The 55,441-nt window shown below is 70.1% G+C and carries 54 protein-coding genes (2 of these 54 running past the window's edge); 24 read left to right on the forward strand and 30 right to left on the reverse strand.

Features of this window, described 5'->3' with window-relative positions; translation table 11 throughout:
• Window positions 1–890: the 3' portion of a hypothetical protein gene (locus RAH39_RS12875; protein WP_306590528.1), read on the forward strand. 358 nt of this gene lie to the left of the window's left edge; the window shows 890 of its 1,248 coding nt (coding positions 359–1,248); its start codon lies beyond the left edge, outside the window; its stop codon occupies window positions 888–890.
• On the opposite strand, the gene RAH39_RS12880 is transcribed toward RAH39_RS12875, so the two are convergent.
• Entirely contained in the window at window positions 841–1,695 is an 855-nt protein-coding gene (locus RAH39_RS12880; protein WP_306590529.1) for an EamA family transporter, read from the reverse strand. The two genes, RAH39_RS12875 and RAH39_RS12880, sit on opposite strands and share 50 nt — an antisense overlap.
• Before the next feature lie 22 nt (window positions 1,696–1,717).
• The gene (locus tag RAH39_RS12885) at window positions 1,718–2,221 is read right to left on the reverse strand and encodes an Lrp/AsnC family transcriptional regulator (protein WP_306590530.1); all 504 of its coding nucleotides are present in this window, start codon (window positions 2,219–2,221) and stop codon (window positions 1,718–1,720) included.
• Window positions 2,222–2,339: 118 nt separating this feature from the next.
• On the opposite strand from RAH39_RS12885, the gene kdsA reads away from it, so the two are divergent.
• Genes kdsA through RAH39_RS12900 form a run of 3 tightly spaced genes read left to right on the forward strand, consistent with a single transcriptional unit; the run spans window position 2,340 to window position 4,212 of the window.
• Window positions 2,340–3,170: a 3-deoxy-8-phosphooctulonate synthase gene (gene kdsA, locus RAH39_RS12890; protein WP_306590531.1), complete on the forward strand. Its 831-nt coding sequence runs from the start codon at window positions 2,340–2,342 to the stop codon at window positions 3,168–3,170.
• Entirely contained in the window at window positions 3,167–3,718 is a 552-nt protein-coding gene (locus tag RAH39_RS12895; RefSeq protein ID WP_306590532.1) for a GNAT family N-acetyltransferase, read from the forward strand. The genes kdsA and RAH39_RS12895 overlap by 4 nt, the downstream gene beginning before the upstream one ends.
• A 32-nt stretch (window positions 3,719–3,750) precedes the next feature.
• Window positions 3,751–4,212: a hypothetical protein gene (locus RAH39_RS12900; protein ID WP_306590533.1), complete on the forward strand. Its 462-nt coding sequence runs from the start codon at window positions 3,751–3,753 to the stop codon at window positions 4,210–4,212.
• Window positions 4,213–4,225: 13 nt separating this feature from the next.
• Here RAH39_RS12900 and RAH39_RS12905 read toward each other — a convergent pair whose 3' ends face one another.
• The gene (locus RAH39_RS12905; protein ID WP_306590534.1) at window positions 4,226–5,086 is read right to left on the reverse strand and encodes a bifunctional 5,10-methylenetetrahydrofolate dehydrogenase/5,10-methenyltetrahydrofolate cyclohydrolase; all 861 of its coding nucleotides are present in this window, start codon (window positions 5,084–5,086) and stop codon (window positions 4,226–4,228) included.
• A 68-nt stretch (window positions 5,087–5,154) separates the two neighbouring features.
• Here RAH39_RS12905 and nth point away from each other — a divergent pair, with 68 nt between their 5' ends.
• Both nth and RAH39_RS12915 read left to right on the forward strand, forming a co-directional pair.
• Window positions 5,155–6,633, forward strand: a complete 1,479-nt coding sequence (gene nth, locus RAH39_RS12910; protein WP_306590535.1) for an endonuclease III — start codon at window positions 5,155–5,157, stop codon at window positions 6,631–6,633.
• A gap of 52 nt (window positions 6,634–6,685) precedes the next feature.
• Window positions 6,686–7,726, forward strand: coding sequence for a TlpA family protein disulfide reductase (locus RAH39_RS12915; protein WP_306590536.1), 1,041 nt, complete (start codon window positions 6,686–6,688; stop codon window positions 7,724–7,726).
• A 47-nt stretch (window positions 7,727–7,773) separates the two neighbouring features.
• Here the strand turns inward: RAH39_RS12915 and RAH39_RS12920 are convergent, their stop codons facing one another.
• The 3 genes from RAH39_RS12920 to RAH39_RS12930 all read right to left on the reverse strand — a co-directional run bounded on the left by RAH39_RS12920 (window position 7,774) and on the right by RAH39_RS12930 (window position 10,410).
• Complete coding sequence (locus RAH39_RS12920) at window positions 7,774–9,513, reverse strand: protein-disulfide reductase DsbD family protein (protein WP_306590537.1); 1,740 nt, start codon at window positions 9,511–9,513, stop codon at window positions 7,774–7,776.
• Between the two features lie 73 nt (window positions 9,514–9,586).
• Entirely contained in the window at window positions 9,587–10,063 is a 477-nt protein-coding gene (gene bfr, locus RAH39_RS12925) for a bacterioferritin (protein WP_306590538.1), read from the reverse strand.
• Window positions 10,064–10,125: 62 nt separating this feature from the next.
• Complete coding sequence (locus RAH39_RS12930; protein ID WP_306590539.1) at window positions 10,126–10,410, reverse strand: (2Fe-2S)-binding protein; 285 nt, start codon at window positions 10,408–10,410, stop codon at window positions 10,126–10,128.
• Between the two features lie 85 nt (window positions 10,411–10,495).
• Here RAH39_RS12930 and RAH39_RS12935 point away from each other — a divergent pair, with 85 nt between their 5' ends.
• From RAH39_RS12935 to RAH39_RS12950, 4 genes are read left to right on the forward strand one after another with little or no spacing between them, the layout of a single operon-like run.
• Window positions 10,496–11,167, forward strand: a complete 672-nt coding sequence (locus RAH39_RS12935) for an HD domain-containing protein (protein ID WP_306590540.1) — start codon at window positions 10,496–10,498, stop codon at window positions 11,165–11,167.
• A gap of 34 nt (window positions 11,168–11,201) precedes the next feature.
• Window positions 11,202–11,549: a 6-pyruvoyl trahydropterin synthase family protein gene (locus RAH39_RS12940; RefSeq protein ID WP_306590541.1), complete on the forward strand. Its 348-nt coding sequence runs from the start codon at window positions 11,202–11,204 to the stop codon at window positions 11,547–11,549.
• The gene (locus RAH39_RS12945; RefSeq protein WP_306590542.1) at window positions 11,546–13,225 is read left to right on the forward strand and encodes a polysaccharide deacetylase family protein; all 1,680 of its coding nucleotides are present in this window, start codon (window positions 11,546–11,548) and stop codon (window positions 13,223–13,225) included. Before RAH39_RS12940 ends, RAH39_RS12945 begins: the two co-directional genes overlap by 4 nt.
• A gap of 44 nt (window positions 13,226–13,269) precedes the next feature.
• Entirely contained in the window at window positions 13,270–15,843 is a 2,574-nt protein-coding gene (locus RAH39_RS12950; RefSeq protein WP_306590543.1) for an FtsK/SpoIIIE family DNA translocase, read from the forward strand.
• A 25-nt stretch (window positions 15,844–15,868) separates the two neighbouring features.
• Here RAH39_RS12950 and RAH39_RS12955 read toward each other — a convergent pair whose 3' ends face one another.
• Window positions 15,869–16,990, reverse strand: a complete 1,122-nt coding sequence (locus RAH39_RS12955; RefSeq protein ID WP_306590544.1) for a DUF6236 family protein — start codon at window positions 16,988–16,990, stop codon at window positions 15,869–15,871.
• Between the two features lie 73 nt (window positions 16,991–17,063).
• A complete protein-coding gene (locus tag RAH39_RS12960; RefSeq protein ID WP_306590545.1) occupies window positions 17,064–18,035 on the reverse strand; it encodes a hypothetical protein in 972 nt (323 codons plus the stop codon).
• Window positions 18,036–18,124: 89 nt separating this feature from the next.
• Between RAH39_RS12960 and gmhA the strand changes: the two genes are divergently transcribed.
• The 5 genes from gmhA to pip are packed head-to-tail and all read left to right on the forward strand — an operon-like array spanning window position 18,125 to window position 22,471.
• Entirely contained in the window at window positions 18,125–18,688 is a 564-nt protein-coding gene (gmhA, locus tag RAH39_RS12965; protein ID WP_306590546.1) for a D-sedoheptulose 7-phosphate isomerase, read from the forward strand.
• A gap of 9 nt (window positions 18,689–18,697) precedes the next feature.
• Window positions 18,698–19,435 (forward strand): DUF4124 domain-containing protein, encoded by a 738-nt coding sequence (locus tag RAH39_RS12970; protein WP_306590547.1) that lies wholly within the window; start codon window positions 18,698–18,700, stop codon window positions 19,433–19,435.
• On the forward strand, window positions 19,425–20,615 hold the full coding sequence (gene hemW, locus RAH39_RS12975; protein WP_306590548.1) for a radical SAM family heme chaperone HemW: 1,191 nt from the start codon (window positions 19,425–19,427) through the stop codon (window positions 20,613–20,615). The genes RAH39_RS12970 and hemW overlap by 11 nt, the downstream gene beginning before the upstream one ends.
• A complete protein-coding gene (locus tag RAH39_RS12980; protein ID WP_306590549.1) occupies window positions 20,612–21,499 on the forward strand; it encodes a DMT family transporter in 888 nt (295 codons plus the stop codon). Before hemW ends, RAH39_RS12980 begins: the two co-directional genes overlap by 4 nt.
• 9 nt (window positions 21,500–21,508) lie before the next feature.
• A complete protein-coding gene (gene pip, locus RAH39_RS12985) occupies window positions 21,509–22,471 on the forward strand; it encodes a prolyl aminopeptidase (protein ID WP_306590550.1) in 963 nt (320 codons plus the stop codon).
• On the opposite strand, the gene RAH39_RS12990 is transcribed toward pip, so the two are convergent.
• Window positions 22,449–24,041 carry a tetratricopeptide repeat protein gene (locus RAH39_RS12990; RefSeq protein WP_306590551.1) on the reverse strand — a complete coding sequence of 531 codons (1,593 nt, stop codon included), beginning with the start codon at window positions 24,039–24,041 and terminating at the stop codon, window positions 22,449–22,451. The genes pip and RAH39_RS12990 overlap by 23 nt on opposite strands.
• Before the next feature lies 1 nt (window position 24,042).
• Window positions 24,043–24,705: a DedA family protein gene (locus tag RAH39_RS12995; RefSeq protein ID WP_306590552.1), complete on the reverse strand. Its 663-nt coding sequence runs from the start codon at window positions 24,703–24,705 to the stop codon at window positions 24,043–24,045.
• A 46-nt stretch (window positions 24,706–24,751) separates the two neighbouring features.
• Here RAH39_RS12995 and smpB point away from each other — a divergent pair, with 46 nt between their 5' ends.
• Window positions 24,752–25,207 (forward strand): SsrA-binding protein SmpB, encoded by a 456-nt coding sequence (gene smpB, locus RAH39_RS13000; protein ID WP_306590553.1) that lies wholly within the window; start codon window positions 24,752–24,754, stop codon window positions 25,205–25,207.
• A 110-nt stretch (window positions 25,208–25,317) separates the two neighbouring features.
• Here smpB and RAH39_RS13005 read toward each other — a convergent pair whose 3' ends face one another.
• Both RAH39_RS13005 and RAH39_RS13010 read right to left on the reverse strand, forming a co-directional pair.
• Window positions 25,318–25,962, reverse strand: coding sequence for a riboflavin synthase (locus RAH39_RS13005; RefSeq protein ID WP_306590554.1), 645 nt, complete (start codon window positions 25,960–25,962; stop codon window positions 25,318–25,320).
• Between the two features lie 274 nt (window positions 25,963–26,236).
• Window positions 26,237–27,832, reverse strand: coding sequence for an amino acid permease (locus RAH39_RS13010; protein WP_306590555.1), 1,596 nt, complete (start codon window positions 27,830–27,832; stop codon window positions 26,237–26,239).
• 78 nt (window positions 27,833–27,910) lie between these two features.
• Here RAH39_RS13010 and RAH39_RS13015 point away from each other — a divergent pair, with 78 nt between their 5' ends.
• The 3 genes from RAH39_RS13015 (at window position 27,911) to RAH39_RS13025 (ending at window position 32,206) form a co-directional block, all read left to right on the forward strand.
• Entirely contained in the window at window positions 27,911–28,855 is a 945-nt protein-coding gene (locus RAH39_RS13015) for a DUF58 domain-containing protein (protein ID WP_306590556.1), read from the forward strand.
• Window positions 28,856–28,875: 20 nt separating this feature from the next.
• Window positions 28,876–29,292: a cytidine deaminase gene (locus RAH39_RS13020; RefSeq protein ID WP_306590557.1), complete on the forward strand. Its 417-nt coding sequence runs from the start codon at window positions 28,876–28,878 to the stop codon at window positions 29,290–29,292.
• A gap of 64 nt (window positions 29,293–29,356) precedes the next feature.
• Entirely contained in the window at window positions 29,357–32,206 is a 2,850-nt protein-coding gene (locus RAH39_RS13025) for a tetratricopeptide repeat protein (protein ID WP_306590558.1), read from the forward strand.
• A 244-nt stretch (window positions 32,207–32,450) separates the two neighbouring features.
• On the opposite strand, the gene RAH39_RS13030 is transcribed toward RAH39_RS13025, so the two are convergent.
• From RAH39_RS13030 to def, 3 genes are read right to left on the reverse strand one after another with little or no spacing between them, the layout of a single operon-like run.
• A complete protein-coding gene (locus RAH39_RS13030; protein WP_306590559.1) occupies window positions 32,451–32,813 on the reverse strand; it encodes a cupin domain-containing protein in 363 nt (120 codons plus the stop codon).
• Between the two features lie 11 nt (window positions 32,814–32,824).
• The gene (fmt, locus tag RAH39_RS13035; RefSeq protein WP_306590560.1) at window positions 32,825–33,745 is read right to left on the reverse strand and encodes a methionyl-tRNA formyltransferase; all 921 of its coding nucleotides are present in this window, start codon (window positions 33,743–33,745) and stop codon (window positions 32,825–32,827) included.
• Between the two features lies 1 nt (window position 33,746).
• A complete protein-coding gene (gene def / locus RAH39_RS13040) occupies window positions 33,747–34,247 on the reverse strand; it encodes a peptide deformylase (protein WP_306590561.1) in 501 nt (166 codons plus the stop codon).
• A gap of 77 nt (window positions 34,248–34,324) precedes the next feature.
• Between def and RAH39_RS13045 the strand changes: the two genes are divergently transcribed.
• A complete protein-coding gene (locus RAH39_RS13045) occupies window positions 34,325–36,226 on the forward strand; it encodes a peptidylprolyl isomerase (RefSeq protein ID WP_306590562.1) in 1,902 nt (633 codons plus the stop codon).
• Here the strand turns inward: RAH39_RS13045 and RAH39_RS13050 are convergent.
• From RAH39_RS13050 to RAH39_RS13060, 3 genes are all read right to left on the reverse strand, one after another.
• Entirely contained in the window at window positions 36,187–36,822 is a 636-nt protein-coding gene (locus tag RAH39_RS13050) for an ATP-binding cassette domain-containing protein (RefSeq protein WP_306590563.1), read from the reverse strand. The two genes, RAH39_RS13045 and RAH39_RS13050, sit on opposite strands and share 40 nt — an antisense overlap.
• 68 nt (window positions 36,823–36,890) lie before the next feature.
• The gene (gene serS, locus RAH39_RS13055) at window positions 36,891–38,159 is read right to left on the reverse strand and encodes a serine--tRNA ligase (protein ID WP_306590564.1); all 1,269 of its coding nucleotides are present in this window, start codon (window positions 38,157–38,159) and stop codon (window positions 36,891–36,893) included.
• A gap of 315 nt (window positions 38,160–38,474) precedes the next feature.
• Window positions 38,475–39,482 carry an asparaginase gene (locus RAH39_RS13060; protein WP_306590565.1) on the reverse strand — a complete coding sequence of 336 codons (1,008 nt, stop codon included), beginning with the start codon at window positions 39,480–39,482 and terminating at the stop codon, window positions 38,475–38,477.
• Between the two features lie 92 nt (window positions 39,483–39,574).
• Between RAH39_RS13060 and RAH39_RS13065 the strand changes: the two genes are divergently transcribed.
• The gene (locus tag RAH39_RS13065) at window positions 39,575–40,471 is read left to right on the forward strand and encodes a YoaK family protein (protein WP_306590566.1); all 897 of its coding nucleotides are present in this window, start codon (window positions 39,575–39,577) and stop codon (window positions 40,469–40,471) included.
• Between the two features lie 129 nt (window positions 40,472–40,600).
• On the opposite strand, the gene RAH39_RS13070 is transcribed toward RAH39_RS13065, so the two are convergent.
• The 3 genes from RAH39_RS13070 to RAH39_RS13080 form a co-directional block, all read right to left on the reverse strand.
• The gene (locus RAH39_RS13070) at window positions 40,601–41,245 is read right to left on the reverse strand and encodes a RomY N-terminal domain-containing regulatory protein (protein WP_306590567.1); all 645 of its coding nucleotides are present in this window, start codon (window positions 41,243–41,245) and stop codon (window positions 40,601–40,603) included.
• 30 nt (window positions 41,246–41,275) lie between these two features.
• The gene (locus RAH39_RS13075) at window positions 41,276–42,388 is read right to left on the reverse strand and encodes a response regulator (RefSeq protein WP_306590568.1); all 1,113 of its coding nucleotides are present in this window, start codon (window positions 42,386–42,388) and stop codon (window positions 41,276–41,278) included.
• A gap of 81 nt (window positions 42,389–42,469) precedes the next feature.
• Window positions 42,470–43,774 carry a hypothetical protein gene (locus RAH39_RS13080; protein WP_306590569.1) on the reverse strand — a complete coding sequence of 435 codons (1,305 nt, stop codon included), beginning with the start codon at window positions 43,772–43,774 and terminating at the stop codon, window positions 42,470–42,472.
• Window positions 43,775–43,832: 58 nt separating this feature from the next.
• Between RAH39_RS13080 and RAH39_RS13085 the strand changes: the two genes are divergently transcribed.
• Complete coding sequence (locus RAH39_RS13085; protein WP_306590570.1) at window positions 43,833–44,357, forward strand: class IV adenylate cyclase; 525 nt, start codon at window positions 43,833–43,835, stop codon at window positions 44,355–44,357.
• 77 nt (window positions 44,358–44,434) lie between these two features.
• Here the strand turns inward: RAH39_RS13085 and RAH39_RS13090 are convergent, their stop codons facing one another.
• Window positions 44,435–45,589, reverse strand: a complete 1,155-nt coding sequence (locus RAH39_RS13090) for a trans-sulfuration enzyme family protein (protein WP_306590571.1) — start codon at window positions 45,587–45,589, stop codon at window positions 44,435–44,437.
• A 42-nt stretch (window positions 45,590–45,631) separates the two neighbouring features.
• Here RAH39_RS13090 and RAH39_RS13095 point away from each other — a divergent pair, with 42 nt between their 5' ends.
• A complete protein-coding gene (locus RAH39_RS13095) occupies window positions 45,632–46,057 on the forward strand; it encodes a hypothetical protein (RefSeq protein ID WP_306590572.1) in 426 nt (141 codons plus the stop codon).
• 6 nt (window positions 46,058–46,063) lie between these two features.
• On the opposite strand, the gene RAH39_RS13100 is transcribed toward RAH39_RS13095, so the two are convergent.
• From RAH39_RS13100 to RAH39_RS13135, 8 genes are all read right to left on the reverse strand, one after another.
• Window positions 46,064–47,356: a serine/threonine-protein kinase gene (locus RAH39_RS13100; RefSeq protein WP_306590573.1), complete on the reverse strand. Its 1,293-nt coding sequence runs from the start codon at window positions 47,354–47,356 to the stop codon at window positions 46,064–46,066.
• A gap of 67 nt (window positions 47,357–47,423) precedes the next feature.
• The gene (ligA, locus tag RAH39_RS13105) at window positions 47,424–49,421 is read right to left on the reverse strand and encodes an NAD-dependent DNA ligase LigA (RefSeq protein WP_306590574.1); all 1,998 of its coding nucleotides are present in this window, start codon (window positions 49,419–49,421) and stop codon (window positions 47,424–47,426) included.
• Window positions 49,418–50,503: a rod shape-determining protein RodA gene (rodA, locus tag RAH39_RS13110; RefSeq protein ID WP_306590575.1), complete on the reverse strand. Its 1,086-nt coding sequence runs from the start codon at window positions 50,501–50,503 to the stop codon at window positions 49,418–49,420. Before rodA ends, ligA begins: the two co-directional genes overlap by 4 nt.
• Window positions 50,500–52,389 (reverse strand): penicillin-binding protein 2, encoded by a 1,890-nt coding sequence (gene mrdA, locus RAH39_RS13115; RefSeq protein WP_306590576.1) that lies wholly within the window; start codon window positions 52,387–52,389, stop codon window positions 50,500–50,502. The genes rodA and mrdA overlap by 4 nt, the downstream gene beginning before the upstream one ends.
• Complete coding sequence (locus RAH39_RS13120; protein ID WP_306590577.1) at window positions 52,389–52,877, reverse strand: hypothetical protein; 489 nt, start codon at window positions 52,875–52,877, stop codon at window positions 52,389–52,391. Before RAH39_RS13120 ends, mrdA begins: the two co-directional genes overlap by 1 nt.
• Entirely contained in the window at window positions 52,874–53,758 is an 885-nt protein-coding gene (gene mreC, locus RAH39_RS13125) for a rod shape-determining protein MreC (protein ID WP_306590578.1), read from the reverse strand. Before mreC ends, RAH39_RS13120 begins: the two co-directional genes overlap by 4 nt.
• A 17-nt stretch (window positions 53,759–53,775) precedes the next feature.
• Window positions 53,776–54,819 carry a rod shape-determining protein gene (locus RAH39_RS13130; protein ID WP_306590579.1) on the reverse strand — a complete coding sequence of 348 codons (1,044 nt, stop codon included), beginning with the start codon at window positions 54,817–54,819 and terminating at the stop codon, window positions 53,776–53,778.
• An 82-nt stretch (window positions 54,820–54,901) separates the two neighbouring features.
• Window positions 54,902–55,195 carry a glutaredoxin family protein gene (locus tag RAH39_RS13135; RefSeq protein WP_306590580.1) on the reverse strand — a complete coding sequence of 98 codons (294 nt, stop codon included), beginning with the start codon at window positions 55,193–55,195 and terminating at the stop codon, window positions 54,902–54,904.
• A gap of 55 nt (window positions 55,196–55,250) precedes the next feature.
• Here RAH39_RS13135 and RAH39_RS13140 point away from each other — a divergent pair, with 55 nt between their 5' ends.
• Window positions 55,251–55,441, forward strand: the 5' portion of a protein-coding gene (locus RAH39_RS13140; protein WP_306590581.1) for a hypothetical protein. 424 nt of this gene lie beyond the right edge of the window; 191 of the gene's 615 nt are visible here — the first part of the coding sequence; its start codon is at window positions 55,251–55,253; its stop codon lies beyond the right edge, outside the window.

Consider the following 55,441-nt stretch of genomic DNA (forward strand, 5'->3'; position numbering starts at 1 on the left):
AGGGACAGGCTCCTTGGGTAGCTCAGTTGCAGGTCGAGCGCCAACGGGAGGGCGGCGCCTTCGTCGCCTTCGAACCTTCCACCCTCCCTTACCTCTACGACTTGCCGCCCTCCGGAAGTCAGCGGAGCCTCGACCTCCCCTGGGACAGTCACCGTTATCGCCTGACGCTCCTTGCCTCTCAAGGTGAAGCCCCCCGCATCCGCGGACTCACTGTCCACGCTCAGACCCGCCCCGAGGCTCTGGAGACAGAGCTGAGCCTCGACGGCATCTTGGCGTCCGACCCCGACCGCCCTCACACCTGGCGGTTGCGCTTGCCGGAAGCTCAGCACGTGGTCGGACTGGATCTGCTGCTGGCGCCTCCCGCCGCTCCCCTGGCCCCGGAGATCCGCCTAAGCGAAGCCGAAGGCGACGAGGCCAACACCCCCACTCGGCCTTGCGGCTCCGGCGATTTGGTATGGAACCTTCCAGCCCTAGGCAGCCGGGCCACCCGCATCGCGCTGACCCCTACCATGGCGAAGGCCATCGCTTTCACCCTGCCCGAAGGCTCTATGCCTCTTTCAGCGCGGGTTCTGGTGCGGCGGCAGACGTTGCTTTTCCCTGTGGAAGCGGGCCAGACCTATGCCCTGCATCTGGGCGGCATGGCAAAGCCCGCCCCCGGCAGCCTGGGGGCTCTGCCCTCCCCCCGCGCCCTGGCTGCCACCACGCCCCTGGCCCTGGGTGCAGCAGAAGTGGACGACCAGGGTTTGCATCGACCCGTCCATGCGAATCAACAAATCCGCGTCTGGATGCCCTGGGTGGCCATCCTGGCCCTGCTGGGACTGAGCTACACAGCTTGGCGGCTCATGGCCCCTTCGGCCTCAGTTGCACCAGCGCCACCGCCGCCAGAATGACAACCATGCCGGCCGTTTCGCGGAGACCGAAGGCCTCGCCCAGAAGGCTGCTTCCCAGCAGGACGGCCACGACGGGGTTGAGGTAGGCGTAGGTGCCCATCTTGGCGGGGGGCCAGGCCTTGGCGAGGTAGATGTAGGCCGAGAAGGCCAGCACCGATCCGAACAGGGCGAGGTAGACGACGGCGCCGATGGCCTTGGATGACAGCGGCCCGCGCAGGAAGCCGCCCGTGAGCGGCGCGACCGCGAGGCCGATCACCGCCGCCGTGAGCATCTGGACGCCCACGTTGGTCATCAGCCCGCCGCCGTGGACGAAATGCTTCCCGTGGAGCGTGCCCCAGGACCAGATGAGCGGCGCCGCCACCATGGCCGCGAGGGCGCCGCCGTGGACGCGCATCCCGTGCTGCGGCCACACCAGGGCCGCCACGCCCAGGATGCCCAGGGCGAGGCCGGCCCAGCCCTTGGTTCCCAGGGGCTCCTTCGCCGCCGACAGCACCGCCAGCCACAGGGGAACGAGGGCGGCGAGCACCGCCACCAGGCCCGAGGCCAAGTGCAGCTCAGCCCAGGAGACGAGCGCGTTGGAGCAGCCCAACAGGAGGGCGCCCACCACCATCAGATGGCCGGTTTCGCGGAGGGAAGGCCAGGGCTCCCGCCTCAGCCGACCCAATCCCAGCGCGAGGAGCGAGGCCACGGAGAACCGCGCCGCCACCATGCCGTAGGGCGTGAAGGCCTCCAGGCCCAGGGCGATGGCGAAATAGGTGGAACCCCACACCACCGCCACGGTGAGGTAGGCGAGCCAGGGGAGCATCAGCGCTGGACTTCCCGCGCGGTCACTTCCGGGCCTTCCGGGCCTGGGCGTCCGAGGGGAAGGGGCTGGGACCGGCCTTCTCCCAGTGGGTCTCCAGGACGAGGGTGGTGCGGGTGGTGACCATGGGCCCCAGGGCGCGGATCCGGCGGAGGCGCTCGGCGATCCCGGCCGGCGTGTCCGCCACCACCTTCAGCAGCAGGGCATCCTCGCCGGCCACGGTGTGGGCCTCCAGGATGTCCGGCTCCTCCTCCAGCGCCTTGATGAAGCGCTGCTCGATGGCCTCGTTGTTGTCCTTGTAGCGCACCGCCACGAAGGCCACGTTGGGCTTGTTCACCGAGGCCGGCGTCACGCGCGCGGCGTAGCCCCCCAGGATGCCCTCGGCCTCCAGGCGCTTCACGCGGTCGATGATGGTGGGCCGGCTCACGCCCAGGCGCTCGGCCAGCTCCGCGTGGCTCATGCGCCCTTCCTGCTGGAGGAGGGCCACCAGGCGCCGATTCAGGTCGTCTTCCATCAGCGTCTTCGCCATGCGGGACTCCGGGTAGCACGGGTTGGTTCGCTTCATTGAACACTGTGCTAGCTTCCACTTCAATACGGATGACAACCCGTCAATAGCCGCCAGCGGTAAAATGCGGAAAGAGGTGCACATGGACTTCGCCCGACCCTTCACCGACCGGAGTTTTTTCCTGATCGCGGGGCCCTGCGTCATCGAAAGCCGGGAGCACGCCCACCTGATGGCCGCCAGCCTGCGCGAATTGGCCGAGGCCCGCGGCATTCCCTTCCTCTACAAATCCAGCTTCGACAAGGCCAACCGGACCAGCCAGGGGAGCCACCGGGGACCGGGCATGGACGAGGGCCTGGACATCCTGGCCGAGGTCCGCAGCCGCTACGGCGTGCCCGTCCTGACCGACGTCCACGAGAGCGACCAGTGCGCCCCCGCCGCCCAGGCCGTGGACGTGCTCCAGATCCCCGCCTTCCTGTGCCGGCAGACGGACCTCCTCCTGGCCGCCGCCGCCACGGGCCGCACCGTCAACCTGAAGAAGGGGCAGTTCCTGGCGCCCTGGGACCTGAAGCACGGCGTGGAGAAGCTCCGGTCCGTCGAGGGCCACGGCCCCGTGTGGGTGACGGAGCGGGGATCCAGCTTCGGCTACGGCAACCTGGTGGTGGATTTCCAGAGCTTCCCGCACCTCCGCAAGACCGGTTGCCCCGTGGTGTTCGACGCCACCCACAGCGTCCAGAAGCCGGGTGCCCTGGGGAACGCCACCGGCGGCGCCCGGGAGATGATCCCCACCCTGGCCCGCGCAGCCGCCACCGCGGTGGACGGGTTCTTCTTCGAAGTGCACGACTGCCCCGAGAAGGCCCACAGCGACGGGCCCAATGCGATGAGGCTCGAGGAGTTCGGCGCCCTGCTCGACGAGCTCCTCGTCCTGTGGCGGGCCGCCCGGGCCGGCGCGCTGCAGGATCCCGCCGGGAAATGAACGGCGAAGGGATCAGGGCCGGGCGCGGCCTGGAGCTGCGGCCCCTGGGGGTGCGGGACGCCGCCGCGCTCTTCGCGCTGGTGGAGGCGGAGCGGGAGCGGCTGCGCCGGTGGCTGCCGTGGCCCGACTCGCAGCGGGCCGTCCAAGATTCGCGCGTCTACATCCAGCACATGCGGCTCCAAGCGAAGCGGGGCGTGGCCCGCGCCTTCGGCCTGTGGTGGAAGGACCGGCTGGTGGGCGTGGCCAGCTTCGTGTGGATCGACGCCGTGAACCGGGCCGCGGCCATCGGCTACTGGCTGGCGGCCTCAGCCCAGGGCCACGGGCTGATGACCGCGGCGGTCGCCGCTCTCGTCCGCCACGGATTCCGCACCCTGGGGCTCAACCGCATCGAGATCCGCGCAGGGGTCCGCAACCGGCGCAGCCGCGCCATCCCCCAGCGCCTGGGCTTCCGGCACGAGGGCACCCTCCACCAGGCCGAGCGGCTGGCCGATCGGTTCGTGGACCACGCGGTCTACGGTCTGCTGGCCGCCGACTGGCGCGCCCGCTAAACCCTCCCGGAGGCGGACGGGTAGCCCATTCCATGCGCCGCGTTCTCCTACCCGCCCTCACCCTCCTCGCCGGGTCCTGCGTCCCATTGGCGGCCCAGTCGGCGATGGTCTCCCTCGTCCGCCAGCCCCGGGCCACCGCCCTGGAATTCACGGTCCCGATCACCGATCTGGAGGCCAAGAGCCATGGGGACTCCACCTACGCCCACCTGGGCGTGGGCCTGGGCCTCCGCCACTGGGACGACGGGGACACCGCCCTCCGGTTCGTGGCCGACGCCAACGCCTCCGGGGGCAAGTTCTTCGGCGCGCTCGGCGCCATCGTGGAGATCCCGCCGGGCGAAGGCGGATTCATCGGCCCCCGCCTTCGCCTCGGGTGGGCGTTCCAGCGCGCCTGGGCCCTCAGCCTCGAAGGCGAGCACCTGGAGCGCCCCTTCACCCACGGCCTCACCCCCCGCCGCCGAAGCAATCTGGGGCTGGCGCTGACGGTCCGGTTCTAGGGCGGAGCCGCCCCTACTCCACGCCCGCGGCGTAGGTCAGGTTCAGCAGGGCCATGGCCCGGGTGACCTTCCCGATGCTGTTGCGGGTGGTGTCGGTGTAGGGGATGCCCCGGGCGTCCAGGGCGTCGTAGTCGAAGTTGCCTTCGCCGCTGAGGTCGAAGCACAGGGCGCCATCCTTGATCCATTCGGTGGGAATCCGGTAGCCGGAGGCCGGCACGGCGCTGACGATGACGTCGGCGATCCGAATGAACCCCTGCAGGTGGTCCTTGTTGGTGTTCGCGTGGCAGAGGATGGGCGTGGCCTTCAGGTTGGCCACCATCGCGGTGAGGGGCCGGCCGATGCGGAGGCTGTCGTTGATCACCAGCACGGTCTTGCCCGCCAGCCAGTTCTCCCCGAAGCCCCGCTTCAGGGTCTTCACGATGGCGCGCGCGGTGCAGGGCGTCATGCAGCGGTGCTGGGTGCCGTCGTCCATCCGCTTCCGGTACTTGGTGAGGAACCCGATGTTGATGGCGTGGAGGCCCTCGATGTCCTTGCTGGGATCCACCAGGTCCATCACCTCGTCGTCCTTGATCTCCGGATAGCGCAGGGGATAGAAGATGAACACGCCGTGGGTCTTCTCGTCCTGATTGAGGCGGGCGACCAGCTTCACGATCTGCATCCCGTTCTCCACGCGCAGGTCCGCCGCGTTGATCCCCAGATCCTCGCAGTCCTTCATCAGCCAGCGCTGGTAGGTGACGCTGCCCGGATCGCCGCTACCCAGGATGACCCCCAGCCCCGGCGAAAAACCCAGCTTCTTCACGTTGGAACGCACCAGCTCCAGGTAATGGCGGGCCGTTCCCTGGCAGTCGAGCTTTCCCGTCAGCGTGGTGGGCATGAAGCACCTCGCCTGCCAGTTTATTCCATGCCCCCCCTATCCGCGCGGCGGGACTCTATTCTGGTTCCATGCGCCCTTTCAAGCCCAATCCCGGCGAACTCCAGCGGCGGCTCCGCGCGGCCTATCCCGACGCCCACTGCGCCCTCGACCACCGCGACCCGTTCCAGCTCGTGGTGGCCACCATCCTGAGCGCCCAGTGCACGGACGCCCGAGTGAACCTCACCACCCCCGCCCTCTTCGCCCGCTATCCCGACGCCGCCGCGCTGGCCGGTGCCCGGCAGGACGAGCTGGAGGGCCTGATCAAATCCACGGGCTTCTTCCGCAACAAGGCCAAAAACCTCATCGGCCTGGGCCAAGCCCTGATCGCGCGCCACGACGGCAAGGTGCCCTCGGATCCCGAGGCGCTGGGCGCCCTCCCCGGCGTGGGCCAGAAGACCGCCAACGTGGTGCTGGCCAATGCCTTCGGCGTGCCCGCTCTGGCGGTGGACACCCACATCTTCCGCGTGGCGCGGCGGCTCGGCCTGTCCCAGGGTTCCACCCCGGAAAAGGTGGAGGCGGACCTCCGCCGGCTGTTCCCCCGGGAGGACTGGATCGTCCTCCACCACCAGCTCATCTTCCATGGCCGCCGCGTGTGCGACGCCCGCCGCCCCGACTGCCCCGCCTGTCCCCTGCTGGACCTGTGCCCCACGGGCCTCGGGCTGATGGAGGATCCCCACCTCGGCGTGAAGCTGACGACGAATCCGGCGCCTCCCGCGAAGGGGCGCGAGCGGAAAGCCGCAGCCAGGAAGGCCCTGCCTGATCTCCCCCCGCTCTCGTCCGGCTTCCCCCGCCGCGTCATCAGCCTGGTGCCGTCGGTGACGGAGCTGCTGGCGCAATGGGGGCTGGCCACGCGGATCGCCGGCCGCTCCAGGTTCTGCGTGGAGCCCCGGTGGATCCGGAACACCGTCCCCTCGGTGGGCGGGACGAAGGATCCGGACCTCGACCGCATCCGCGACCTGGCGCCGGACCTGGTGATCCTGGAGCGGGACGAGAATCCAAAGTCGGTTGCCGACGCCCTGACGGCCCTGGGCATTCCCTGGCTGGCCCTGGAGATCCGCACGGTGAAGGATGCCGCCGCGGCGCTCCGCGACCTGGGGAAGCGCCTGGGCGTTCCCGAGGCTGCCGAGGCCCGCGCCGCGGCCGTGGAAACCGCCCTCAAGGGCCGCTCGCGAAAGAAGGGACCGCGCGCCCTCGCCCTGGTCTGGAAAGGTCCCTGGATGAGCGCCGGCCCGGATACCTACGTCGGCGACCTCCTGCGCCAGGGCGGCTTCACCGCCGTCGGTCCCGACCGCTATCCCGCGCTTACGGACGAGGATCTGCAGGCCCTCGCGCCCGACCTCGTCCTGCTCCCCAGCGAGCCCTACCGCTTCACCCGCCGCCACCAGGCCGACCTCCAGAAACTCCTCCCCGACACCGACATCCGGCTGGTCGACGGCAAGGCGCTGACCTGGTACCTCAGCCGGACGGAGATGGGGCTGGAGCTGGTGCGGAGCCTTCACGGCGACTGACCATCGCTTATCGAGGTATCCTGTCCTCTGAGTGCGACGCTTCGGAGGATGTATGCCGCTCCCCTTGCTCTGCGTGATGATGGCCGCCCCCGCCGTTCAGGCTCCCGCGCCCGCGACGGAGGCCCAGCGGGTGCTCGACGCCGCCCGCGCGAAGGCGAAGGAAGTGGCGGCTGCCCGTGCCGCCTTCACCAAGGCCGGCGGCAACACCAAGGACTTCAAGGGCGACTGCGCCAAGGAACTGGCTGCCCTGGAGGCGCGCCTGGCCGCGGATCCCCAGCCGGAGCTCAAGCAGGCGCTGCTGGTCAGCACCCTCTACCACCTGCAGTTGGCCAAGATCGAGCCCAGCCCGGCGCTGCTCGCCCGGGTCCAGAAGGACGTGCCGCCCACGGCCGCGGCCTGGAGCCTGGAACCGGGCCTCCTCGGCACGCGCCTCGAAGCGGATCCCAAGGGCTGGGGCGCCTACGTGGCCGAGGCGCGCACCAAGCACGCCGATCCGGATCTCCGCCGCTCGCTGACCTTCGATTACTTCTGGGAGCGCCTGGACGCCAAGGACGAAGCCGAGTGGAAGCCCGCCTTCGACGTCCTTCAGAAGGAGTTCCCCACCAGCCGCGAAGCGAAGCTCGCCGGCGAGATCCTGGAGGGCGAGCGCAAGACCGGGATCGGCCGCCCCGCGCCGGCGTTCAGCCTGGCGGCCCTCGGTGATTCCGCCACCACCTATTCCGTGGCGAGCTTCAAAGGCAAGTACGTGCTCGTCGACTTCTGGGCCACCTGGTGCCCCTCCTGCCGGGCCGAAATCCCCGCGCTGCACGCCGCCTGGGCGAAGTTTAAGACCAAGCCCTTCGAGATCCTGTCGCTCTCCTTCGACCGCCGCGTCGAGCACATCGCGCCCTACCGCAAGCAGGCGGCCACGCCCATGCCCTGGAAGCACGCGTTCGTCGAAGGCGGATTCCAGAGCCCCGTGGCGTCCGCCTACGGCGTGAAGGGCATCCCCAAAGCGGTGCTCATCGGCCCCGACGGCACCATCGTCGCCAATGGCGCCCAGCTCCGCGGCGAGAACCTGGAGAAGACCCTGGAGACGTTCCTGGGCAAGTAGGCGCCACTATCGAGAAAATGAAAGGGCCCGCATTCGCGGGCCCTTTTTCATCGGCCTTCCAGCCAGGCTTTCATGGTCTCCGGCTTCTGGAAGCCGAGGATGCGCCTCAGCTCCCGACCCTCGGCATCCAATAGAAGCACGGTGGGATAGCTGCGGATCTGGAGCTTCCCGGCCAGGTCCTTCCGCCTGGCATCGGTGTCGATGCGGATGGCCACGGCGTTCTGGGCGATCCACTGCTTCACGCCGGCGTCGGGCCAGGTCTTCTCGTCCAACTCTTTGCACTGGGCGCACCAGTCCGCATAGATGTCCACGAGCACCAGCTTCTTCTCGGCCTTGGCTTTGGCGAGCGCGCCGTCGAAGTCCTGCTCCAGCCAGCCCGCGTGGTCCTCCTTCGCAGCCGCGGCGCCACCCTTGGGGAGGAGTTCCACCTTCAGGAAGGTCTCCGTCGCCCGGACGCCCAGTAACATCGCCAGCGCCAGGCTCAGCAGGGCGATCCCCTTCCTCAACTGGCCCACCAGACCGGATGCCGCTTCGAAGGCCCCGAAGACCGCCGCGCCGGCGAGGGTCACGGCGGTCCACATGCCGAAGTTCGCCCAGTCGGGAACCACCAGCCGCACGTTCCAGGCCGCGAAGCCCAGCACCACCAGGCCCATGCCCTGCTTGAAGCGGGTGAGCCAGTCGCCGCTCTTCGGCAGCGCCGCGGAAAAGGTCCCCACGGTCAGGAACAGCACACCCATGCCCAGGGCGAACACGAAGAGCTGGAGGCCGCCGAGGAATACGTCCCCCTGCTGGGCGATGCGCACCAGGACGGCGCCGATCACGGGCCCCACGCAGGGCGCCGACAGCGGTCCCAGGACGAGCCCCATCACGAAGGCGCCGCCGAAGCCCTTCCGGCCGCCGCTGCCCTGCAGCTTCATGGCGAGCGCCGGAGGCAGGGCGATCTCGAAGGCACCGAAGAGGGACAGGGCGAACGCCGCGAACAGCAGCGACACGGGCACGAGGAAGGCGGGCTTCTGCGCGAAGGCGCCGAACGCGGCGCCGCTCTTGGCGGCCAGCACGCCCAGGGTCGTGTAGGTCGCGGCCATGCCCAGAACCAGCGCCAGGGACAGCGCGAAGCCCCGGGACTTGCCGCCCCCCTTCGCCCCGACGATGGCCATGGTGATGGGGATCATCGGATAAACGCAGGGCGTGAGCGACGCGGCCATGCCCGCGAGGAAGGCCACCAGCAGCGACACCAGGAGGCCGGAGCGGGAGGCCGGTTCGGAAGCGGGCGCGGCGGGGGCTTGGATCTGGGGAGGAACGGGCGAAACGGCGGCCTGGGGAGGGTTTTCCGCCGGGGAAGCCGCCGGGTGTTTCACGTCGGCCGCCAAAGAAAGGGCCGGGATCTCCGCCGCTTTCACGTCCAAGGTGCGCGTGGTGGGCGGGAAGCACACGCCGCCCTCGCCCTCCGTGCAGGGCTGGTAGGTCACCTCCACTTTCACGGTCCCGGTCAGGCCCTCGCCGCGGAGGGGGATCCGGACGGTGCCGTGCCAGATGCCGTCGCCGATCTCGTCCTTGGCGGTGGTGGCGGGCAGAGGTCCCGCCTTCAACGTCCCCGCGCCGCCCTTCTTCGCCACCTCCATGAACGCGGCTTTGAGGTGGGCGCCCTCGGGAACCGTGACCACCACGGCGCCCTTCTGGAAGGCCAGGGCCACGCTTCCCACGGGATCGAAGGTCGGGTCCGCCCGCTGGGCCCAGGCCGCTGCGGCCAGGCACAGGCTCCAGAGGAGGATCTTCAGGGTCCGCATGGCGACTCCAGGCGTGCGCGACGCACGCCTCCATGATCCCCCCGAGGGCCCTCCTCCCGCCAGCGGAGGAAACCTAGGAGAGGCCGCCCGCCGCCCGCTGCACGAAGTTCTGGAGCCCCATCCGGTCGATGAGGTCGAGCTGCGTCTCCAGCCAGTCGACGTGCTCCTCTTCGCTTTCGAGGATGTCCTGGCAGAGGTCGCGGGTCACGAAATCGCGGATCCCCTCGGCGTGGACGATGGCTTCGCGCAGGTCCTGCATGGCCTCCATCTCCAGCGCCAGATCGCCCTCCAGCACTTCCTTGGGGTTCTGGCCGATGCGCAGCCGATTCAGCTCCTGCAGGTTGGGCAGGCCCTCCAGGAACAGGATCCGCTCCACCAGCTTGTCGGCATGCTTCATCTCGTCGATGGACTCGCGGTACTCGTGCTCTCCCATCTCCTTCAGGCCCCAGTTGCGGCACATGCGGGCATGGAGGAAGTACTGGCTGATGGCCGTGAGCTCGTTGCGAAGGATCCGGTTGAGGTGCTGGATGGCGGTCGCGTCGCCTTGCATGGGGCCTCCGGGGGGAAAGGGCCCCCACGGTAGCGAACCTGCCGCCCGCTCTACAACCTATTTCAACTGGCCTTAGCGATTCCGGCGCTTCCCCAGGAAGGTCGGCACCGGCCTCCGCAACCCCACGGCGTCGTTGCCGGTCCGGCGGCGGCGGGTTCGGGCATCAGACGCACGGGCTCCCCCGCGCGTACGGCCAGGACGGCCTCCTCCAGCGACGCCACGCAGCGGAAGCAGTCGGGCCGCGCGGCCAGGATCTCGAAGACCGCCTCGGCCGAGTCCGCGCCGCGCTCCCGCACGGCCCAGTGGACCTGGTCCTCCGTGATGGCGCTGCAGATGCACAGGAACATGCCCGACCTCGCGCCTTAGATTACAACAATAGATACGAAGTCTCAATATCAAACACTGCACCCCTCCCTGGACTAGCCTGGATCCATGGCGCCGAACTTCCCCTTCCCCTGGTCCGACCCCCTCCTGGCGCGGCTGCGGGCCCATCTGGCCGCCGAGCCCTTCGCTCGGGACGCGGCCCACGACCTGGGCCACCTGCTCCGGGTGGCGCGGCTGGCGGGAAGGCTGGCCGCGGAGGAGGGCGCGGACGCGGAAACCTGCGTGGCGGCGGCCCTGCTTCACGATTTGGTCTACCGCCCCAAGAACCACCCCGAGTCGTCCCTGACCGCGGGAATGGCCGCGGAGCAGGTGCCGGAGTGGTGCCGGGCCACGCCGGGGCTGGAAGCGAAGGCCGAGGCCGTGGCCGCGGCGGTGGCCACGCACAGCTGGAGCGGCGGCGGCGAGCCCGCCACGCGGGAGGCCGCCGTGGTCCAGGACGCGGACCGACTGGAGGCGCTGGGCGCCATCGGGATCGCCCGGGTCTTCGCCACGGGCGCCAGCTTCGGCGCGGGCCTGTGGCACGCCGAGGATCCCTGGGCGGAAGCGCGCGACCTGGACGACAAGGCCTGGAGCCTCGACCACTTCGAGCGGAAGCTGCTCAAACTCGCAGCCGGCATGAAGACCTCCGCGGGCCGGCGCCTCGCGGAGGAGCGCCAGCGGACCCTCCTCGCCTACCTGGCCGCCCTCCGCAGCGAATTGCAGGTTCATTCCCAGCCGTAGGCGGGCCGGCGGCGGCCGGACGCTATACTCGGACATGCCCTTCATCCTGTCCCTCCGGCGGCCCTTCGTGGCCGACCACTTCCATGACCTGCCCGGCTTCCAGGAGGAGCGCCACGGGCACAACTGGGAGGTGGAAGCCGCGGTGGAGCTGGACTCGGAGGCGCAGGAGCCGGCCTTCGCCGCCAGCCTGGACGCGTGGGTGAAGGCCATGGACTACCGCCTGCTGAACGCCCTGCCCGCCTGCGAAGGGCGGAACCCCACCGCCGAAGTGCTGGCGGAGCGCGCCCTCCGGCACCTCCAGGCGGACGGCCTGCGGCCGGGCTGGGTGAAGGTCCGCGAAAAGGCCAACTACTGGGCGCTCTGCCGCCCCGACGCTCCGTGAACCGCGCCCTTCGGGGAGGCTCCGTCGCCCTCCTGCTGGTGTTGGCGGGGGTGGGGTGCGGCCGGCGGGACGCGGAAGCGCCGCCTCGCGTGGAAGAGGCCCCCACTCCCCTGGCGCCGTGGGCGTGGCATCCCCTGGGGGGCCTGGCGGTGGTGGAGGGCGAACTGGCCGAGCCGGCGGAGCTGATCCTGGAGGGCCCGTCCATCCGGGAGCGCCGCTACGCCGAGCGGGGTCCCGTGCGGTGGGAGTTCTTCCGGCCGCCTGAAGGCGAGACCGCCGTCCTCCGGACCGCGGATGGCCGGGAACTGGCCCGCTTCGCCTTTTCGGTGGCCCCGCCTCCCTCGCCTCAAAGTTCCCCACGCATCGCCCGGCAGGCAGCCCCACCCGCTCCGGCAGCGGAACCTCGCACCCGCACCCTGGCGCGACTGGCGAGCGGCTTCGTCTCCGCCCTTTCCCCCCGGAAACAGCCGGGAGTCGGCCTGGCCCCCGCGGCGGAACCGCCACCTCCCGCCATTCCCCCGCGTCCGCCCCTCCAGCCCGCGCCGGAGCCGGAACCCCGTACCCGCACGCTGACCCAGTTGGCCAGCGGGTTCATCTCGGCCCTTTCCCCCCGGAAAGCCCCGGGCGTCGGGTTGTCCCCCGCCGCAGAACCCCCGCCCCCCGCGGTCCCCAGGCGCGCGCCCCTTGAACCCGCGCCGGAACCGGAACCCCGCACCAGCACTCTGGCGCGGCTGGCGAGCGGGTTCGTGTCGGCCCTTTCGCCCCGGAAAGCGCCGGGACTCGGCCTGGCCCCCACGCCGGAGCCCCCGCCTCCCGCGCTCCCCAAGCGCGCGCCCGTCCAGGCCGCGCCCGAGCCTCCGCCTCCTTCCCACACCCTCCCGCGCCAGGTTCCTCCTTCCTCCGCCGCGATCCCCTGGCCCGGGATGGGCGAGGCCTTCAACCTGACGCGCGGCCCCGGAGGCCACAAGCGCCTGCTGCTGAGCTTCGACGGCGGCTCCACGGCGGAAGTGGCCGACGAGGTCCTGGACATCCTCAAGGCGCGGGGCGTGCGCACCACCCTCTTCCTCACCGGCGCCTTCATCCAGCGCTTTCCCGCGGTGGTGAAGCGGATGGCCGCGGAAGGCCACGAGCTGGGCAACCACACCCTGTCCCATCCCCACTTCGCCCCGGGCATGAAGCGCGATCCCCACTGGACGCGCGAGCGGGTCCAGCGCGAACTGCTGGAGGCGGACGCCGCCCTCCTGCGCCTGCTGGGCCGGCCCATGGATCCCGTGTGGCGCGCGCCCTACGGGGAACACACCGCGGAGATCCGGCGCTGGGCGGAGGAACTGGGCTACCGCCACGTGGGATGGACCGAGGGCGCGGATTCCCTCGACTGGGCCACCCCCCACGAGCGCCGCCTCTACCGCAGCGGCGACGCGATCCTCCAGCGCCTGCACCAACGGCTGAACCGCGACGGCGACGGGCTCATCGTCCTGATGCACCTGGGCAGCGGCCGCACCGCCGCGGACCGCCCCTCCGCGGGACTCGGCGCGTTCATGGACCGTGCGCTGGGCGAGGGCTGGACCTTCGTCACCGCGGGCAGCTACCTCCGCGACCTGGGCAAACCCGCGTGGAATTCCCAGCAGCGGCTGGCCCTCCTCGCGGCGCCCGGAACCGCGCCGCAGGCCCGCTGAGGCCCGCCTGGGCTACACTGGAACAGGCACATCGGGGAGGCGCGTTGGAAGGAATCGGCCGTTGGTCGCTGCGGGCGGCGCTGGGTTTCACGGCCCTGGTGCTGCTGCTTTCGCTGGGCAGCTTCCATCCCCTCGATCCGCATCCCTTCACCCAGGGCGCCCCCGTCGCCGCCATCCAGAACGTGTGCGGGACCCTCGGCGCGGCCCTGGCCGGCATTCTCCAGACGATCCTCGGCGTGGGCGGCTGGATCGTCCCTCCCTATCTGTTGTGGGAGGCGTGGCCCCAGGAGGGCCGCCGCTGGCCGGGCCGCGTGGCCTGGGCCGGGCTCGCCTTCGCCTTCTGGACCGCCCTCGGCGCCTTCGGCACCCGCCTCTGGTCCGGCCTTCCGGACGGAGGCATCGTCCAGCTCCGATGGGGCGGGTGGGTCGGCAGCGCCCTGTGGCCGCCGCAGCACCGGTCCCTGGGCGTGGCCCTGCCCCTGCTGCTGGGGCTGATCACCCTCGTCTGCGCGCTGATCCTGGCACCCTCCCTCACCCGCGCCCTGGGGCGCCTCCTCCACCGCTGGCTGGGCGAGAAAGCCTGGCCGTGGGTCAAGCCCATGCCCGCCCGCGGCATCCGCGGCTTCATCGGGATGGTGAAGCGCCCCTTCCTCCGCGGACGGAATCCCGACCAGCCCGAACTCGACGCCGCCGACGCGGTCGCGCTGCAGGCGCTAGCCACGCGCCAGCAGGCCCTGGAGGCCCAGCGCGAGTCCCTGCTCCGCGCGGAGCTGGAGACCGCCGAAGCCCGCCGGAAGCAGGCGCGGATCCGCACCGAGGATCTCCTGCCCACCATCCACTCCATGCGCCTGGACGCCACGCCTTCCGGCCCGCTTCCCGAGGCCTCCCTCGCGGTGATCGACGCCCAGCCCATCCCCGCCGCGGGGCCCGTGCTCCCGCTGGACACCACCGCCCCCTTCCGCACCAAGCTGCTGGCGGAAGCGCCGGCGCCTCCGCCGCCCAAGGCGCCCTTGGCTCAGCCCCAGGTGGCGAAGGACCGCTTCGGGCGGGAGATCGTCCAGCCGCCGCTGCCGCTGACGGAGCCCACGCCCGCGCGCCCCCTTCCGCCCCTGCCCCCCGACCCGCCGAAGCCCTCCATCGCCGAGCGGGAGAGCCTGCCGCCGCGCCGCCTCTTCGATCCGCCGGGCCAGCACGCCAAGGCGGACCTGGCCCTGCTGGAGTCCATCAAGGAACGGATTGGACAGAAACTGTCCGAATTCAAGATCAAGGGCGCGGTCACCGGAATGCAGCCCGGCCCCGTGGTCACGGTCTTCGAGTTCCAGCCCGACGCGGGCATCCCCCTGTCGCGCATCCTGGGCATGGAAGAGGACCTGGCGCTGGCCCTGCAGGCCGAAGCCGTGCGGATGGACCGCATCCCCGGCCGGAACCTCGTGGGCATCGAGGTTCCCAATCCCAAGCGCGAGATCATCACCTTCCGCGAAGTCATCGACAGCCCGGCGTTCCGCGACGCGGGCGGGCTCCTGCAGATCGCGCTGGGCAAGGACATCGCGGGCCGGCCTGTGGTGGCCGACCTCACCAAGATGCCGCACCTGCTCATCGGCGGCAGCACCGGCAGCGGCAAGAGCGTCGGCGTGAACGCCATGATCTGCTCCTGCCTCGTCCGCGCCCTGCCCGACGAGGTGAAGCTCATCCTGGTGGATCCCAAGATGGTGGAGCTGGGCGTCTACGAGGACATCCCCCACCTGTGGGCGCCGGTGGTCACGGACATGAAGGAGGCGGGCCGCGTCCTGAAGTGGGTGGTGGCGCAGATGGAGGACCGCTATCGCCGCCTGGCGCTCCTCAGCGTCCGCGACCTGAAGGGGTTCAACACCAAGGTGGCCGAAGCCGGCGGATCGCTGGACATCTCCGAGCGCACGCCCAATCCCCGCTGGCTGGACCGGCCGTCCGTCCTGGAGCCCATGCCCCACGTGGTGGTGGTCATCGACGAGCTGGCCGACCTGATGATGGTCGCCCGCAGCGAGGTGGAGGACAGCATCGCGCGCATCGCCCAGAAGGCCCGGGCCGTGGGCATCCACCTGATCCTCGCCACCCAGCGCCCCTCCGTGGACGTGGTCACCGGCGTCATCAAGGCCAACCTCCCCAGCCGCCTCAGCTACCGCGTTCGCACCAAGATCGACAGCCGCACCATCCTGGATTCCGGCGGCGGCGAGCAGCTGCTGGGCGCGGGCGACGCCCTGTTCCTGCCCAACGGCGCCAGCCATCCCAAGCGCATCCACGCGCCCTTCCTCACCGAGGACGAGACCCTGCGCCTTGTCACCTGGCTGCGCGAGCGGGGCCGCCCCGACTACAACCAGGCTCTGATCAGCGCCATGGAGGCCGAGGAAGACGCCCTGATCGACGATCCCGACGCGCCCAGCACCGGCGGCGACGACATCTACCAGCGCGCCGTCGCCGTCGTCACCCGCGAGCGCAAAGCCAGCACCAGCCTCCTCCAGCGCAAACTGAATCTCGGCTACGGCCGCGCCGCGAGGCTCATCGATCGGATGGAATCGGAAGGACTGGTCGGACCGGATCGGGGTGCGGGAAAACCGCGGGAAGTATTTGCTCCGGCGGAATGAAGGTCCACCACGAAGGGGCCTTACTTCACGCAAGTTCCCGATCTATCGAGAGAAGATAAGTAAATGGATTATTTCGAAGCGACTCCTGCTTGTCAGCGTTGTAGATAACTCCGGTTGCTACCAGCGAGATCCCCACCCCAGCGAGCAGCGCTTTAGGCCCTGTCAGACCCGCCATCACAAGCATCGTTGAGGAACTGGCGGATAAGAATGTGACCTGCTGAAGACCACCACTCAGCCACTTAATTTTGCGACCACCGAGCGCAGCCCTTAAATTTGAGATGGCAGGTACAACTTCTCCCGTATAGAGATCCATGATGTGCTGCCCAAGAGCTTCTACTGGGAGGTCCTGCTCAACAGAAGTGGCAAGCTGTTCGATCTTCGTTCGGAATTGGGCAAGCTCATCCCTATGCCTCTCTCGAAACTCTATTAATCGATCAATGGGCGTATCCGGTGCCACTCCAATTCGTTCGATCGCCAAGTTGGCCAGCATCCCCGGTGCAAGATGCCGTGGCATGCTGTGGCGTGGACCAAAGGCTTCGTACTCGCGCCGGTGGCGCCCGTGAGAATGCACACCCCACGGGATAGCTCCATTCAATTGGGCATCTAAACGCGCCCTTACCGCGAGTCTGTCCGCTGCAGCGAGCGAGGTGACCAACCTCGCTCCCACACGCTCTGAAAGCCGGGTTGCAAGTAATGTCATGTAGAAGTTGGCGAGCCTCTCATCCACGCGTAACCAGTCGCCGCCGCGATTAGATGATTCAGTCAAGTCACGCAGCATGTGACGTATTTCGTAAGGCAGCTTCTCCGAGTGAATGTCGGCGAGCCTCCCGAGCTGGTAAGGCAGTTTCTCCACATGAAGGTCATACCGACGCCCGCTGCGTTCGGCGATGAAAAGCTCTGCACTTTCGGCCGTGGCCAAGTATGCCAAAACATCCTCCACGAGTTCCTCAATCTCCCCCATGCCGGACTGCACACGCAGAGGAATAAGGAACTCTGCCTCTTGCAGAGCCCGGCCAGTATCGGTGGAATAGGGCGCATCAACGGATTCAGGGACGATGGTTCGTACCGAGTCCCAGTAGAGAAGGGCGGTCTTGAGCCATGCGTCGTCCTGGATATCAATCCATGGATAGAAAAGTGCTTGGGTCATTAGGCACCTCACGCTCACGGAAGGATTAACCGCATAACCTATTTTTGAGTGATATTAATCTACCTTATTAACCTTAACGTCCAAGGCTTTCGGTCGCTTCGATCTTGAGCTTCGGCACCCGCCACCGGCTGCGCTGGGCAGGGTCGGCCATGCCGGCGGCGTGGCAGGTGCGGCAGGCGTCCAATCCGGCGTCCTGACCGCGCCAGTACACCCGCGCTTGGCCGCCGGTTTCGCTCTGCCGTTCCGCCGGGACGCGGGGCCAGTAGAAGGTCAGGGAGGGGCCCGATTCCTTCATTTCCAGGGCGTAGACGGGACCGGGATCCGGGCCGGGGCGGCCCCAGCGGTCTTCCCAGGTGGACAGGACGATGAAGGCGCCGACGGGCAGGGGCTGTCCGGCGCGGTAGGCCGCGGCGGCTCCGGGGCTCGCCCAGGCGCGGATCCAACGGCCGCCATGGGCGGGGGACTTCACGGGGTCGGATTGGATGGGCTCCAGCGCGGCGAAATCCAGAGCCCGCAGCGGCGCGGCGGCTTCGGGATCGGGGGGAACGGGCGCGGGCGGTGGGGGAAGAACCGCGACCGGCGCCGGTTCGGAGCGCGTCCGGTGGGCCAGGGTGAACCCGCTGTAGCCCGCGGCGAGGAGGGCGGCGCACCAGCCGAGCCCCAAGAAAAGGGCGAGGAGGCCCAGGCTCTGGTGGTCCTTCCGGCGGCGCGTCATGGCCCATACCGCGCCCGCTCCCAGGGGCAGCGAAGCCAGGGCCAGAACGGCGTGGCGGAACAGCAGCCCTTCCATCCCGTGGCCCGCGGCCGGCGCGGGGAAGAGGTGCCCGCGGGGAATGAGCGCCTGATGCCATCCCGCGGCCACGCCGCTGACCAGGGCCGCCAGGAGGCCGACGGCCCCCGCGAGGCCCAGGTAGCGGGCGACGGTCCACCAGGGCCGGATCCCCCGCCCCGCCCGTTGGGAAGCGAGCAGCGCCCAGGGCAACAGCAGGCCCGTGGCCACCGGGAGGTGGGCCAGGAGGGCGTGTTTGAGGGCAGTCCATTCCATGGGATGTCGCGCTCAACAAGGGCAAGGCTTCCCGCAGTTTGCCAGCCCCTGCGGGATTCGGGGAGGGATTTGCTGTCACAATCGCGTCCATGCGACAGACCCTTCTCAGGCACGTCCAGGACTCCATCCAGCTGAAGCAGGCCTTCTTCGAGCAGGAGATGGACCGCATCCTCGCCCAGGCCGACGACATGGCCGAGCGGCTGCGCCGGGGCGCGCGGATCCTCGTCTGCGGCAACGGCGGAAGCGCTGCCGACGCCCAGCACCTGGCCGCCGAGCTAAGCGGACGCTACCTCAAGGAACGCCGCGCCCTGGCAGGGATCGCCCTCACCACCGATACCTCCGCGCTGACAGCCATCGGCAACGACTACGGGTTCGACCAGGTGTTCTCCCGCCAAGTGGAGGCCCTCGGACGACCCGGCGACCTGCTGATCGGGATCAGCACCAGCGGCAACAGCCCCAACGTCCTCCGCGCCGTGGCCTCCGCCAAGGAGCTGGGCGTCCGAACCCTCGGCCTCCTGGGCCGGGACGGCGGCCAGCTGGCCGGGCTCATGGACGACGCGCTGGTGGTGCCTTCTTCCGTCACCGCCCGCATCCAGGAAGTCCACCAGATGATCTACCACTTCTGGTGCGAGGCCCTCGATGCCCATTTCTGAGGGGCGCCGATGACCCTCGGGGCGGCGCTGCTGCTCCTGGCCCTCGCCGGTCCCTCCCCGCGCACCTACTACTGGCGCGATCCCGCGGGCCAGGTGCACATCACCAACACGCCGCCGCCGGCGGATGCCGAGATCCTGCAGGGCGCGCCTTCGCTGGCCATGGAATCGCGCAAGGCGGGCGCGGCCGAGACTCCGGCGCTCCGGAAGCCCGGAGCGGATCTTCTCCCTTCCCCTGAACTCAGCCCCGCCCAGGCGGAGACGTGGGCCGCGCTGGATGCCCATCTGGCGCGGGCCCGGGCGGAAGGCAACCGCCGCGCCCTGGAGGCCGCCGCGGATTCGCTGATCGACGATTCGCTGTGGGGCGGAGGACTGTGGATGCGCCCGGCGCTTCCCCTCCTGTCCGTGGCCCTGCTCGGGCTGATGGGCTGGTGGCTCGCCCTGGGCGCCCAGCCCTCGGTCCGGCTTCCGCTGCTGGGGGGTTTCCTGCTCGCGGGCCTCGCCCTGGGACACCTCCTGCTGACCCTCTTCCTCTACCATCCCCAGGCCGTCCGCCTGCGCCGGAACCTGGAGCTGTTGGAGCGCCACATGGGCGCCGGTCGCCCCCCGAGTCCTGAGCGCCGGGCCCTGCTTCAGCGAGGCTACGGGGCCGTGGACCGCGCGGGGGAACCCACCGAAGTCCCCTGGCGGTTCCCGCAGGAAGTGGCGGTCCTGCGCGACACCGTGAAGCAGGTGATGGTTGAGCCCTGACCTGCCGCCGCCCCTGGCGGAGCGGATGCCCGCGCTTCGGGCGGCGGCGCAGGCCGAGCCCCTGGGCGTGTACCTTCACATCCCCTTCTGCCTGGACCGCTGCACCTACTGCTCCTTCACCACGACCCGGGACCGCGACCTCCAGCCCGCCACGATCGGACAGTTGGTGTCGCATATCCAGCGCTGGGGCGAGGCGCTGGGCCGCCCCGCGGTGGACACCCTCTACCTCGGCGGAGGCACGCCCTCCCTGCTCTCCGAGGAGGAGCTGGAAGAACTGACCATGGCCCTCCGCGGGGCCTTCGACCTCCGCCCCCTCGTGGAGGCCACCCTGGAGGCCAATCCCGGAACCATCGACCTCGGCTGGCTCCGCCATGCCCGGAACCTGGGCTGGGACCGCATCAGCCTCGGCGTCCAGGCCCTGGACGACGGCCTGCTGTCGCGGCTGGGCCGGATCCACGGCGCCGCGCAGGCGCTGGAGGCCCTGGAACTCGCGGAGCAGGCGGGATTCCTGCGCCGCAGCGCGGACTTGATGGTGGGAATTCCTGGACAGTCCCTGTCCAAAGTGGTGGAGGACGCCCGGACCCTCGCCGCCACCGGCATCGACCACCTGAGCGTCTACCTGCTGGACCTGGACAAGGCGTGCCCGCTCCGCGCCGAGATCGACGCCGGGCGGCTGGCGCTCCCCTCGGAGGACGCGGTGGCCGACGCCTTCGAGGCCCTCCAGACCGAGCTGCCCGATCTGGGATTGGCCCCCTACGAGATCAGCAACTACGCCCGCCCGGGAGCCGAGTCCATCCACAACACCCGCTACTGGGAGCGGCGGCCCTACCTGGGACTGGGGCCTGGTGCCGCCTCGCAGTTGGGCTCCTTCCGCTGGACCGAATCGGGCGTCATCGCTGCCTGGACGGCGGGCCGCGGCGCGGTGGACCTCCAGGAACTGGACGCCGCCGAAGCCCTGGCGGAGATCCCCCTCCTCGGCCTCCGCCTCCACCGCGGGGTGGACTGGAACGCCCTCCGCACGGAGGCGGAAGCTCGGAACCTGCGCCCCCTGGCGGACGGCTGGGAGGCCCGGCTGCGCGCGCTGGCGAAGGAGGGGCTGGTCGCGTGGGACGACGGACGGGTGAGCCTGACTTCCCGCGGGATGCTGGTCAGCAACGGGATCCTGGAGATGTTCACGTGAGCCACGCGGGCGAGATCGCGGCCCTGCTCACCTCGGCCTGCTGGTCGCTCAATTCCGTGTGCTTCACCCTCGCGGGCCGCCGCGTGGGCTCCGCCTCCGTCAACCTGCTCCGCCTGTTGATGGCCTGGGCGGTGCTGGTCCTCGTCCACTGGCTCCTTTACGGCAGCGCGTTCCCCTGGGGCGCGGGCGGAGCGCGGCTGGGCTGGCTCGGCGTGTCGGGGCTCATCGGCTTCGCGGCGGGCGACGCCGTGCTCTTCGAGGCATTCGTCCTCATCGGCGCGCGCCTGGCGATGCTGCTGATGACGCTGTCGCCGCTCTTCAGCGCCATCCTGGCCTGGGCATTCCTGGGACAGACCCTGGGCCTCGCCAAGGTCGCGGCCATGGCGCTCACCCTCGGCGGCATCGCATGGGTGGTGTGGGATGGCGGCGAGCGGGAAACCCATCCCCAGCTGTGGCGCGGCATCCTGCTGGGCGTGGGTGGCGCGCTGGGCCAATCCGTGGGGCTGATCTTCAGCCAATTCGGCCTGGCGGGAGGCTTCCCTCCGATCTCGGCCAACCTCATCCGCGTGACCGCGGGCACGGTGGCGTTGCTCCTCAGCTTCGGCGCCACCGGCCGCTTGGAGGGCGCCCTCTCGGGGCTGCGCGACGGCCGGGCCACCGCCTTCATCGGCCTGGGCGCGGTCACGGGGCCGGTGCTGGGCGTGGTGCTGTCCCTGGTGGCCATCGCCCGCACGTCCATGGGCGTGGCGGCGACGCTGATGTCCCTTTCGCCCGTTCTGCTGCTGCCGATCTCCCACCTCGCGTTCAAAGAGAAGGTGGGAACCCATGCGATCCTCGGGACGCTGCTGGCGCTCGCCGGCGCTGCCGCGCTGTTCTTCGTCTAGGAGTTTCCGATGTCCCTGCGCAAGGACCCCCTCAGCTGGCTCTACCCGCCCGTCGAGCCCTACGCCGTCCACCGATTGAAGGTATCGGACCTCCACGAGCTGTACGTGGAGGAGAGCGGGAATCCCGCGGGCAAGCCCGTGGTCTTCCTCCACGGCGGCCCCGGCGGCGGCACCAGCCCCAAGCACCGCCGGTTCTTCGACCCGGAGAAGTACCGCATCGTCCTCTTCGACCAGCGGGGCTGCGGCCAGAGCGCGCCCTACGCCGAGGTGCGCGAGAACACCACCTGGGACCTGGTGGCGGATGTCGAGCGCATTCGGGAGCGCCTGGGCATCGACACATGGATGGTCTTCGGCGGCTCCTGGGGCGCCACCCTCGGCGTGGCCTACGCGGAAGCGCACCCGGAGCGCGTGACGGAGCTGATCCTCCGCGGCGTCTTCCTCCTGCGCCAGCGGGAAGTGGACTGGCTCTACCAGGAGGGCGCCAGCCGCCTGTTCCCGGACGCCTGGGAACCCTACCGCGACGCCATTCCCGAAGCCGAGCGCGGCGATTTCCTGCGGGCCTACGCGCAGCGGCTGATGAGCGAGGATCCCGCTGTGAACCTCCCCGCCGCCAAGACCTGGAGCATCTGGGAAGGGGCCACGAGCAAGCTGCTGCCCGATCCCGATTTCGTCGCCTCCTACGGCCAGGACGACACCACCCTCGCCTTCGCGCGAATCGAGTGCCACTACTTCCTGAACAAGGGCTGGATGGAGGAGGCCCAGCTCCTGCGCGACGCCTCGAAGCTGCACGGAATCCCCGGCGCCATCGTCCAGGGCCGCTACGATGTGGTCTGCCCCGTGGAAAGCGCCTGGGCGCTGTCCCGAGCGTGGCCCGAAGCCGACCTGATCATCGTCCCCGACGCCGGCCACAGCGCCACCGAACCGGGCATTTCGCGCGCGCTGGTGGCGGCTACGGATCGGTTCGCGGGCTGAGCGAATCCAACGCGACGCCCACGTCGCGGATCACCGAGGCCCAGTCCCCCTGCATCGGCTGGCGGAACAACCGCACCGTCGGGTACCAGGGCGAATCGCTCCGCTGGCGCATCCATCGCCAGTCGGGCGTGGCATCCAGCAGGATCCAAGTGGGCTTCCCAAGCGCGCCGGCCAAGTGGGCGGGCATGGTGTCCACCGTCATCAGCAAATCCAGACAGGCGAGGGCCGCTGCGAGGTCCTCCGGATCGAGGCAGCGAGGAGCCCAGTCGCGGATCCGGAAATCGCCGTCCACCGCCGCGGCCGCCATTCCCTGCTGCAGGCTAAAGAAGGTGACCTCCCGCCGATCCAGTAACGGTCCGAACTCCGCAAACGGACAGGAGCGCATCCGGTCCCGCAGGTGACCGGGATTGCCCGCGAACACCAGCCCCACGCGTAATCCCTGAACGGCGGCCAGCTCCGCCTGAAACGGCGCGCGTCGTTCCGCGGAGGGATGCAGGTAGGGAATCCAGGACGGGATGCTCTCCTCTCGAGTCCCCAGCAGGCCCGGCAGCGACAGCAGAGGAATCTGGAACCGGCAGCCGAAGTCCTCCGGCAGGGGCGCCCGAAGGTCGCAGGCCACCACCCGGGCGGCGCCGGGCACCCGCCCGAGCAGCCCCTCCAGCCCCGGCTGCACGACGAAGACGGGCTCCAGCGAGGGTGGCAGTTCGCGCAGGTAGCGGCAGAACTGGAGCGTATCGCCCAGTCCCTGCTCCGCCAACACCAGCAGCGGCCCCGCGCTCTCCCGGCCATCCCACCGGGGCGCCACTGCGGACCGGGGCGGATAGAACTGGGTCTGGAGCCGCGCCTCGAAAACGGCCCAGCCTTCTTCCCAATGCCCCATCCGCAGCAGGTGGGTGGCCAGATTGAACCGCAGGTCGGCCGAGGCTGGCTCCAGAGCGGCCGCCCGGCGGTAGGCCGCCAGGGCCTCCGGGTCCGCTCCCGCCTGTTCCAGCATGGCTCCCAGGGTGTTGTGGGCGGCCGCGCAGGCGGGCTCCCGGGCCAGGAGTTCGCGGATCAGTGCCTCCGCCTCAGCGGGCGCGCCATCCTCCAGGCGCAGGAAGGCCAAGTTGAGGGTGGCGTCCGTGAATCCGGGGTCGGCCGCGAGGGTCCGCCGGAAGCAGGCCTCGGCCTCGTCCGCCTGGCCGAGGCGCATCAGCACCACCCCCAAGTTGTGGCAGGCCCCCGCCTGGCCGGGATCGAGGATCAGAATCCGCTCGAAGGCCGCCCGGGCCTCCGCGAGCTGGCCCAGCTGGAGCCGAGCGGCGCCCAGGTTTTGGACGGCCGGGAGCAGGTCCCGCTGAACGGCGAGAACCCGCTCGAACCAGCCCGCCGCTTCGACCGCGTCCCCTCGATCGAGGGCCAAATTGCCCAGGTTGAACAGCGCCGGCACGCAGGCTCCATCCAAGGCGACGGCCTGCTTCATGGCCGCTTCCGCTCCGCGGAGGTCCCCCTGGTTCAAACAGGCCTGGGCTTCCTGGAGGGTCCGGCGCAGGGCCACGTCGGAAGTCATCTCCCGCCTGCGGTCGGCCACGTCACGCTCCGGAGCGCGTCCGGTGCTTGAAGTGGTCGTACACGAACCATGCGACGCCGGCGATGATCACCGCGCCGATGACGGCGTCCAGTTTGTGGAAGTAGGCGCCGAGGGTGTTCCACTTCTCGCCGAGCTTGTAGCCCACCCAGGCGAGGGCCAGGCACCAGGGCAGGCTGCCCAGGAAGGTGTAGATGTGGAAGCGGGTGCGGTCCATCTTCGCGATCCCGGCGGGGAGGGCGATGAAGGTGCGCACCACCGGCAGAAGGCGGCCGATGAAGATGGCGGCGCTGCCGAAGCGCTCAAAGAAGCGATGGGCCTGGTCGAGGTGGCCCGTGTGCAGCCAGATGTAGCGGCCGTACTTCTCGACGGCGCGGCGGCCGCCCCAGGCACCCACCTCGTAGGCGGGGATGCTCCCCAGGTTGCAGCCCAGGGCGCCGAAGAATCCCGCGATCCAGATCTGGGTGATCGGATTGCCCGCGCCGAGGCCGAAGAACGTGAGCTGGCCCTTGTAGGCGAGGTAGCCCGCGAAGGGCATGATCACTTCGCTGGGCAGCGGGATGCACGCGCTCTCGATGGCCATCAGCAGCATGACGCCGAGGGGGCCCATGGCGGCCATCACGGCCACCATCCAGGCGACGATCGGGGCGAGGATCTTCTGCAGCATCGAGGCGTCCCAAAAGCTCCAGTCTACCGGCGGCTACAATGGCCTCATGTCCGAGGATCTGGTCCGCAACCGCAAAGCCCTGCACGACTACCACGTCCTGGAGACGTGGGAGGCCGGGATCTCGCTCCAGGGCACCGAGGTGAAGGCCCTGCGGGCTGGCCTGGGCCAGCTTCAGGACGCCTACGTCGACGCGGTCGGCGGCGAACTGTGGCTGAAGCAGGCCCACATCTCGCCCTACGAATTCGGGACCTACGCCAACCACGAGCCCCTGCGCGCCCGCAAGCTGCTGCTGCACAAAGCGGAGATCACGAAGATGACCGCCAAAGTGGTGCGCAAGGGCCTCACCATCATCCCCCTGGCCATCTACCTGAACGACAAGGGGAAGATCAAAGTCAAAGTGGCCCTGGCGGAAGGCAAGGCCCACGGCGACAAGCGCGAGGCCCTCAAGCAGCGCGAGCAGAAGCGCGAGATGGACCGCATCCGCAAGGGCGCGCGGGAGTAGCGGCACGCCCAGCCGAAAAAGACTTTCTCACCACCAAGACACCAAGACACCAAGTCAGAATCCAGAGATTCCCCATCGTTTTTCTTGGTGTCTCGGTGGGGGTCTTTTTATCAGCCGCCCCACCCTTGGCGGGCGAAGCGGGCCAAGCGGTCGTCGCTGGTGCGGAGCGCCAGGGCCCGCGCCACGAAGCGGCCCACGGGATCGGCCTCCAGGTTGATGGGATCGCCGGGGCGCATGCCCTTCAGGGCGGTGACCGCCACGGTCTCGGGAATCAGCGCCACCGTGAACCAGTCGACGCCGCACTCGACCACCGTCAGCGAGATCCCGTCGACGGTGACGGAGCCCTTCGCCGCGGTCATGGGGGCCAGCGCCGCGGGCATGGCGAAGCGCCAGATGCCCTCGTCCGCGGTGCCATGGGGGCGCTCCAGGAGTTGGCCCACGCCGTCCACGTGGCCAGCCACCAGGTGACCATCGAGGGGATCGCCCACCCGCAGGGCGGGCTCCAGGTGAAGCAGCGCTCCCGGCGCCAGGCGGCCCAGGGTGGTCTTCGCCAGGGTCTCCTCGCTGAGATCCGCTTCCCACGCGCGGGCGTCCGCGTCGGCGCTGGTGAGGCAGGCGCCGTTCACGGCGATGCTGGCGCCGCGCTCCGCCCGGGCCAGAAGCTCCGCCGACGCCGTGATGCGCAGCCGAGCGCCGCCTCTCCGCGGGACGCGGGATTCGAGGGTGCCGAGGTGCCGGATCAGTCCCGTGAACATCCCGTCAGGATGCGCGGAACCGCCTCCCCCGGGCAAGCCGGGAACCGCAGCAAAGATGGGAACCACGAAAAGCGCGAATCGCCCTGCGGGCGCGCGAAAAAAGGATCTAATGCCAAGTTGAATTCAAAAGATAAGGATCACCACCACGGCGAAGAACCGCATCTCCGATGGAGCTTTTCTTGGGTCTTGATCGCTCATTGGCCTAACGCCAGGGAAGTTCCCTTTCTTTTTTCGCGCCCATTCGCGCCTTTCGCGGTTTCCCTCTTTTCGCGGTTCACTCCGCGCGGCCCAGGCGGCTGTGGCGGGCGCTGTAGAGGAAGTAGGCGAGAAGGCCCAAACCCAGCCAGACCCAGAACCGCTGCCAGGTGTGGCGCGGCAGGCCCAGGGCGAGCCACAGGCAGAACAGGATCCCCAGCGGCGCGGTGATCCACACGGCGGGGGCGCGGAAGCGGCGCTCGGCCCGGGGCCGCTTCACCCGCAGGACCAGGATTCCGGCACACACCAGGATGAAGGCGAACAGGGTCCCGATGTTGGTCAGCTCGATGATCTCGTCGATGTTCATGAAGCCCGCGGGAAACAGGACGATGACGCCGGTCAGGAGGGTGGCGTTTACGGGTGTGCGGAAGCGGGGGCTCACCTTCCCGAACCACGGCGGCAGAAGACCGTCCCGGCTCATCACCATGAAGATCCGCGGCTGGGCCATCTGGTAGACGAGCAGGGCGCTGCCCAGCGCCACCACCGCGCCCACGCTGACCAGGGCGGAGATCCGGTTCATCCCGATGGCGGTGAAGGCGTGGGCGATGGGATCGGCGATGCCGTGGTAGGCGGTGTAGGGCAGGATCCCCGCGACCACCGCGCACACGCCGACGTAGATCACCGTGCAGATCGCCAGGCTCCCGATGATCCCCCGCGGCATGTCCCGGGCGGGATCGCGGCATTCCTCGGCCGTGGTGCTGACGGCGTCGAACCCGATGAAGGCGAAGAAGATGATGGCGGCGCCGGCCTGGATGCCCTTCCACCCGTTGGGCGAGAAGGGGTGGAAGTTCGCCGGCTTGACGTAGAAGGCGCCCACCGCGATCACGACCAGGAGAAGGGCCACCTTCACCGTCACCATGATGTTGTTGGCGCGGACGCTCTCCTTGACGCCCCAGATGCACAGGGCGGTGATGGCGATGGTGATCAGCATGGCCAGGAGGTTCATGCCGAGGGGGACTCCGCCCAGGCGGGGCGCGGTCCTCAGCACCTCCCAATTGGCGAAGGCCGCGGCGCCGTCGAGGGCGCCCGCATGGGCCTGGGCCAGGTAATGGAGTTTGTCGGAAAACGCCAGCGCGCCCGGGTGGGCCGCGGCGAAAGCCTCCGTGGGAAAGAGCATCGTCCGCGGATCCATGCTCAGCCAGCGGGGGATGTGCAGGCCCACGCCCTGGAGCAGGTTGTCCATGTAGCTGCCCCAGCTGATGGCCACGGCCACGTTGGAGACGGCGTACTCCAGCAGCAGGTCCCACCCGATGATCCAGGCCATCAGCTCGCCGAGGGTGGCGTAGGTGTAGGTGTAGGCGCTCCCCGAGGCGGGGATCATGCTCGCGAATTCCGCGTAGCAGAGGGCCGTGAATCCGCACGCCAGGGCCGTCATCAGGAAGCTGATGATCAGGGCGGGACCCGCCGCCGGGCGCGTCACGCCGAAGGTGGAATCGAACCCGCCGGCGAGCCCCGTACCCAGCGCCGACAGGATGCCCGCGCCGATGATCGCGCCCACGCCCAGCAGCGCCAGATCCCAGGCGGTCAGGGTGCGGCGGAGGCCGCCGTGATCCGGTTCCTCCGCGCGGGCCTGGATCTGCTCGATGGGTTTCGTGCGGAAGAGCCGGGAGATCATGGAAACCTTGGGAAGAAGGTTCATGCTATCAGGCGGTTTCCGCCACGGGCCGGCAGCGCCGCCGCTAGGCTGGAGGCCATGAAGCTGTGGAGCGACCGCCGCCTGCGCCTGTCCCTGACGGGGCTGGGCGTCCAGTACCTCCTCGCCCTGCTCGCCGTGGGCGCCTTTTCGGTGAATACGGGCAACAACCTGCTCTACCTGGTGTTCTCCCTCCTGCTCGGCGCCTTCCTGGTCTCCGGGGCCCTCAGCCGGCGCGCCCTCCAGGGCCTGCGGGTGGTGGGCGTGGAGGAAGGCAACCTCTTCGCCCGGGTGCGGGGCGGGCTCCGCCTGCGCCTCGCCGACGCGGGCCGGGGGCGGATCCGCGGGCTGGAGCTGGCCCTCACCCTGGAGGATGGCGAAGTCCAACCCACCTTCCTCGGTGCCGCGGAACGGGGCGGCGACACGGTGGTGGTCTTCCAGACCCGGGCCGCCCATCGCGGCTGGACCCGCGTCCGGCGCCTGGAGCTGCGCACCCGCTTTCCCTTCGGCCTGCTGGAGAAGTCCCGCTTTCTCGATCTGGACCACCGCGTCCTGGTGCTCCCCCATCCGCGCACGCCGCCCGCCGCGCCCACCGCCTGGCGCGGAGAAGGCCACCGCACCCTTTCGCAGGAGGGCGCCAGCAGCGCGGAAGGCGCGCGGCCCCTCCGCGCGGGGGATCCGCCCGGGCGGGTCCACTGGAAGCGCACGGCGCAGCGCCGCGAGCCCTGGGTGAGGACCTTCGAGGAGGAGCGCCCGCTGGGACTCCATTTGCGCCTCGACCTCTCCGCCTGGCCTCCGGGCGCCGCTTTCGAAGGCGAGCTGGAGCGGCTGTCGGGCGCGGTGCTCCAGGCCTGCCTCCAGAAGCGCGACGTCAGCCTGGAACTCCACGGCGCCGCGGGCGCCCGCGAGGTGCGCGGCCATACCGCCTGCTGGCGCGCGCTGGCCCAGGCCCGGGCGCAGCCCGCCGAGAACTCCCGGAGCGCTGCGGAAGCTCCGCTAGACTGAACCCACCTCAGGAGGCACTGGTGTTCGACGATCCCCGTTCCGCGGCCTGGACCCCGCTCCTGGAGGCCGCCTGGAAGGCCCGGGGGAACGCCCACGCGCCCTATTCCCATTTCCAGGTGGGCGCCGCCCTGCTCACGGCTACCGGTGAGGTGGTGGGCGGGTGCAACGTCGAGAACGCCGCCTATCCCGTCACCCTGTGCGCCGAGCGGGGCGCCCTCAGCGCGGCGGTGGCCGCGGGGCTCCGGCCGGGCGGGCTGGTGGCCGCGGTGGTGGTGACGGAAGCGCCCCGGCTCACGCCGCCCTGCGGGGCCTGCCGCCAGGCCCTCGCCGAGTTTGCGGAAAGGCTGCCCATCCTGCTCGCCAACCGGGAGACGCGGGAGCTGCACCGGATCGAGGACCTGCTGCCCCACAGCTTCACGGGAAGCCATTTCCGGTAGGCCTGTTCACGGGGAATTCCCCCGCCTACACTTTCCGAACCCCGCAGGCATCCCGAGGCAGCGAATGGCCATCGACCGCGTCAAAGTGAAGAAGGAGGCCGACAGGCTCCTCACGGCCGGCCGGGTCGAGCGGGCCATCGACGAGTTCCAGAAGCTGGTCGAGGACAATCCGAAGGACTACAACACCCTCAACCAGATCGGCGACCTGTGCATCCAGATCGGGCGCGTGAAGGAAGGGGTGGAGATCCACAAGCGGCTGGGCGGGGCCTACGAGCGCGACGGCTTCCACGCCCGCGCCGCCGCCATCTTCCAGAAGGTGGTGCGCAACGCCCCGGAGGACATCGACGCCGCCCAGCGCCTGGCGGACCTCTACCGCCAGATGAACAAGATCACGGACGCGGTGAAAGTCCACATGCAGGTGGCCGAGTACTTCCAGAAGAAGGGCCTGATCAAGCGCGCCCTGGAGGCCTTCAACAAGGTCGTGGACCTGGATCCCAAGAACCTGAAGATGAAGGTCCGGCTGGCGGACCTCTACAACAAGGAGGGGATGAAGGACCGGGCCGCAGGCATCTACCTGGAGGTGGCCGAATCCCTCGCCATGGAGCAGATGCACGGGGAGGCCAGCCAGATCCTGGAGCGGGCCAAGGCGATGGTCTCCACGCCCCAGGTCTTCCTGACCCAGAGCCGCCTGGGCGTCATCCAGGGCGACTACACCACCGCCGCCCAGCACCTGCGCGAGGGCCTCGCCAGCAATCCCCGCAACATGGAGCTGCTGGAGGCCCTGGCGGAGATCGAGCTGCGGAGCGGCCACCCCGACCGCGCCCTGGAGGCCCTGGCGGAAGTGGCCCAGCTTCCCGACAAGTCCCTGCCCCTCTGCGAGAAGGCGCTCCGCAACCTGGCCGCCTCCGGGCGCGGAGAAGAAGGGCTCCGCCTGTTCGCCCCCATCGCCCGGGAATTGGCCCGCCGGGGCTCCGGCGACACCGTCGGCCGTACCCTCCGCACCGCCCTCCAGGGCCAGTTGGGAACCGAGGCCTGGCTCCTCCTGGCGGAAGTCGCCCACCAGAGCGGAAACCGCGCGGACCAGATCCACGCCCTCCAGAGCGCCTACGGGCTGGTTTCCGAGGGCAAGGACGAGAACCTCACCGCCCAGTTGGCGAGCCAGATCCAGGCCCTGGGCGCCTCTCCGGGCGCCGCGCTGGCCGTGCCTTTCGGCGGGAACGCGGGATTCCAGGCGCCCGCCGCGCACGAGGTCACCCGTCACGGGGGCGAGACGGACCTGGATCCCGTCCGCCGCCTGCGGATCGACCAGCTCGCGCGGGAAGCCGAATCCCTTTTGCGGGGCGGCAGCCCCGAGCGCGCCGTGGAGACCTACCGGAAGGCGCTGGAGCTGGACCCGTCGGATCTCACCCTCATCGAAGCCGTGGTGGCGGTCCACCGGAGCACGGGGCACCTCACCAAGGTCCAGATGCAGTACGTCCAGAGCGCCCAGGCCGTGGTGCAGCTCGGGAAGAAGCGGGAAGCCTCGCACCTGCTGGATCTCGCCGAGCAGCTGTTTCCCGGTTCCACCCGCATCCACCGGCTGACCCTGGGGCTGCCGGAACCCAACGCCTCGCGCCCGCCCGAGCCGCCCCAGCAGCAGCCCGTCCAAGCCGCGGCTCCCGCGCCCCTTCCGGCCCCCCCCGCGGTTCCACCGAGCGACCTGGACATCCTCATCGCGCTCGACCTTCCGGATTTCGAGCCTCCGCCGGTCCGGCTTTCGCCGCCCCTCTCCGCCCCGCTCCCGCCGCCCGCCCCGCTTCCGGCCTTCGACCTCATCCCCCTGGAGGAGCACCTTCCCCTCCTCCCGCCGGATCCCTTCGCGGTGGCCGCGGAACTGGCCGCTGCGGAACCCGCTCCCCCGCGCGAGCTTCCGCCGCCCGTCCCGCCGCCCGCGCCCCTCGACGATGCCGACCTGAGCTGGATGGAGGACACCCTCACGGATCTGACGCCGCTGCCGGGTCCGCCGCCCTTCCTTCAGGAGGCCGCCGCGCCGCCGGAACCGGACCTGCCGGTGCCCGTTCCCACCCAGGCGCTTCCGGATCCGTCCATCTTCTCCGCGCCCACGGCGCCCCTTCCGCCCATGCCCACGGAGATCCTGGCGCCGGACATCCTGGAGGCCCTGCCCTCCCTGTCCGCCGACGAGCCCGCGCCCTTGTCCGAGGAACTGGCGAGCTTCCTCGGCGACATCGACTTCCAGCTCGATTACGGCAGCCCCGAGGAAGCCAAGATCGAGATCGAGAACGCCCTGCTGCAGTTCCCGGCCCATCCCGAGCTGAAGGCGCGGCTGGAGCGAGCGGAGGCTGCCCTGGAGCGCCTGGGCCTGGCCGCCAAGGCCGCCGGCGCCCTGGACGAGAGCGACTTCGCGAACTCCTTCTTCGACCTCACGGACGTCCTGGGCACCGCCCTCCTCGATTCCGGCGAGGGCGAGGAGATGCACGACGCCACGCGGGTGGTGGAGAAGGTCCAGAGCGTGGACGAGCTGTTCAGCGCCTTCCGCGAGGGCGTGGAGAAGCAGGTCAAGGGCGACGACTACGACACCCACTACAACCTGGGCATCGCCTACAAGGAGATGATGCTCATCGAGCCCGCCATCGAGGAGTTCAAGATCGCCATGGGCGATCCCGAGCGCACCCTGGAATGCTGCTCGATGCTCAGCATCTGCGAGCAGGCCCGCGGCGACCTGGACGCCGCCGTCGCGTGGCTGGCGCAGGGCATCGAAGCGCCCGGCTTCCCGCCCGAGGACAGCATCGGCCTCCGCTACGACCTGGCCGAGATCTACCTCCAGCAGGGCCACGCCGCCCTCGCCGCTGCCGAGTTCAAGACCGTCCACGGGATGGACCCCGACTACCGGGACGTGGCCGCGCGACTGGCCTGAACGGTTCCGCGTCGGCGAAGCCCCGTATCCCTGGCTTCCCGGCCCCTGGGAAAAGCCATTCCCAAAGCAGAGGAGCACCGAGGGACGGAGAAAAGCAGAGAAAAAATTCCGCTTCTCTCCGCCCTTCCGCGCTCCTCCGCTTTCATTCCTTGACCACGCGGATCCCCAACGCTCCGGGCCAAGAATCGCATCCATGAAGAGAGCTTTTCTTGATGTCTTGGTGGCGATCCTTCTTTCTTGAACGTCAGATCCACGCGTCCTGGGCCGCCGTCAGTTCTCCGCCCGCTTCGCCCGTGTTGACCACGCCGCGGGGCTCGACCAGGAGCACCTGGCATTCCGAAGCGGCGCGGGTGATGTGCTCGCGGCCCTTCGGCACCACGAACATCTCCCCGGCCCGCAGGGTTACGGCGCCGTCCCGGAAGGCGATCTCCATCTCCCCGTGGAGCACGAGGAAAACCTCGTCCGTATCCTCGTGCACGTGCCACACGAACTCGCCCTGGAACTTCGCCAGCTTGAACTGGGTGTCGTTCATCTCGGCGACCACCCGCGGCGCCCAGTGATCCTGGAAGCGGGTCAATTTCTCGGCCAGGTTGATGGGCTGGTACATCGCGCCTCCGATCAGCCCAGCGTTCGGCTCCCACTGGCGCCCCAGGGCTGGAGCGCCTGGAGGGCCGGCTGGACGGGCTTGCCAGGGCGCTGGAGGTGGGTGAGTTCCAGGGCGCCGTCGGGGGTGATGAGCCAGGCCCCCTCCTTGCCCCACACGAGCTGTCCCGGGTCGCGGTAGCAGGCGCGGAGCGCGCCGACGCCGCACACCTTGAGGGCCTGGTCGTCCATCCGCAGCTCGGAGCCGGGCCAGGGCCACAGGGCCCGCACCTGGCGATGGAGGTCCGCCGCGGGGCGCCGCCAATCCAGGCGGCCCATCTCCTTGTAGAGCTTCGACGCGTAGGTGGCCTGCTCGTGATGCTGTTCTTCGGGCTTGGCGCATCCGCACAGGAGCAGGGGCAGCTGGTCCATCAACAGCTCGGCCGCGTCCTGGGCCAGGGCCGCCAACAGGCCTTCCGCCGTGTCGGCCTGGCCGATGTCGCGGTGGGCGCGGGCCAGGACGGGGCCTTCGTCCAGCCCTTCGGTCAGGCGCATGAGGCTCACGCCCGTTTCCTCGTCGCCCGCGAGAAGCGCGTGGTTCACGGGCGCCGCGCCCCGCCACCGGGGCAGGAGCGAGAAGTGCAGGTTCCACACGCCCAGCGGGCAGGATTCCAGCATCCACCGCGGCAGAAGATGGCCGTAGGCCACCACCACCGCCAGGTCGATCCGGAGGGATTCCCACAGCTCGCGGGTTTCGGGCGCCTTCCAGCTCTGGGGCTGGTGGACGGCGAGGCCCCGGGCCAGGGCCGCGGTCTTCACCGGCGGCGCTTCCAGATGCCGACCCCGGCCGGCGGGACGATCCGGATTGCAGAACACGGCCTCGACGCCTTCCTCGGCCAGGGCCTCCAGGGCCGGGACGGCCGCGCGGGGGGTGCCGAGGAACGCGATGCGGGTCATGTCACCGGCCCTGTTTCTGGTACTTGCGCTGGATGACCTGGCGCTTCACCGGGCCGAAGTACTCCACGAACAGCCGGCCGCGCAGGTGGTCGATCTCGTGGCAGAAGGCCCGGGCCAGGAGATCCTCGCCCACCAGCTCGTGCCAGCTTCCGTCCTGGGCGCGGTTGCGGAGCGTCACCTTCTGGGGCCGCTCCAGCACTTCCCGGATGCCGGGGATGGACAGGCAGCCCTCGGGGCCGACCTGGAGGCCCTCCTCCTGGGTGATCTCCGGATTGATCAGGACGATCCGCTGGTCGGGGTCCTCCCCGCAGGAGCAGTCGATCACCGCCAGGTTCAGGTTCACCCCGATCTGGGGCGCGGCGAGGCCCACGCCCTCCTCGGCGAGGGCGGTCTCGAACATGTCGGCCACGAGCTGCTCCAGCTCCGGCGTCCAGTCCTGGACGTCCAGGCTGTTCTTCTTGAGGCGGGGGTCCCCCCAGGTGAGCACGGGCAAAACGGCCATTCAACCACTCCAGCATTCCAGTGTAATCCATAGCCGTTCCCGAGGTAATCTGGGGGGTCCGCCCACCGGAGCCCCGCATGCTGCGTTCCTTCCGCCAGGTCTTCAAATCCAACCGCACGCCCATGGCGGCCGTGATGATCGTCGTCCTCCTCGGACTGGTGGCCTACCTGGCCCCCTCCGGGCGGGTGGACACGCCGGACACTGTGGTGGCGCGGGTCTACGGGCGGGAAATCCTCCTCCGGGACCTCTCCGAGCACATGCAGGAGCTCTACCAGCGCTTCGGCAAGCAGGGGGACCTCGAGGCCCTCAAGCCCTTCGTCCAGTCCCAGGCCCTGCGCGACCTGATGAACCAGAAGCTGATGGAGGAACTGGCGGACCGCCATCACGTGGTGGTCACGGACGAGGAAGTGGGCGCCCGTCTCCGCGCCTTTCTCAAGCAGTACCCCGTTCTGCTGGACGCCCAGGGCAACCTGAAGTCCACCGCCGAGCTGAAGCAGATCTTCCAGGAGACGGGCTTCAACCCCGCCCTCCAGGAGCGGAACCTCCGCAACGAGCTGATGCGCACGAAGTTGATCCAGCAGGCCGCCTTCCAGATCCCCGTGGACGGAGCCTGGCTGGACGTGGAGCACCGGCTGCGCAACGAGAAGGTGGGCTTCCAGCAGGCCACCCTCGCCGTGGACGCCGCCGCCGTGGCCGATCCCGGGGACGCGTCCCTGGAAGGCTTCTACAAGACCGGCGGCGAGCGCTTCCTCCAGCCGCCCCGCCGCGTGATCCAGTTCGTGGCCGTGGACCGCGCCGCCCTGGGCAAGGACGTCCAGACGGACGAGGCCTCCCTCAAGGCCGCCTACGAAGCCCGGAAGGCGGACTACACCGAGTTCAAGGCCCGGCACATCCTGTTCAAGGCCGAGGGCGACGCCCCGGCCCAGGAGGCCGCCGCCAAGGCCCAGCTCCTGCGCGAGCGCCTCGTGAAGGGCCAGGACTTCGCCAAGGCTGCGGAGGAACTGAGCGAGGATCCCAGCGCCAAGGGCAACGGCGGCGACCTGGGCTGGTTCAACGCCTCCAAGATGGTCAAGCCCTTCTCGGACGCCGCCGCGACCCTGAAACCCGGCGAGATCAGCCAGCCCGTGCGCACCGTGTACGGCATCCACCTCATCAAGCTGGAGGGCCGCCGCGAGAAGACGTTCGCGGACGTGAAGGACCAGCTGGCCCAGGAGATCTCCGAAGGCCGCTTCACCGCCCGCGCCCAGGAGCGCCTCGAGCAGATCCGCAAGCGGGCCAACGGCGGCGACCTCGCCTCCGCGGCCAAGAGCCTGGGCAGCCAGGCCCAGCTCAGCCAGCCCTTCGCCAACGAGCCCGGCGCCCAGTCCGAGGGCCTGCCCGAGCTGGCGCAGTTCGCTTCCGAGGCGTTCCGGCTGAAGGTGGGCGAGGTGTCCAAGCCCCAGCGCGCCGGCGACCGCTACATCCTGTTCCGCGTCCAGGAGGAGCTGCCCGAGGCCGTTCCCCCCTTCAAGGAAGTCCGCGCCAAGGTGCTCGCCGCCTACCGCGCCGAGGAGGCCCGCAAGCAGACCCTCGCCAAGGCCGAGCAGGCCCTGAAGTCCGGCGGCCTCGCGGCCGTGGGTCCGGTCACCGACCAGGCCGCGGCGCCCCTCAGCGGGCTGCGGGATCTGGCCGCCCACCCGGGCATCCGCAAGGCCCTGCTGGAGACCGCCGTCAACCAGACCACGCCCCTCCTGTGGACCCAGGACGGCAAGCTGTGGGTGGCGCGGATCACCTCTCGCGAGCCCGCCCCCGCCCTCACCTTCGAGACCCGCCGCAGCCTGATCCAGGAGATCCAGACCGGTGAGGCGCAAAAGCTGCTGTCTGCGGAACTCCAGTCCCTGGACCAGCAGGGCCGCCGCCGGCCCGGCTTCAGCAGCCTGTGGGGCCACCTGGGCGGAATCTACATCAGCGCCAGCGCCGTACAAGCGCCGCTGGAGTAGCTTCCACCCGCCGCCAGATCGAGAAAGCGGTCGCCCAGCAGATTCAGGGCCCGGGGGTCGTGACTGGCCACCAGCAGGGCCGTGCCTTCGGCCTTGAGCTCCAGAAGCAGGGCCAGCAGGTGGCCCCCAAGGGTGGGGTCGAGGGCTGAGAAGGGCTCGTCCAGCACCAGCAGCGCGGGTTCCAACATGAGCGCCCGCGCCAGGCAGAGCCGCTGGGCCAGCCCGCCGGACCAGGCTTCGGGGTGCTGGCCCAGCGAGGCCTCCGGAAACTTCACCCGGGCGGCCATCCGGGCCGCGGCTTCCCGCCGGAACGTAGCATCTCCGCGCCGATGGATCTCCAGGGGTTCCTGGAGGATCTCCCAGCCGGTGCGATGGGGCGGCAGGCTACCCGCCGGATCCTGGAACACGGCCTGGATCCGCGGTCGCCGGGCCCGGCGCTCCCGTTCGGGAAGCGGCGACCAGGGCGCACCCTCCAGCCACAGTTGCCCTTCCGCGGGCTCCAGCAGACCCAACGCCAGGTACAGCAGGGTGGTCTTGCCCGATCCGCTGGGGCCCCTCACGCCGAGGGCCTCGCCCGGGGCGATCGAGAAGGCCACGTCCTTCAGGATCCAGTCCTCCTCGCGCCGGAAGCCCAGGCCTTCGGCGCGGAGAAGGGGCGCTGCCGTCAGCGGATGACCTCGACGCCCACGTAGGGCCGCAGCGCCTGCGGCACGACGATGCTCCCGTCCGGCTGCTGGCCGTTCTCCAGGAGGGCCACCCAGGTGCGGCCCACGGCGAGGCCGCTGCCGTTCAGGGTGTGAGCGAAAGCGGGCTTGCCCTCCTTCGCCTTGGCGCGGATGTTGGCGCGCCGGGCCTGGAAATCCCCGAACCAGCTGCAGGAGCTGATCTCCCGGTAGGTGTTCTGGGAGGGCAGCCAGACCTCCAGGTCGTAGGTCTTCTGGCTGCTGAAGCCCATGTCGCCCGTGCACAGCAGGACGCGGCGGTAGGGCAGGCCCAGGGCCTCCAGGATGGCTTCCGCGTCGGACGTCAGCCGCTCCAGCTCGGCTTCGGCCTGGTCCGCGGCGGCGAAGGTGACCAGCTCCACCTTGTGGAACTGGTGCTGGCGGATGATGCCCTTGGTGTCCCTGCCGTAGCTGCCCGCCTCACTGCGGAAGCAGGGCGTGAAGGCGCAGTGGCGCAGGGGCAGGGATTCCGCGGGCAGGATCTCGTCGCGGTAGAGGTTGGTGACGGGCACTTCCGCCGTGGGGATGAGGTAGAGCGGCGCGCCGTCCCCGCGCGACGTCTTGAACAGGTCCTGCTCGAACTTGGGGAGCTGGCCGGTACCGTACATGCTGTCGGCGTTCACCAGGTAGGGCGGGATCACCTCCGTGTAGCCCGCAGCAGTCTGCCGGTCGAGCATGAAGGCGATGAGGGCCCGCTCCAGCTTCGCGCCCAGGCCCTTCAGCACCGCGAACCGCGCGCCGCTGAGCTTGGCCGCGCGATCCAGATCGAGGATGCCGAGCGCCGTGCCCAGCTCCACGTGATCCTTCGGCTCGACGATCTCCGGCACCTGGCCCCAGCGCTTGATCTCGACGTTGGCGTGCTCGTCCCGGCCCGAGGGAACGCTGGCGTGGGGCGGATTGGGGAGCCCCGCCAGGAACTCCCGGAAGGCCCCTTCGATCTCCCGCTCCGCCGTTTCCAGCTCCTTCAGCTTGTCGCCCACTTCCCGCTGCTGCGCGATGAGATGATCCGCGTTCTCCTTGGCCCGCTTGAGGCGCCCCACTTCCTCGCTCACCCGGTTGCGCTCGGCCTTCAGCGCCTCGGCCTCCTGGAGCGCCGTGCGGCGGCGCTGATCCAGCTCCTGATACCGCGCCCGGTCCAGGGCGTAGCCCCGCTCGGACAGGCGGGCCGCCACGGCGTCGAGGTCGTTGCGCAGGAGGTTGGCGTCGAGCATGGTGTGGGTTTCCTGGAATTCAACAGTTTACTTGGCTTCCAGCGTCTTTGAGGCTGGGAGAGATCATTTGCCTGCCGAAGGCCAATCCGCAGAAGCCCCGCCTCTGTCCGGTTCAAACCGGCCCCGTACAAAGCGCAATGGAGCGCCGGAACCGCGCCAGATCCCGATTCCGGAAGTGGCCTCCGCGACGCCCACCCCATCCTCCGTGGTATCTCCGGGGGGAAAAACCGGAACCCCCGCCTCGGCCCGAATTCCGAATACCCCGCTTTTCTTGGTGTCTTAGCGTCTTGGTGGTGATCTTTTTTCTTCGCCCATTCAGGCCTGCGGCCACGCCTCCCCCGGCATGGGCTCGCCGGCCCACTGGGTCCGGAAGGCTTCGCGGACTTCCTCGACACCTCCACCGGCGCCCAGGACGAGGGCCAGTTTGGCGAGGGCGGCCCACCGCGTGTGGAGGCCTCCGGAGATGGCGCTCGCGGCCTCGATCTTCCGCCCCATCTCGTAGGCGGACAGGTCCACGCCGCCGTAGGGGCACTGGGAGGTGACCACCACGGGCAGTTTCCGATCCTCGCAGTGGCGGAGGAAGGCCCCGAGGTCGGCGCGGCCCATGGGCAGGTTTCCCGCGCCGAACGCCTGGATCAGGACGGCCCGCGCGGTGCTCGGAGGCACGCTCCAGGCCATCCCCGGATGGGGCGTGACGGTGTGGATGTCGAGGTCCAGGCCGCCGTCCAGCCCCGCCGGCACCCGGTGCTCGAAGCGGCCGGCGTCGGGATGGAGGCGGATCTCCGCGCCGATCTCCGCCAGGGGCGGCAGGTTGGGGCTCTGGAAGGCCTCGAACTGGTGGACGCTCAGCTTGTCCGCCGCCACGCCGCGCACCCAGTGGGTGCCGAAGCAGATCCCCACTTCCGGCACCGCCCGGCAGGCCAGGTCCACGGCGTTCACCAGGTTGCTGCGGGCGTCGCTGCGGACGAAGGCCAGGGGCCGCTGGCTGCCCGTGAGCACCACGGGCTTGCCCAGGTCCGCCAGGAGGAAGCCCAGGCAGGAGGCGGTGAAGGCCATGGTGTCGGTGCCGTGGATGATCACGAACCCGTCGAAGTCGCGCGCCGTGGCGCGGATCCGCGCGGCCAGCGCCAGGATGTCGCCGGGCTCGACGCAGGCCGAGTCCTGGTTGAAGGGCACTTCCACGGACAGGCTCGCCATCTGCCCCAGCTCCGGCACCTGCTCCAGCAGGTGGTCCAGGAAGCGCCCCGGTGCCAGGGACGCGGGCTCCCCGCTGGGCATCATCCCCAGGGTGCCGCCGGTGTGGAGGAGCAGGATCGCGCGCATGCCTCCACCCTATCCAAGCCCGCGAATTCCCTCCACCCGGGGCCGGAGGTTCGCCAACGGGCCGGGGCGGATGATTTACTGGAGCAGGCCCCATGCGTCGCATTCCCCGCTACCTCCAGATGATCGCTGCCCGGTATCTCCGCCGGCTTCTGGGAAATCGCCTGACCGGACATCAGCTCCAGACGGCGGTGGAGGCGGCCCTGGCCACCCTTCCCATCCAGGAGAAGCTCCTGGTGCGGGAGGGCTCGCTCCGGTCGGAATCCCTGAACCGCCAGCTCGCGTGGGCCATGGCCTTCGTGGCCGGCGCGGTGAACGCGGGCGGGTTCCTGGCGGTCAGCCACTACACCTCCCACATGACGGGCGTGGTCTCCTCCATGGCCGACGAACTGGCCGGCGGAGACCTGATCACGGCCCTGGCGGCCCTCGCCATGATGGTCAGCTTCCTCGCAGGGGCCTTCGTCTGCACCCTGCTGATCAGCTTCGGCCAGCGCCACCGGATGCGCAGCCGCTACGCCCTCACCATGGCCCTGGAGGCGGTGCTGCTGCTGGTCTTCGGCTTCATGGGCAACCGGCTGCAGCAGGAGATCCGCCTGACCCTGCCCACGACGGTGATGCTGCTGTGCTTCATCATGGGCCTTCACAACGCGGTGACCTCCATCATCTCCGGCGCGGCGGTGCGGACCACCCACCTGACGGGGACGGTGACGGACATCGGGATCGAGCTGGGCCGCCTGGCCTACGTGAACGTCCACCATCGCCACGGGCGGGAGCGCATCGTCGCCAACCGCGCCAAGCTGAAGCTCCTCCTGCTGATCCTGGTCTCGTTCCTGGGCGGGGGCGTGATGGGCGCCCTGGGCTTCCGCCACATCGGGTTCAAGGTCACGGTCCCCCTCGCGGGCTTCCTGTGCTTCCTCGCGGCGCGCCCGCTCCTTCTGGAAATCCGGCTGCTCCTCCACCGCCTCGGGCGGGCGTGGGTGCCCGAGGACTGATACCCATAGGCGATCAAAACCAAGGTTTTCTTTTCACCACCAAGACACCAAGAAAAGCGATGGGGAGGCTCTGGGTTCCGGCTTGGTGAACTTGGTGGTGATCCTTAACGTTTTGAATGCAAAGGGGAATCAGACGGCGCTCACCGCCGTCTTGAGTTCGTCGAAGCCGTGGTCGCTGACGCAGCTCACCACCACGGCGCACTGGCCGGGCTGGCTGGGCGGCAGCTGGATGTCGCCCGCGAACCGGCCGTCGGCGTCCGTGCGGCCGGAAGCCAGGGCCATGGCCTTCTTGAGGCTGGAGACCAGTTTCACCGTCACCTCGGCCCCCGCCACGGGGCTCTGGCTCTGGCAGAGGCGCGCGGCCACCTGCACCCGGAAGGGCGCCCCGAAGGCCGGCTTCAGGGGCTGATCCAGCACCAGCTCCAGGGTGTCGACCTCCCCTTCCTGCTGGAGGAACTCCAGGATGGCCTGGTCCAGCGGCCGGTCATTGAAGGCCTGCTGCTCCATGGGATCCGGCGGCGTCTGGTCGTATTTCCCGTTCTTGATGTCGCGGATGACGGCGCGGTGCTGCTCGTCCATGCGGCCCTGGATGGCCGTCTCGGACAGGGGCGGCGCGGCCAGCAGGTCGTCGTAGGAGGAGCGGTAGCTGTCCAGGATCTCGCCGCCCACGTAGATCAGGGTCTCGATCTTGGGGTTGGACAGCCCCTTGTCCTCGGTCTGGACGTGGTAGATGCGGTTGCCGTGGCGGACATCCGTGTTGTAGCCCGTGATCATGGGAGGAACCTGGAGGGCGGCGTCATGGGCCTACCTCTGCAATCTTCCCGCCAGGTCCGGCATGACCTCCCACGCGATCTCGCGCACCACCTGATCGCCCATGCGCGCCACCACCGCCTTCACCAGGGCGTCCACCAGCACGGGATCGGCCACCAGCGCCTGGACCAGGGCTCGGGCCTGCTCCGCGGAGACGGCCTCCTGACCGGGTGCGGCAGGGGACTGCCCGGCTGCGGCAGGCGCGGGATCAGAGTGGGGCACGGATTCGGGGGGGGCTGGGGCAGGTTCCTCGACGGCGGGCGGCGCGGGCGCCCCCTGGGCCAGAAGGGCCGCCGCGGCCATCTCGGCAGAGGAGGAGGGGATCTCGTCGGCTTCCGACTCCACTTCGGGAAGGGGCGGCAGCTCCAGCTCGGAGGAAAGGGCGTCCAGCGCGTCCAGGTCCGGAAGGAAGGCCGCGTCCTCTTCGGGCGTGGCCGGCGGCGGTTCTCCGGGCGCCGGAGTGGGAACGTCCTCGTCGGGGACGAGATCCTGAAGGCTCTCCAGGTCCAGTTCCTCCAGCTCCAGGGGAATTTCGGCGGTCGGGACGTCGGGGGCCGGAACTTCGGCGGCGGTTTCCTCGGGCCACAGGTCGTCCGCCGTCAGCAGGAGGAGATCCTCTTCCGGTGCGGCGGGTTTCGAGTCGGGCGCTTCCGAGGCCGGCAGCAGGTCATGGACCGCGGTGGGCGGCAGCGTGCTGAACGGCGACGCTTCGGCCGGGGCGGAAGGCGGCGCAGGCACGGGCGTGACGAGGAGGGCCTTGACGCGGTCGCCCAGCTCCCGGAGTTCGATGGGCTTCTTGAGGAAGCCCTGGATGGGGGCCTTGGCCAGCTTGGCAGGATCCACGGGATCGAGGACGCCGGCCATCACGGCGATGGGCAGCCGGGCGGTGGATTCCATGCCGCGCAGCCGGTCCAGCAGGGTCCAGCCGTCCATTCCCGGCATGGCGGTGTCCACCAGGATCACGTCGAAGCGGTCGCCCTTCTCCAGCCGGCTGAGGGCCTCCGCGCCCGAATCGACGCACACCAGTTCCACGTCCGTGGGGGCGAGGAGGGACTCGGCGATGCGATGGATGCTCGGGTTGTCGTCCACGAGGAGGAGGCGCGGCATCGGGAACCTCGGGAAACCGGGAGGAGGAAGGAGATGGCTGGGCACAACGCTACCAGAAATGCTCACTTCCAACGCAATGGATCACCGCAGGAGCTGCTTCAGGGCCCGCACCCGCTCGACCTCCACCAGCCGCACCAGGAGCACGCGGTCGCCCACCCAGATCCACGCCGCGCCCCGGGGTTCCCGCAGGGCCACTTCCGGCCCCCGCGGGAGCCAGCCCTTCACCGAAGCCCGGAGGCTGACCGCCGCGCGCCACTCCGGGCGGTAGGTCTCGAACAGGGCCTGCCGCTGGCGCTCCGGCGGGAGGGCGCTCTCGTTCCACCGCTGGTCCCAGGCGTCGAACGCCCCCGCGTCCCGCCAGGCCCAGGCCGGATCCCACGCGGGCCACGGGAGCGCCTCCTCGGCCACCGGGGCCCATTCCACCTGCGCCGCGGGCGTGGTGCGGCGGGCCATGCCTTCGTCGGCAAGCGGGGCGACGAGGGCCATCCGCTGGGGGGGATGGGCCGTCAGGAAACCCGGACCCGCGGCCCGGCGGCGCCAGCGGCCGTCCTCCAGCCACCAGGCCGTCCAGCCCTGGCTGCCGCCATGCCACAGGCGGTCGGCGCGGGGGAACCAGAGCCGATCCCCCGCGTGCCAAGGAATCACCAGGCGGGCGCCGCGCAGGTCCCGGCCATCGTCTGAGAGCGCCTCCGGTTTCGCAGCGACCCCGCGGGGAGCGGCAGGTAATCCCGCTTCGTCCCAGGCCGCGAGGGTGGGCTCGGCGCCGTCGCCCTCCAAGGGGAAGACCGTGAGCAGCAGCAGCGCGTCGCCCCGGCCGTCCCCGGGCTCCGCGAAGCCCACGAGCACCGCCCGGCCGTCCCAGCTGAACCGGCTCCAGGGGCCCGACTGCGTGGACCAGATCACCCGGCCCTCGGGAATCTCGATCAGCCGGGTCTCGAACCGCCCCGGGGCCATCCGCAGGGTGACCAGCAGGCGGTTGCCCTTTCCGGGATCCAGCCGGGCCGAGGACAGCGGCGCATCGAACCGGTAGCGGCGCCACTCCAGCCCCCGCCACAGCGCTACTTCGCTCCGTCCGCCGGGGCCGTTCAGCGCCAGCCCCTGGTCCGCCAGATAGGCAGAGGCCGGTTCCCAGGGCGTGCCGAACCCGCCCTCGAAGGGCCACGAATCCGACTGGTCCGGATCGAGGGCGCCCTGGAAGCGCGGCGACCAGCCGTCCTCCAGCCGCCATTCCGCCAGGGATTCGTAGCCGCCCAGATTCATGACCGCGGGCGCCTCCGAGGCCGTCACTCCGCCGGCGCTCACCGGGCGCGGAGCCTGGACCACCGCGAAGAGCAGCAGCATGGCGGCGATGAAGAGCGTGGCGATGATGTACCGTTGGGGAAGCACGGGAGGCCCGGGGCAGCAGGTCCATGATGCCCCAACCCCGGCGGGAGGCCGGTCGGAGATGAAGCGCAAACCCGAGGTGGAAACCGAGTTGAAGCTGCGCATCCCCGCCACGGGCCCGTTCCGGCCCCTCTTGGAGGCCCTGGGATTCCGGGAGACCACGCCGGCCCAGCCCGAGCTCAGCATCCTGTGGGACCGCGCGGGCGAGCTGCGCGCTGCGGGGTCGGCCCTGCGGACCCGCAACTACGCGGGAAGGACCCGGCTCACGTGGAAGGGCCCGAAGGTGGCCGATCCCGTCCTCAAGATCCGCCCGGAACAGGAGACGGGCATCGAGGACGGTGCGGCGCTGGAGGCCATCCTGCGCGCCCTGGGTTACGCGCCGGTCATGCGCCTGGAGAAGGTCCGCGCCGTGTGGGAGCGGGAGGACGTGGAGGCCTGCCTCGACGAGACCCCCTTCGGGTGCTACCTGGAGCTGGAAGGCGACCCCCAGCCCATCCGCGCCGCCATGGAGAGCCTCGGCCTCGCCTATGACCGCGCCGAGCCCCGCAGCTATCCGGAGCTGTACCGCGCGCACGGCCTGGGGTAAGCCGGGAAGAGGAAAACCCGAAACCGCAGCTGGGAGCCCAAAAAAGCTCTTCTCTGCGTCCTCCGTGTTCCAGTCCTCTAGACCTTCAGGACGTGCTCCAGATCCTCGATCAGGTCCTGGACGTCCTCCACGCCCACGCTGAGGCGGAGCAGGCTGTCGCTGATCCCCAGGCGGCGGCGGTCGGCTTCGGGCACGCTGCCGTGGGTCATGCTGGCGGGGTGGCAGACGAGGCTCTCCACGCCCCCGAGGCTCTCGGCGAGCGAGAAGACCTTGAAAGCCGAGGCCATGCGGCGGGTCCGCTCGGCATCGCCCGTGTCGAAGGTCACGATCCCCGAGAAGCCCTTCATCTGCTGGTGGGCCAGGGCGTGCTGGGGATGGGATTCCAGGCCGGGGTAGTGGACGGCCTTCAGGTCCTTCCGTCCCTCCAGCCACCGCGCGATCCGAAGGGCGCTGGCGTTGTGGCGCTCCATGCGGAGGTGCAGGGTCTTGGTGCCCCGCAGGATCAGCCAGGATTCCATGGGCGACAGGATCCCGCCCGCGGCCTTCTGGTGGAACCGCAAGCCCTCGGCGATGTCCTCGCGGCTGGTGATGGCGATGCCGCCGATGGAGTCGCTGTGGCCATTCAGGTACTTGGTGGTGGAGTGGAAGACCAGGTCCGCCCCCAGGTCCAGGGGCCGCTGGTTGTAGGGCGTGGCGAAGGTGTTGTCCACGGCCAGCACCGCCGTGCAGCCCGCCTCCGCCATGGCGGCGCGGACGCCCGGGATGTCGGTGATCCCCAGCATGGGATTGGTGGGCGTCTCCAGCATCACGAGCTTGGTCTGGGGGCGCAGGGCGGCCCGGAAGGCGGTCAGATCGCCGGTGTCCACCTGGGTGTAGGTCAGCCCGAACCGCGTCATCACCTTGTCGAGCAGGCGGAAGGTCCCGCCGTACACGTTGTCGCCCAGGACGACGTGGTCGCCCGCCGACAGCTGCTCGAAGATGGCCTGGACCGCCGCCATGCCCGACCCGAACGCCATCCCGTGGGCGCCCCCCTCCAGGGCCGCCAGGTTGGCTTCCAGGGCGTCGCGGGTGGGGTTGCGGACGCGGGCGTAGTCGAAGCCCTTGTTGATGCCCAGCCCCTCCTGCACGTAGGTGCTGGTGAAGAACACGGGCGTCATGATGGCGCCGCTGGTGGGATCGGGCGCCTGGCCGGCGTGGATGCAGCGGGTGTCGAAACGGGCCTCGGGATTCATGGGACCATCCTTCCTGATCCACCAGTGTGAGGGGGAGCCGCCATGAGGAGAAGCGCCGCGCTCGCCCTTCCCGCGCTCGTCGCCCTTGCGGCCTGCCGCCCCGCCGGCCCCGAGGCTCAGGTGCGCGCGGCCTTCGAGACCTGCCGGAAGGCCGTGGAGGCGGGGGACGCCGCCGGAGCCACGGAGCTGCTCGATCCCGCGTTCCGGGGCCCCGAGGACATGGATCGGGGCGCTGCCCGCCTGTTCCTGATGGGGGTGTTCCGGCGCGAGAAGGTGGGCGTCACCGTCCTGCGGAACGACGTCGCCGTGCGCGGCGGCGAGGCCCGCCAGGAAGTGGAGCTGGTGCTCACCGGCGGAAGCGGCGGGCTCCTGCCCCGGGACGCCTCCCGCCGGATCTTCCAGCTTCGCTGGCGGAAGTCCGGCGGGGACTGGCGGCTGGTCTCGCTGGAAGGCGATGCCTCCACCTGAGCCGCGTCATTCCGCCGAGCGCAGAAAGGCCAGGAACTCCTGGTGCTGGTCCAGCGGCAGGCGGCAGGCGCGCTCCTCCTCTTCCGCCAACTGGGCGCAACGCGGGATGGCCCGCAGCGCTGAGGAAGAGATGCCGCGGTCGCGGGCGTGGCGGAAGGTCTGCATCATCGCGTCCAGGCGCCCCAGGCGGTAGAGGGTCACCAGCAGCAGCGCGTGGGCGCGGACGTTGCGAGGATCGAGGTCGATGGCCTGCAGGAGCTGAAGCCGGGTGGTCTCCAGAACGTCGCGCCGGACTTCCGCCTTGGGATCGCCCTTCGCCGGCACCGGAGAAGACGAAGGGGAGACCGGAGGCACGGCGGCGGCCGGCCGGAGCGCTGCCAAGGGCAGGCCCTTGGGAGGCGTGGGCAGCGCCGTCCGGGCGGCCGAGGGCGCCGGATGGAGCGGCAGGGCCGTGGTGGGCCGCTCCTGGTTCCACCGCCAGAGGGGATCCTTGGCGCGGCGGAGGGCGGAAGCCAGCTCCTCGGCGGTCTGGAACCGCTGGGCGGGATCCTTGGCCAGGGCGCGGTTCAGGATTCCCTGCACTTCCCGGCTGATCCCGCGATAAGCGGTGGGAGGAAGCGGCGGCGGCGTCGCGTGGAGCAGGCGGTAGATCACCGATCCCGGACTCGGCCCGTCGAAGGGGGGCAGGCCCGCGAGGGCCTCGTACAGGATCACGCCCACCGCGAACAGGTCGCTGCGCGAGTCCGGCCGGCCGCTCTGCAAGTACTCCGGCGCCATGTAGTTCACGGTTCCGAAGACCGTGCCCTCGTCGGTGGTGTCGGAGTTGAGGATCTTGGCCACGCCGAAATCCAGGATCTTGGCCTGGAGGAGCGTCCCGTCCCACACCACCCGCAGGTTCGACGGCTTGAGGTCCCGGTGGAGCACCTTCTGGCGGTGGGCGACGGCCAGTCCGTCGCAGACCTGGGCCAGGACCTCCAGGGTGTCCCGGGGCGACAGCGTCCCGGCGCGGATGAGGGTGCCCAGGTCCTCGCCCTTCACCAGCTCCATGGCCAGGTAGAGCACGCCCTGGTCCTCCCCCATCTCATGGATCGTCACGATGTTGGGATGGTTCAGCGCGCCCGCCGCGCGGGCCTCGGTGGCGAAGCGCTCCCGGGCGGCGGCGCCCACGCTGGCGGAAGGGTGGATGACCTTGATGGCCACTTCCCGGTTCAGGATCGGATCCCGCCCCACGTAGACCTCGCCCATGCTTCCCTGAGCCAACAACTGGACGATTTCGAACTTGCCAAGGTGCGTCAGCACAGGGTTTCCGGGAGAGGGAACCCCGATGATCGACGCCCGGGGCGGCGCCGTCCAGGGGTTTCTGGGCTCAGTCCCCGAGGGCGCGCAGCCACGCTTCGTCCCGCACGGGAAGGCCCAGGGCCTCCGCCTTGGCCAGTTTCGACCCGGCCTTCTCCCCGGCCACGAGCAGGGTCGTCTTGGCCGAGACGCTGCCGGTGACCTTGGCGCCGAGGCGCTTCAGCCGAGCTTCCGCGTCCTCCCGCGACAGGCTGGGAAGCGTGCCCGTCACCACCGCCACTTCGCCCGACAGGGGCAGCCCGCCGCGATCCCGGGGCTCCGGCGGCGTGGGCCGGATGTCCAGGGCCGCGAGCCGCGCGGGAAGTTCGGGATGGAGGGCCGCGAACGCCCGGACGGCCGCCGCCACCTTCGGTCCCACTTCCTCCACGGCCTGGAGCCGGAGCTCCTCCGCGGCCCATAGCGCCTCCAGGGAGGGCTGGGCCTCGGCCAGCAGTTCCGCGGTGCGGGCGCCCACCATGGGGATGCCCAGGGCGTGGATCCACCGCGCGAGGGGCTTGGTGCGGGCCGCGTCCAGCGCGTCCAGGACGTTCTGAGCGGATTTCTCCGCCATGCGCTCCAGGCCCGCCAGGAAGGCGAAGCCCTCGCGGTTCTGGAGGAGCGTGAAGACCTCCCACGGCTGGTCGAAGCGGGCCGAGGCCACCAGCTGCTCCACCAGGGCGTCGCCCATGCCTTCGACATCGAGGGCGGAACGACCGCCGAAGTGGAGGAACCGGGCCACCAGCTTGGCGGGGCATTCGGGGTTCAGGCAGCGGATGGCCACTTCGGCTTCATCCGTCTTGCCCACGTCCCCGCCGCACACCGGGCAGGCCGTGGGAATCGGCGGAAGCGGCAGGTCCCGGAGCTCTTCGCCGGGAACGAGGGCGACCACCTTGGGAATGACTTCGCCGCCCTTCTCGATGAACACGCGATGGCCCACCTTCAGGCCCAGGCGCGCCATCTCGTCGGCATTGTGGAGGGTCGCGCGGCGCACGGTGGAACCCGCCACTTCCACCGCATCCAGTTCAGCGACGGGCGTGAGCTTTCCCGTGCGGCCCACCTGCCAGATCACGCCCCGGACCGTGGTGGTCGCCTGGACGGCCGGATACTTGAAGGCGACCGCCCAGCGCGGGACGCGGTCCGTCGCCCCCAACCGCCGCTGCACGGCCACGTCGGGGACTTTCAGCACCACGCCGTCGGTGTCGAAGGGCAGCTTGAGGCGGGCTTCCGCCTGGACGCCGATGAACGCGAGCATCGCCTCCAGATCGCCCTCCGCGTGGGCCGGCATCCGCGCGAAGCCCCAGCCCGCGAGCCGCCCCATGGCCTCCGCATGCCCCTCTTCCTCCTGGGGGGCCAGCGCCTGCCAGGGCAGGAAGGACAGGCCCCGGGCCGCCACCTCCCGGCTGTCCAGGAGCTTCATGGTGCCGCTGGCCGCGTTCCGGGGATTGGCGAACCGCACCTCGCCTCGCTCGTCCCGCTGGCGGTTCAGCGCCTCCCACCGCCGCCGGGAGAGGAACACCTCGCCCCGCACCGTGAGGTTCTCGGGAGCCCCCGAAGGCAGCCGCAGCGGGATGTCGGCGATGGTGCGGGCGTTTTCCGTCACCACTTCGCCCGTCTCGCCGTCGCCCCGGGTGAGGGCCTCCACCAGCTCGCCGTGCTCGTAGCGCAGGGACAGGGACAGGCCGTCCACCTTCAGCTCCGCGGCATAGCGGGGCGCCACCTCGGGCGCGATCCGGCGCCAGCGGGCCTCCCACTCGCGCAGTTCGGCCTCGGAGTAGGCGTTGTCGAGGCTGAGCATGGGCACCGCGTGGCGCCGTTTCTCGAAGGCATCCACGGGCGGGGCGCCCACCCGGCGGGTGGGGCTGTTGGGATCGGCCCACTCCGGATGCGCCTCCTCCAGGGCCTTCAGCTCCCGCTCCAGGGCGTCGTACTCGGCATCCGAGATGACCGGCGCGTCCAGCACGTAGTAGCGCCGCCGATGCTCCCGCACCGCGTCCGCCAGTTCCTTCAGGCGCCCCCGCAGATCCGTCACTTCACCCTCGCTCGATGCAGGATGCCCATGATGAGGCCGAGGGCCAGGAAGAAGCTCAGCGTGCTGCTCCCGCCCGCGCTGAAGAAGGGCAGCACCATTCCCTTGTTCGGCAGCGCCCCGGCCACCATCCCCACGTTCACCATCAGGTGCAGGGCGAACACGCCCGCGGCCCCGGCGCAGAAATAGGCCTCGGCGTGGGTGTGGGCGCCGCGGGCGGCCTCCAGGATCCGCACCAGCAGCAGCCCGAACAGCCCCAGGGCGATGAGGACGCCCACGAAGCCGCGCTCCTCCGCCCACACGCTGAAGGCGAAATCCGTGGTCTTCACCGGCAGGAAGTTGAGCTGGGTCTGGGAACCGCTGGTGAAGCCCTTCCCGATGAGGCCGCCGGATCCGATGGCGATCCGGCTCTGGTTCACCTGGTAGCCCTTCCCCTGGAGGTCCGACGACGGGTCCAGGAAGATCATCACCCGCTGCTTCTGGTAGGGCTTCAGGGCGAACTTCCAGGCCCCGAACCCGCCCACCGTGATCAGCAGCAGCAGCGCCATCACCCACCGAGCCCGGAGGCCCTTCATCAGGGGGATGATCACCAGGATCGGGAGGAAGCTGAGGGCCATGCCCAGATCCGGCTGGCGCTGGACCAGGAGCATGGGAAAGGCCACCAGCCCCACGGCGCCGAACAGCTCCAGCCGCCCGACGGTATCCGGCGGCCGCGAGCCCAGGCGCTGGGCCACGTAGAGCAGCGTCACCCACTTCATCAGCTCCGAGGGCTGGAAGGTCTGGCCCGCGATGACGAACCAGCGGGTGGCGCCGCCGATCTTCTTGCCCACCACCAGCACCGCCGCCAGGGCCACGAGGCCCAGCAGGTAGGCGGGGAAGCTGTAGCGGAAGATGCGGCGCGGGTCCGTGTTGGCGAGCAGCAGCATCAGCAGCAGGCCGAGAACGTTCCAGACGCTCTGTTTGAGCCAGATCCCGGCCTGGGGCGTGTTCCGCCCCGCGGAAAAGAGGGTGAGCGTCCCCAGCAGCATGAGGGCGAGGATCACCCACAGCAGGCGGGGATCCAGGGCGCGGAGACGCTCCCTCATTCCGCCGGCTCCTGGGCCGCGGGCGCGAAGGGATCCACCAGCCGGCCGCGGGGCGGCGGCAGGGGGTTCGACAGGCGGTCCGAGAACCAGTACTTCACGACCTTGGCCGCGATGGGAGCCGCGGCCGTGGACCCGAAGCCCGCGTTCTCCACCACCACGGCGAAGGCGATCTGGGGATTGTCCCGGGGCGCGTAGCCCGCGAACAGGGCGTGATCCTTCAGGTGCTTGGCCTGGCGGGCGTAGTGGCTCTTGTCCACGAAGGTCGCCACCTGGGCCGTGCCGGTCTTGCCCGCGAACGGGATCTCCCGGGCGATCTCGCGGATGAAGGGATTGGCGGCGGCGGTTCCGCTCTGCACCACCTCGGCCAGTCCCTCGTTCAGGGTCTCCCAATAGCGGGCGTCCAGCGGCGTGTCCTTGAAGGGCGGCGGAGGAACCGGCTCCAGGCCGTCGGCGCGGTCCCCGCGGAAGCCGTAGAACAGGTGCGGCGTGATCAACTTCCCCCGGGTGGCGAGGAGGGCGTAGAACCGCGCCAGGCCGATGGGCGTGACGCCGACGGCCCCCTGCCCGATGCCCACGCTGATGGTCTCGCCCGCATACCACTTGGGATCCTTGGGGACCGCCTTGCGCTTCCAGGCCCGGCTGGGGATGCGGGTCCGCTTCTCCCGCGGAAGGTCGATGCCCGTGCGCTCCGTGAGCCCGTACTTCTCGGCCGTGGCGTAGATGTCGTCCACGTCCATCCGCGACGCCAGCTCGTAGAAGTAGACGTCGCAGCTCTGGGCGATGGCCTGCACCATGTTCAGGCCGCCGTGGCCCGTGGGCTTGTCGCAGCGGAAGTCCCGGCCGTAGTAGTTCTTCTTCCCCGCGCAGTAGATCACCGTCTGGGGCGTGGCGATCCCCTTCTCCATGGCCGCCAGCGCCACCAGCAGCTTGAAGGTGGAGCCCGGCGCGTAGATCCCCTGGATGGCCCGGTTGATCATGGGGCGCGTGGGGTTGTTCAGGTAGCGGTCCACCATGTCCTGGCTGAGGCGATTGAGGAACAGGTTCGGATCGTAGGAGGGGCTGGAGTACATGGCCAGGACGCCGCCATCCCGCAGGTCCAGGACCACCGCCGCGCCGGCCTCTTCCCCGTAGGCGTCCTGGACGACCTTCTGGAGGCCCGCGTCCAGGGTGAGGAACAGGCTGCGTCCCGCGGAGGCGTCCTCCTGCCCGAAGTTCGCGACTTCGGTGCCGAGCTGGTCCACGAGGATCCGCCGCTGGCCGTCCACGCCCTTGAGCCGGTCGTTCCCGCTGGCCTCGAAGCCCTCCTTGCCGATGGTCTCACCCAGGCGGAAGAGGCCGGGCTTGGCCTTCATCAGCTCCTCGTCCACCTCCCCCACGTACCCGAGGACGTGCCCGGCCAGCTCGTCGCCGAGGTACACGCGGCGGGGCGCCACATCCACGCTGAGGAAAGGGAAGCGGGCCCGCACGCGCTCGGCCAGGGCGATGCCGGCATCGTCCAGGTTCTCCTTCAGCACCAGCGGCCGGCCCTTGCCCGCCGTGCGGTAGATCTGGATCTTTCGCGCCAGGGCCGCCGCGTCCAGCTCCAGGGCCTGGGCGAGGGCCTCCACCACCTCGGGACGGCCGGGCAGGTCCTCCCGCTGGATCACCAGGTGGAGGGCGCGCCGGTTGTCCACGAGCCGGTGGCCGTTGCGGTCCAGCACCAATCCGCGCGGCGCGGCGATGGGGCGCACCTTGACAGCCTGCTGGAGCGCCAGCTGCCTGAATTCCCCGTGCCGCACCAGCTGGAGCCACGCGTAGATGGAGACGAGGAGCGCCACCAGGCTCCACGCCAGGGCCTTGAACACGCCCAATCGGCGGTCCAGGGCGGGGCGCCGCCGGGCGTCCATCAGCGCCCCCGCGGCGCGGGCTGCAGGTGCGTCAGGCGCCAGGCGGCCCATCCCCACAGGGGAAGCGTGAGCCCGGTCCACAGCCAATCCCAGCCCCAGGGATGGGCGCCGGACGCGAGCCGCACCGCCCCGTGGACGAGGAGGGTATGCAAAACGAGCAGCGAAGCCAGGCGCGCCAGCCAGCCCTTCAGCGTTTCCAGGGGCCACCGCCCCGCCATCCACGCGGCGAAGAGCGCCACGGTCAGGTCGGCCCAGGCCGTCCCCCCCAGGCGGGGCGTGAGGCGGAGGCTGGCTTCGAGGACCCACCCCCCGGCGGCGGCCCACAGGACCGTGAATAGAGGCGAGCCCGGGCGCGGCGCCAGGGCGAGGACCAGCAGGACGTGGAGGACCGGCTGGAGCCGGGGGAACGGCGCGGCCAGCACCAGAAGGCCGAGGACGGCGGCGCACAACAGCGCCTGGCGGAACGCGGAGGGGGCGGCGGACCTCATGGCGCCCCCTTCTTCCGCGGCGGCTTCTGGTCGGGCGCCACGAAGGGGGGCTGGACTTCCAGCGGAGGCTGCGACGGCAGGATCAGTACTGCCGACAGGCGGTCCAGGGGCGCCGACAGGTTCACGATCACGCGGAGTTCGAGGTCGCCCGGCGCCACCTCGGCCACGTAGCCCACCAGCAGACCGCGAGGGAAGACCCGGTCCAGGCCCGAGGTGAGGACGGCCTCGCCCACCTGCACCACTTCCTGGTTGCTCACGTAGCGGATCAGCGCCCGTCCCGAACCCAGCCCCTGCAGGACTCCCGTCGCGCGGCTCCGCATGAGCATGACGCCCACGGAGGCGTTGGGCGCGTCCGCGGGCAGGACCTTGGACTGCGCGGCGCCCACGGACCACAGCCGGCCCACGATGCCTTCGGGCGCCAAGACGCCCTGGTCCTGCACCAGTTCCAAGTCGCGGCCCCCGTCCAGAATCAGCCCGCCGAAGGCTGCGGGGCGCGTGCTGAACACCACCCGGGCGGCCTTGAGGTCCAGGGGGATCTGCCGCTTGAGACCCAGGAGGCGCACGGCTTCATCGGCTTCCGCCAGGCGCGGACCCTCCTGGGCCGCGAGGGTCCGCGCCTGGGCCAGGTCCGCCGACAGGCGGGCATTCTCGGCGCGGGTCTCCGCGAAGCTGCGCGCGACCTCCCGGCGAGCCGCCCGCCAGGTGGTCCACCGGACGGCGAGGCCCTGGGAGGGGCGGGAGACGGCGTCCGCCACGGTCCAGGCGCGGCCCGACCGCAGCCCGGCCACCACCCACGCGCCGTGGCCCAGCCAGAGAAGGAGCACGGCGTGGCGCTGCCACCCCGTGGGATTCCATCCCCATTTGGACGTGCGGAAGCTCATGGCCCTCCCGGCGGGGGCTAGTCGAGGATCTGGATGCGGCGCAGGAGGGGGATGTTCTCCAGCAGCAGGGCGGTGCCGCGGACCACGGCCGTCTGGGGATCCTCCGCCCGGAAGACCGGGAGGTGGGTCTCCTTCCGCAGGCGCTCGTCCAGCCCCTGGATCAGCGAGCCGCCGCCGGTGAGGCAGATGCCGCGGTCGATGAGGTCGGCCGCCAGCTGGGGCGGGGTCTCGTTGAGGGCCTTGCGGACCAGGTCGATGATCGCGTTGATGGGCTCGGCCAGCGCCTCGCGGATCTCGGCGTCGTTCAGGGTGAGGGTCTTGGGCAGGCCCTCGAACTGGTCCCGGCCACTCACTTCCATGGTGCGGGTCAACTCGGACGGCGAGGCGGAACCCAGGTTCCACTTCACCTCCTCCGCGGAGGCCTCGGAGATCAGCACGTTGTACTTCTCGCGGATGTACTTGATCACCGCCTCGTCCATCTCGTCGCCGGCGATGAGGATGGAATCGGAAAAGACCTTCCCGTTGTAGCTGATGACGGCCACGTCCGTGGTGCCGCCGCCGATGTCGACGATCATGCACCCGCGCTTCTCGTTGATGGCGAGGCCGGCGCCGATGGCCGCCACCATGGTCTGGTCCACGATGAAGACCTCGCCGGCCTTGGCGTCGTAGCAGACCTGCTTCACTGCCCGGCGGGCCACCTGGTGGGCCCGGGGGGGGACGCTCACCACGATGCGCGTGCGGGCGATCCCGCGGTTGGGCCGCGCCTTGGCGATGAACTGCGCGAGCATCTTCTCCGCCGCGTCCACCTCGAAGATCATCCCGTCCTTCATGGGGCGGATGGTCCGCACCCCCTGCGGCGCCCGGCCGAGCAGCTGCTTGGCCTCGTCGCCCACGGCCTCCACTTCGTGCGTGACCGTGTTCACCGCGACGATGGAGGGCTCATAGATGACGATCCGGCCGGCCTGTTTCGTGTGCACCAGCGTGGAAGCGGTGCCCAGGTCGATGGCGAGGTCCGAATTGAAGAGGTTGGACCAGAACTGGCTGGAAAAAAGACTGGCCACAGGCGGCTCCCGGAGAACCTCCTAGAGTGCCATGAACCGCCCCCGCCAGCCACCGCAAGGGCCGGGAGAATCCGAAGCGGCTCTAGGCTCCCGCCGCCAGCAGCTCCTCCACCAGCAGGTCCCCATCCAGGCGCTGCGGAAGCTCCTTGTGGTAGCCGCGGACCCACTGCTTCCCCCCCACCAATATGAACGGAATGGCCCGCTTGCCCGTCTCGGCTTCCAGCTTTTCCGCGGCGCCGGGATCGGCTTCGATGTCCACCTTGCGATGGGCGACGCCGTGCTCGGCCAGCCAGGCCTCCAGCCGCCGGCAATCGGGGCACCACGTGGCTCCGTAGACCGCGAGATCCAATCCGGCCAGCGCTTCGATTCGGCTCATGGGTTCCTCCCGGACCTGTCATTCTGGAGCCTTTGATGCGCTTCGGAGGGAATCCATGTCCAAAATGCTCTTTCGCGCCGGCCTGACTGCGGGAGCGGCTTTCGCCTTGGTCGCCGCGGGCGGCCTCGTGGGATGCAGCAAGGGGAAGCCCGACGCCAGCCGCGTGATCGCCAACATCGGCGGAGACAAGCTGACCGAGGCCGAGTTCCAGGACGTGGTGAAGAGCCTCTCGCCCGACGCCAAGGA

It is taken from the genome of Geothrix sp. 21YS21S-4 (assembly GCF_030845995.1).
In the GTDB taxonomy this organism is placed as follows: Bacteria; Acidobacteriota; Holophagae; order Holophagales; family Holophagaceae; genus Geothrix.

Coding starts and splice junctions, on each gene's coding strand:
- RAH39_RS12935 (WP_306590540.1), top strand. CDS start 10,496: ATGGCGCCGAACTTCCCCTTCCCCTGGTCCGACCCCCTCCTGGCGCGG.
- RAH39_RS13005 (WP_306590554.1), bottom strand. CDS start 25,962: ATGTTCACGGGACTGATCCGGCACCTCGGCACCCTCGAATCCCGCGTC.
- RAH39_RS13090 (WP_306590571.1), bottom strand. CDS start 45,589: ATGAATCCCGAGGCCCGTTTCGACACCCGCTGCATCCACGCCGGCCAG.
- RAH39_RS13030 (WP_306590559.1), bottom strand. CDS start 32,813: ATGTACCAGCCCATCAACCTGGCCGAGAAATTGACCCGCTTCCAGGAT.
- gmhA (WP_306590546.1), top strand. CDS start 18,125: ATGCGACAGACCCTTCTCAGGCACGTCCAGGACTCCATCCAGCTGAAG.
- RAH39_RS13015 (WP_306590556.1), top strand. CDS start 27,911: ATGAAGCTGTGGAGCGACCGCCGCCTGCGCCTGTCCCTGACGGGGCTG.
- serS (WP_306590564.1), bottom strand. CDS start 38,159: ATGCTCGACGCCAACCTCCTGCGCAACGACCTCGACGCCGTGGCGGCC.
- RAH39_RS12940 (WP_306590541.1), top strand. CDS start 11,202: ATGCCCTTCATCCTGTCCCTCCGGCGGCCCTTCGTGGCCGACCACTTC.
- nth (WP_306590535.1), top strand. CDS start 5,155: ATGCGCCCTTTCAAGCCCAATCCCGGCGAACTCCAGCGGCGGCTCCGC.
- RAH39_RS13045 (WP_306590562.1), top strand. CDS start 34,325: ATGCTGCGTTCCTTCCGCCAGGTCTTCAAATCCAACCGCACGCCCATG.
- mrdA (WP_306590576.1), bottom strand. CDS start 52,389: ATGGACGCCCGGCGGCGCCCCGCCCTGGACCGCCGATTGGGCGTGTTC.
- fmt (WP_306590560.1), bottom strand. CDS start 33,745: ATGACCCGCATCGCGTTCCTCGGCACCCCCCGCGCGGCCGTCCCGGCC.
- RAH39_RS12960 (WP_306590545.1), bottom strand. CDS start 18,035: ATGGAATGGACTGCCCTCAAACACGCCCTCCTGGCCCACCTCCCGGTG.
- RAH39_RS12970 (WP_306590547.1), top strand. CDS start 18,698: ATGACCCTCGGGGCGGCGCTGCTGCTCCTGGCCCTCGCCGGTCCCTCC.
- RAH39_RS12915 (WP_306590536.1), top strand. CDS start 6,686: ATGCCGCTCCCCTTGCTCTGCGTGATGATGGCCGCCCCCGCCGTTCAG.
- RAH39_RS13135 (WP_306590580.1), bottom strand. CDS start 55,195: ATGAGCCGAATCGAAGCGCTGGCCGGATTGGATCTCGCGGTCTACGGA.
- RAH39_RS12955 (WP_306590544.1), bottom strand. CDS start 16,990: ATGACCCAAGCACTTTTCTATCCATGGATTGATATCCAGGACGACGCA.
- RAH39_RS13070 (WP_306590567.1), bottom strand. CDS start 41,245: ATGATCACGGGCTACAACACGGATGTCCGCCACGGCAACCGCATCTAC.
- pip (WP_306590550.1), top strand. CDS start 21,509: ATGTCCCTGCGCAAGGACCCCCTCAGCTGGCTCTACCCGCCCGTCGAG.
- kdsA (WP_306590531.1), top strand. CDS start 2,340: ATGGACTTCGCCCGACCCTTCACCGACCGGAGTTTTTTCCTGATCGCG.
- RAH39_RS13120 (WP_306590577.1), bottom strand. CDS start 52,877: ATGAGGTCCGCCGCCCCCTCCGCGTTCCGCCAGGCGCTGTTGTGCGCC.
- RAH39_RS13010 (WP_306590555.1), bottom strand. CDS start 27,832: ATGATCTCCCGGCTCTTCCGCACGAAACCCATCGAGCAGATCCAGGCC.
- RAH39_RS12895 (WP_306590532.1), top strand. CDS start 3,167: ATGAACGGCGAAGGGATCAGGGCCGGGCGCGGCCTGGAGCTGCGGCCC.
- RAH39_RS13065 (WP_306590566.1), top strand. CDS start 39,575: ATGCGTCGCATTCCCCGCTACCTCCAGATGATCGCTGCCCGGTATCTC.
- rodA (WP_306590575.1), bottom strand. CDS start 50,503: ATGAGGGAGCGTCTCCGCGCCCTGGATCCCCGCCTGCTGTGGGTGATC.
- RAH39_RS12900 (WP_306590533.1), top strand. CDS start 3,751: ATGCGCCGCGTTCTCCTACCCGCCCTCACCCTCCTCGCCGGGTCCTGC.
- smpB (WP_306590553.1), top strand. CDS start 24,752: ATGTCCGAGGATCTGGTCCGCAACCGCAAAGCCCTGCACGACTACCAC.
- RAH39_RS13075 (WP_306590568.1), bottom strand. CDS start 42,388: ATGCCGCGCCTCCTCCTCGTGGACGACAACCCGAGCATCCATCGCATC.
- RAH39_RS12930 (WP_306590539.1), bottom strand. CDS start 10,410: ATGTTCCTGTGCATCTGCAGCGCCATCACGGAGGACCAGGTCCACTGG.
- RAH39_RS13095 (WP_306590572.1), top strand. CDS start 45,632: ATGAGGAGAAGCGCCGCGCTCGCCCTTCCCGCGCTCGTCGCCCTTGCG.
- RAH39_RS13025 (WP_306590558.1), top strand. CDS start 29,357: ATGGCCATCGACCGCGTCAAAGTGAAGAAGGAGGCCGACAGGCTCCTC.
- RAH39_RS12920 (WP_306590537.1), bottom strand. CDS start 9,513: ATGCGGACCCTGAAGATCCTCCTCTGGAGCCTGTGCCTGGCCGCAGCG.
- def (WP_306590561.1), bottom strand. CDS start 34,247: ATGGCCGTTTTGCCCGTGCTCACCTGGGGGGACCCCCGCCTCAAGAAG.
- bfr (WP_306590538.1), bottom strand. CDS start 10,063: ATGCAAGGCGACGCGACCGCCATCCAGCACCTCAACCGGATCCTTCGC.
- mreC (WP_306590578.1), bottom strand. CDS start 53,758: ATGAGCTTCCGCACGTCCAAATGGGGATGGAATCCCACGGGGTGGCAG.
- RAH39_RS12880 (WP_306590529.1), bottom strand. CDS start 1,695: ATGCTCCCCTGGCTCGCCTACCTCACCGTGGCGGTGGTGTGGGGTTCC.
- RAH39_RS12905 (WP_306590534.1), bottom strand. CDS start 5,086: ATGCCCACCACGCTGACGGGAAAGCTCGACTGCCAGGGAACGGCCCGC.
- RAH39_RS12995 (WP_306590552.1), bottom strand. CDS start 24,705: ATGCTGCAGAAGATCCTCGCCCCGATCGTCGCCTGGATGGTGGCCGTG.
- RAH39_RS13060 (WP_306590565.1), bottom strand. CDS start 39,482: ATGCGCGCGATCCTGCTCCTCCACACCGGCGGCACCCTGGGGATGATG.
- RAH39_RS12885 (WP_306590530.1), bottom strand. CDS start 2,221: ATGGCGAAGACGCTGATGGAAGACGACCTGAATCGGCGCCTGGTGGCC.
- RAH39_RS13085 (WP_306590570.1), top strand. CDS start 43,833: ATGAAGCGCAAACCCGAGGTGGAAACCGAGTTGAAGCTGCGCATCCCC.